The 57,671-nt window shown below is 47.0% G+C and carries 53 protein-coding genes, 2 tRNA genes, 3 rRNA genes, 1 other RNA gene and 1 riboswitch (2 of these 60 running past the window's edge); of the genes, 20 read left to right on the top strand and 39 right to left on the bottom strand.

The window, feature by feature from the left end:
* The 19 genes from ACWGXJ_RS00800 to rpoE all read right to left on the bottom strand — a co-directional run.
* Nucleotides 1-383: ribosomal RNA gene (locus ACWGXJ_RS00800) — 23S ribosomal RNA — on the bottom strand (it extends 2,546 nt beyond the left edge of the window).
* A 189-nt stretch (nt 384-572) separates the two neighbouring features.
* Nucleotides 573-648 (bottom strand) — tRNA-Ala (locus ACWGXJ_RS00795).
* 21 nt (nt 649-669) lie between these two features.
* Nucleotides 670-746: transfer RNA gene (locus ACWGXJ_RS00790), tRNA-Ile, on the bottom strand.
* 38 nt (nt 747-784) lie between these two features.
* Nucleotides 785-901, bottom strand: a 5S ribosomal RNA gene (gene rrf, locus ACWGXJ_RS00785).
* Nucleotides 902-1,004: 103 nt separating this feature from the next.
* A 16S ribosomal RNA gene (locus ACWGXJ_RS00780) occupies nt 1,005-2,560 on the bottom strand.
* The 16S, 23S and 5S rRNA genes sit together here with 2 tRNA genes alongside, the layout of an rRNA operon.
* A gap of 360 nt (nt 2,561-2,920) precedes the next feature.
* Nucleotides 2,921-3,196: a pro-sigmaK processing inhibitor BofA family protein gene (locus ACWGXJ_RS00775; protein ID WP_061831803.1), complete on the bottom strand. Its 276-nt coding sequence runs from the start codon at nt 3,194-3,196 to the stop codon at nt 2,921-2,923.
* Nucleotides 3,193-3,504: a DUF2508 family protein gene (locus ACWGXJ_RS00770; RefSeq protein ID WP_025676300.1), complete on the bottom strand. Its 312-nt coding sequence runs from the start codon at nt 3,502-3,504 to the stop codon at nt 3,193-3,195. The genes ACWGXJ_RS00775 and ACWGXJ_RS00770 overlap by 4 nt, the downstream gene beginning before the upstream one ends.
* Before the next feature lie 214 nt (nt 3,505-3,718).
* Complete coding sequence (gene recR / locus ACWGXJ_RS00765; protein ID WP_103050204.1) at nt 3,719-4,318, bottom strand: recombination mediator RecR; 600 nt, start codon at nt 4,316-4,318, stop codon at nt 3,719-3,721.
* A gap of 27 nt (nt 4,319-4,345) precedes the next feature.
* Nucleotides 4,346-4,657, bottom strand: coding sequence for a YbaB/EbfC family nucleoid-associated protein (locus ACWGXJ_RS00760; RefSeq protein WP_013308226.1), 312 nt, complete (start codon nt 4,655-4,657; stop codon nt 4,346-4,348).
* Between the two features lie 43 nt (nt 4,658-4,700).
* Complete coding sequence (gene dnaX / locus ACWGXJ_RS00755; RefSeq protein ID WP_452565942.1) at nt 4,701-6,452, bottom strand: DNA polymerase III subunit gamma/tau; 1,752 nt, start codon at nt 6,450-6,452, stop codon at nt 4,701-4,703.
* Between the two features lie 158 nt (nt 6,453-6,610).
* Nucleotides 6,611-6,877: signal recognition particle sRNA large type (ffs, locus tag ACWGXJ_RS00750), an RNA gene on the bottom strand.
* Between the two features lie 110 nt (nt 6,878-6,987).
* Nucleotides 6,988-7,185 carry a 50S ribosomal protein L31 gene (rpmE, locus tag ACWGXJ_RS00745; protein WP_013308223.1) on the bottom strand — a complete coding sequence of 66 codons (198 nt, stop codon included), beginning with the start codon at nt 7,183-7,185 and terminating at the stop codon, nt 6,988-6,990.
* 157 nt (nt 7,186-7,342) lie between these two features.
* Nucleotides 7,343-8,614 carry a radical SAM protein gene (locus ACWGXJ_RS00740; RefSeq protein ID WP_061831800.1) on the bottom strand — a complete coding sequence of 424 codons (1,272 nt, stop codon included), beginning with the start codon at nt 8,612-8,614 and terminating at the stop codon, nt 7,343-7,345.
* Between the two features lie 96 nt (nt 8,615-8,710).
* Nucleotides 8,711-10,048: a transcription termination factor Rho gene (rho, locus tag ACWGXJ_RS00735; RefSeq protein WP_452565941.1), complete on the bottom strand. Its 1,338-nt coding sequence runs from the start codon at nt 10,046-10,048 to the stop codon at nt 8,711-8,713.
* 259 nt (nt 10,049-10,307) lie between these two features.
* Entirely contained in the window at nt 10,308-11,561 is a 1,254-nt protein-coding gene (locus ACWGXJ_RS00730) for a UDP-N-acetylglucosamine 1-carboxyvinyltransferase (protein ID WP_013308220.1), read from the bottom strand.
* 227 nt (nt 11,562-11,788) lie between these two features.
* Complete coding sequence (gene fba / locus ACWGXJ_RS00725) at nt 11,789-12,643, bottom strand: class II fructose-1,6-bisphosphate aldolase (RefSeq protein WP_013308219.1); 855 nt, start codon at nt 12,641-12,643, stop codon at nt 11,789-11,791.
* 246 nt (nt 12,644-12,889) lie between these two features.
* Nucleotides 12,890-13,258 carry a response regulator gene (locus ACWGXJ_RS00720; protein ID WP_013308218.1) on the bottom strand — a complete coding sequence of 123 codons (369 nt, stop codon included), beginning with the start codon at nt 13,256-13,258 and terminating at the stop codon, nt 12,890-12,892.
* A 213-nt stretch (nt 13,259-13,471) separates the two neighbouring features.
* Nucleotides 13,472-15,073 carry a CTP synthase gene (locus ACWGXJ_RS00715; protein WP_013368772.1) on the bottom strand — a complete coding sequence of 534 codons (1,602 nt, stop codon included), beginning with the start codon at nt 15,071-15,073 and terminating at the stop codon, nt 13,472-13,474.
* Nucleotides 15,074-15,475: 402 nt separating this feature from the next.
* A complete protein-coding gene (gene rpoE / locus ACWGXJ_RS00710) occupies nt 15,476-16,027 on the bottom strand; it encodes a DNA-directed RNA polymerase subunit delta (RefSeq protein ID WP_013308216.1) in 552 nt (183 codons plus the stop codon).
* A gap of 404 nt (nt 16,028-16,431) precedes the next feature.
* Between rpoE and ACWGXJ_RS00705 the strand changes: the two genes are divergently transcribed.
* Complete coding sequence (locus tag ACWGXJ_RS00705; protein ID WP_069290791.1) at nt 16,432-17,592, top strand: S8 family peptidase; 1,161 nt, start codon at nt 16,432-16,434, stop codon at nt 17,590-17,592.
* A gap of 14 nt (nt 17,593-17,606) precedes the next feature.
* Here ACWGXJ_RS00705 and ACWGXJ_RS00700 read toward each other — a convergent pair whose 3' ends face one another.
* Genes ACWGXJ_RS00700 through ACWGXJ_RS00685 form a run of 4 tightly spaced genes read right to left on the bottom strand, consistent with a single transcriptional unit; the run spans nt 17,607 to nt 22,753 of the window.
* A complete protein-coding gene (locus tag ACWGXJ_RS00700) occupies nt 17,607-18,992 on the bottom strand; it encodes an MBL fold metallo-hydrolase (protein WP_452565940.1) in 1,386 nt (461 codons plus the stop codon).
* Nucleotides 18,989-20,659, bottom strand: a complete 1,671-nt coding sequence (locus tag ACWGXJ_RS00695; RefSeq protein WP_452565939.1) for an ABC transporter permease — start codon at nt 20,657-20,659, stop codon at nt 18,989-18,991. The genes ACWGXJ_RS00700 and ACWGXJ_RS00695 overlap by 4 nt, the downstream gene beginning before the upstream one ends.
* 4 nt (nt 20,660-20,663) lie before the next feature.
* Entirely contained in the window at nt 20,664-21,734 is a 1,071-nt protein-coding gene (locus ACWGXJ_RS00690) for an ABC transporter substrate-binding protein (RefSeq protein ID WP_452565938.1), read from the bottom strand.
* 20 nt (nt 21,735-21,754) lie between these two features.
* The gene (locus ACWGXJ_RS00685) at nt 21,755-22,753 is read right to left on the bottom strand and encodes an ABC transporter ATP-binding protein (protein ID WP_336078675.1); all 999 of its coding nucleotides are present in this window, start codon (nt 22,751-22,753) and stop codon (nt 21,755-21,757) included.
* Between the two features lie 201 nt (nt 22,754-22,954).
* On the opposite strand from ACWGXJ_RS00685, the gene ACWGXJ_RS00680 reads away from it, so the two are divergent.
* Together ACWGXJ_RS00680 and ACWGXJ_RS00675 are read left to right on the top strand one after the other, a co-directional pair.
* Nucleotides 22,955-23,848: a LysR family transcriptional regulator gene (locus ACWGXJ_RS00680; protein WP_250259935.1), complete on the top strand. Its 894-nt coding sequence runs from the start codon at nt 22,955-22,957 to the stop codon at nt 23,846-23,848.
* Between the two features lie 126 nt (nt 23,849-23,974).
* On the top strand, nt 23,975-24,835 hold the full coding sequence (locus ACWGXJ_RS00675) for a hypothetical protein (protein ID WP_452565937.1): 861 nt from the start codon (nt 23,975-23,977) through the stop codon (nt 24,833-24,835).
* Between the two features lie 111 nt (nt 24,836-24,946).
* On the opposite strand, the gene argS is transcribed toward ACWGXJ_RS00675, so the two are convergent.
* The 3 genes from argS to ACWGXJ_RS00660 all read right to left on the bottom strand — a co-directional run bounded on the left by argS (nt 24,947) and on the right by ACWGXJ_RS00660 (nt 28,046).
* On the bottom strand, nt 24,947-26,626 hold the full coding sequence (gene argS / locus ACWGXJ_RS00670) for an arginine--tRNA ligase (protein WP_028542578.1): 1,680 nt from the start codon (nt 26,624-26,626) through the stop codon (nt 24,947-24,949).
* Between the two features lie 2 nt (nt 26,627-26,628).
* Nucleotides 26,629-27,063, bottom strand: coding sequence for a DUF1934 domain-containing protein (locus ACWGXJ_RS00665; RefSeq protein ID WP_081112515.1), 435 nt, complete (start codon nt 27,061-27,063; stop codon nt 26,629-26,631).
* 92 nt (nt 27,064-27,155) lie between these two features.
* On the bottom strand, nt 27,156-28,046 hold the full coding sequence (locus ACWGXJ_RS00660; protein WP_452567846.1) for a LysR family transcriptional regulator: 891 nt from the start codon (nt 28,044-28,046) through the stop codon (nt 27,156-27,158).
* 153 nt (nt 28,047-28,199) lie between these two features.
* On the opposite strand from ACWGXJ_RS00660, the gene ACWGXJ_RS00655 reads away from it, so the two are divergent.
* The 4 genes from ACWGXJ_RS00655 to ACWGXJ_RS00640 all read left to right on the top strand — a co-directional run bounded on the left by ACWGXJ_RS00655 (nt 28,200) and on the right by ACWGXJ_RS00640 (nt 32,810).
* Complete coding sequence (locus ACWGXJ_RS00655) at nt 28,200-29,954, top strand: ABC transporter ATP-binding protein (protein ID WP_452565936.1); 1,755 nt, start codon at nt 28,200-28,202, stop codon at nt 29,952-29,954.
* The gene (locus tag ACWGXJ_RS00650) at nt 29,951-31,690 is read left to right on the top strand and encodes an ABC transporter ATP-binding protein (protein ID WP_452565935.1); all 1,740 of its coding nucleotides are present in this window, start codon (nt 29,951-29,953) and stop codon (nt 31,688-31,690) included. Before ACWGXJ_RS00655 ends, ACWGXJ_RS00650 begins: the two co-directional genes overlap by 4 nt.
* Nucleotides 31,691-31,900: 210 nt before the next feature.
* On the top strand, nt 31,901-32,215 hold the full coding sequence (locus tag ACWGXJ_RS00645) for a MazG nucleotide pyrophosphohydrolase domain-containing protein (protein WP_061831789.1): 315 nt from the start codon (nt 31,901-31,903) through the stop codon (nt 32,213-32,215).
* Between the two features lie 13 nt (nt 32,216-32,228).
* Nucleotides 32,229-32,810, top strand: coding sequence for an LOG family protein (locus tag ACWGXJ_RS00640; protein ID WP_452565934.1), 582 nt, complete (start codon nt 32,229-32,231; stop codon nt 32,808-32,810).
* 216 nt (nt 32,811-33,026) lie between these two features.
* On the opposite strand, the gene ACWGXJ_RS00635 is transcribed toward ACWGXJ_RS00640, so the two are convergent.
* Both ACWGXJ_RS00635 and speE read right to left on the bottom strand, forming a co-directional pair.
* Nucleotides 33,027-34,319 (bottom strand): MFS transporter, encoded by a 1,293-nt coding sequence (locus ACWGXJ_RS00635; protein ID WP_452565933.1) that lies wholly within the window; start codon nt 34,317-34,319, stop codon nt 33,027-33,029.
* Nucleotides 34,320-34,587: 268 nt separating this feature from the next.
* Complete coding sequence (speE, locus tag ACWGXJ_RS00630; protein WP_063212148.1) at nt 34,588-35,415, bottom strand: polyamine aminopropyltransferase; 828 nt, start codon at nt 35,413-35,415, stop codon at nt 34,588-34,590.
* A gap of 282 nt (nt 35,416-35,697) precedes the next feature.
* Between speE and ACWGXJ_RS00625 the strand changes: the two genes are divergently transcribed.
* On the top strand, nt 35,698-37,755 hold the full coding sequence (locus ACWGXJ_RS00625; RefSeq protein ID WP_452567845.1) for a transglycosylase domain-containing protein: 2,058 nt from the start codon (nt 35,698-35,700) through the stop codon (nt 37,753-37,755).
* 142 nt (nt 37,756-37,897) lie between these two features.
* On the opposite strand, the gene ACWGXJ_RS00620 is transcribed toward ACWGXJ_RS00625, so the two are convergent.
* Together ACWGXJ_RS00620 and ACWGXJ_RS00615 are read right to left on the bottom strand one after the other, a co-directional pair.
* Nucleotides 37,898-38,362: a transporter gene (locus tag ACWGXJ_RS00620; RefSeq protein WP_452565932.1), complete on the bottom strand. Its 465-nt coding sequence runs from the start codon at nt 38,360-38,362 to the stop codon at nt 37,898-37,900.
* Nucleotides 38,363-38,497: 135 nt separating this feature from the next.
* Nucleotides 38,498-39,547, bottom strand: coding sequence for a hypothetical protein (locus tag ACWGXJ_RS00615; protein WP_452565931.1), 1,050 nt, complete (start codon nt 39,545-39,547; stop codon nt 38,498-38,500).
* A gap of 119 nt (nt 39,548-39,666) precedes the next feature.
* Between ACWGXJ_RS00615 and ACWGXJ_RS00610 the strand changes: the two genes are divergently transcribed.
* The 3 genes from ACWGXJ_RS00610 to ACWGXJ_RS00600 all read left to right on the top strand — a co-directional run bounded on the left by ACWGXJ_RS00610 (nt 39,667) and on the right by ACWGXJ_RS00600 (nt 41,118).
* Nucleotides 39,667-40,059 carry a VOC family protein gene (locus ACWGXJ_RS00610; RefSeq protein ID WP_452565930.1) on the top strand — a complete coding sequence of 131 codons (393 nt, stop codon included), beginning with the start codon at nt 39,667-39,669 and terminating at the stop codon, nt 40,057-40,059.
* 118 nt (nt 40,060-40,177) lie between these two features.
* Nucleotides 40,178-40,990 (top strand): pentapeptide repeat-containing protein, encoded by an 813-nt coding sequence (locus ACWGXJ_RS00605; RefSeq protein WP_452565929.1) that lies wholly within the window; start codon nt 40,178-40,180, stop codon nt 40,988-40,990.
* 47 nt (nt 40,991-41,037) lie between these two features.
* Entirely contained in the window at nt 41,038-41,118 is an 81-nt protein-coding gene (locus ACWGXJ_RS00600) for a putative holin-like toxin (RefSeq protein WP_322175755.1), read from the top strand.
* Between the two features lie 270 nt (nt 41,119-41,388).
* On the opposite strand, the gene ACWGXJ_RS00595 is transcribed toward ACWGXJ_RS00600, so the two are convergent.
* Together ACWGXJ_RS00595 and ACWGXJ_RS00590 are read right to left on the bottom strand one after the other, a co-directional pair.
* Nucleotides 41,389-41,742, bottom strand: coding sequence for a YunG family protein (locus ACWGXJ_RS00595; RefSeq protein ID WP_069290787.1), 354 nt, complete (start codon nt 41,740-41,742; stop codon nt 41,389-41,391).
* Nucleotides 41,743-41,799: 57 nt separating this feature from the next.
* Nucleotides 41,800-42,345: a histidine phosphatase family protein gene (locus ACWGXJ_RS00590; RefSeq protein WP_069290786.1), complete on the bottom strand. Its 546-nt coding sequence runs from the start codon at nt 42,343-42,345 to the stop codon at nt 41,800-41,802.
* Nucleotides 42,346-42,486: 141 nt separating this feature from the next.
* Between ACWGXJ_RS00590 and ACWGXJ_RS00585 the strand changes: the two genes are divergently transcribed.
* Nucleotides 42,487-43,236, top strand: a complete 750-nt coding sequence (locus ACWGXJ_RS00585; protein ID WP_452565928.1) for an MBL fold metallo-hydrolase — start codon at nt 42,487-42,489, stop codon at nt 43,234-43,236.
* A 98-nt stretch (nt 43,237-43,334) separates the two neighbouring features.
* Here ACWGXJ_RS00585 and ACWGXJ_RS00580 read toward each other — a convergent pair whose 3' ends face one another.
* Nucleotides 43,335-43,841, bottom strand: coding sequence for a PTS sugar transporter subunit IIA (locus ACWGXJ_RS00580; protein ID WP_061831811.1), 507 nt, complete (start codon nt 43,839-43,841; stop codon nt 43,335-43,337).
* 214 nt (nt 43,842-44,055) lie between these two features.
* Here ACWGXJ_RS00580 and ACWGXJ_RS00575 point away from each other — a divergent pair, with 214 nt between their 5' ends.
* Nucleotides 44,056-44,145, top strand: coding sequence for a putative holin-like toxin (locus tag ACWGXJ_RS00575; protein WP_440723579.1), 90 nt, complete (start codon nt 44,056-44,058; stop codon nt 44,143-44,145).
* A gap of 399 nt (nt 44,146-44,544) precedes the next feature.
* On the opposite strand, the gene ACWGXJ_RS00570 is transcribed toward ACWGXJ_RS00575, so the two are convergent.
* Together ACWGXJ_RS00570 and ACWGXJ_RS00565 are read right to left on the bottom strand one after the other, a co-directional pair.
* Nucleotides 44,545-45,905, bottom strand: a protein-coding gene (locus ACWGXJ_RS00570; protein WP_446676224.1) for an IS3 family transposase whose coding sequence is annotated in 2 segments (ribosomal slippage) — nt 44,545-45,449 and nt 45,449-45,905 — 1,362 coding nt in all. Because the reading frame shifts where the segments join, the coding sequence is not laid out codon by codon here.
* A 96-nt stretch (nt 45,906-46,001) separates the two neighbouring features.
* Nucleotides 46,002-46,508, bottom strand: a complete 507-nt coding sequence (locus ACWGXJ_RS00565; protein ID WP_010346553.1) for a YwhD family protein — start codon at nt 46,506-46,508, stop codon at nt 46,002-46,004.
* A gap of 124 nt (nt 46,509-46,632) precedes the next feature.
* On the opposite strand from ACWGXJ_RS00565, the gene ACWGXJ_RS00560 reads away from it, so the two are divergent.
* The 4 genes from ACWGXJ_RS00560 to ACWGXJ_RS00545 all read left to right on the top strand — a co-directional run bounded on the left by ACWGXJ_RS00560 (nt 46,633) and on the right by ACWGXJ_RS00545 (nt 51,216).
* A complete protein-coding gene (locus tag ACWGXJ_RS00560; protein WP_452565927.1) occupies nt 46,633-48,645 on the top strand; it encodes a M1 family metallopeptidase in 2,013 nt (670 codons plus the stop codon).
* An 11-nt stretch (nt 48,646-48,656) separates the two neighbouring features.
* Entirely contained in the window at nt 48,657-49,484 is an 828-nt protein-coding gene (locus tag ACWGXJ_RS00555) for a hypothetical protein (RefSeq protein WP_235306874.1), read from the top strand.
* A 276-nt stretch (nt 49,485-49,760) separates the two neighbouring features.
* Nucleotides 49,761-49,898: riboswitch (cyclic di-AMP (ydaO/yuaA leader) on the top strand.
* Nucleotides 49,899-49,903: 5 nt separating this feature from the next.
* A complete protein-coding gene (locus ACWGXJ_RS00550; protein WP_061831815.1) occupies nt 49,904-50,404 on the top strand; it encodes a C40 family peptidase in 501 nt (166 codons plus the stop codon).
* Between the two features lie 305 nt (nt 50,405-50,709).
* Nucleotides 50,710-51,216, top strand: a complete 507-nt coding sequence (locus ACWGXJ_RS00545) for a GNAT family N-acetyltransferase (RefSeq protein WP_250267132.1) — start codon at nt 50,710-50,712, stop codon at nt 51,214-51,216.
* 78 nt (nt 51,217-51,294) lie between these two features.
* Here the strand turns inward: ACWGXJ_RS00545 and ACWGXJ_RS00540 are convergent, their stop codons facing one another.
* Both ACWGXJ_RS00540 and ACWGXJ_RS00535 read right to left on the bottom strand, forming a co-directional pair.
* The gene (locus ACWGXJ_RS00540; protein ID WP_007428083.1) at nt 51,295-51,594 is read right to left on the bottom strand and encodes a 4a-hydroxytetrahydrobiopterin dehydratase; all 300 of its coding nucleotides are present in this window, start codon (nt 51,592-51,594) and stop codon (nt 51,295-51,297) included.
* 117 nt (nt 51,595-51,711) lie between these two features.
* On the bottom strand, nt 51,712-52,005 hold the full coding sequence (locus ACWGXJ_RS00535) for a hypothetical protein (protein ID WP_061831817.1): 294 nt from the start codon (nt 52,003-52,005) through the stop codon (nt 51,712-51,714).
* Between the two features lie 187 nt (nt 52,006-52,192).
* Here ACWGXJ_RS00535 and motA point away from each other — a divergent pair, with 187 nt between their 5' ends.
* Together motA and motB are read left to right on the top strand one after the other, a co-directional pair.
* Complete coding sequence (motA, locus tag ACWGXJ_RS00530; RefSeq protein ID WP_061831818.1) at nt 52,193-52,987, top strand: flagellar motor stator protein MotA; 795 nt, start codon at nt 52,193-52,195, stop codon at nt 52,985-52,987.
* Nucleotides 52,980-53,807 (top strand): flagellar motor protein MotB, encoded by an 828-nt coding sequence (gene motB, locus ACWGXJ_RS00525; protein WP_165179779.1) that lies wholly within the window; start codon nt 52,980-52,982, stop codon nt 53,805-53,807. The genes motA and motB overlap by 8 nt, the downstream gene beginning before the upstream one ends.
* A gap of 136 nt (nt 53,808-53,943) precedes the next feature.
* Here the strand turns inward: motB and rluF are convergent, their stop codons facing one another.
* Nucleotides 53,944-54,645: a 23S rRNA pseudouridine(2604) synthase RluF gene (rluF, locus tag ACWGXJ_RS00520; RefSeq protein WP_069290781.1), complete on the bottom strand. Its 702-nt coding sequence runs from the start codon at nt 54,643-54,645 to the stop codon at nt 53,944-53,946.
* Nucleotides 54,646-54,695: 50 nt separating this feature from the next.
* On the bottom strand, nt 54,696-56,972 hold the full coding sequence (locus ACWGXJ_RS00515; protein ID WP_452565926.1) for a PAS domain S-box protein: 2,277 nt from the start codon (nt 56,970-56,972) through the stop codon (nt 54,696-54,698).
* Nucleotides 56,973-57,300: 328 nt separating this feature from the next.
* Here ACWGXJ_RS00515 and tadA point away from each other — a divergent pair, with 328 nt between their 5' ends.
* A protein-coding gene (gene tadA / locus ACWGXJ_RS00510; RefSeq protein ID WP_254351835.1) for a tRNA adenosine(34) deaminase TadA crosses the window boundary here: on the top strand, nt 57,301-57,671 show its 5' portion. 130 nt of this gene lie beyond the right edge of the window; only the first 371 of its 501 coding nucleotides appear in the window; it begins with the start codon at nt 57,301-57,303; its stop codon lies beyond the right edge, outside the window.

The following is a 57,671-nucleotide window of genomic DNA, read 5'->3' as shown; positions in this document are numbered from 1 at the left end:
CAGGGCTTTTACCTTCTCTGGCGGGCCTTTCCAGACCTCTTCATCTAACCGGTTCCTTTGTAACTCCATGTGAGACGTCCCACAACCCCAAGGAGCAAGCTCCTTGGTTTGGGCTAATCCGCGTTCGCTCGCCGCTACTGACGGAATCACTATTGTTTTCTCTTCCTCAGGGTACTTAGATGTTTCAGTTCCCCTGGTCTGCCTCTATTCTGCCTATGTATTCAGCAGAAAGTGACTGTCGATGAAGACAGCCGGGTTTCCCCATTCGGACATCCCCGGATCAAAGCTTGCTTACAGCTCCCCGAGGCCTTATCGTTGTTCGCCACGTCCTTCGTCGGCTCCTGGCGCCTAGGCATCCTCCGTGTGCTCTTTGTAGCTTAACCTAGACTTTTCTTTCAAAGAAAGAAAATGTCGATGTTCGATAAAGAATGATTTTTGCCAAAAGCATAATATCTTTCCTTACCTGCTACCTTTATTCCACTTGTTTACACAAGATCAGCTTAAAGGAATATTCTAAAACGCAATTTCGTTTCGGTATCCAGTTTTCAAGGTGCAATGATAATAAATCTTTTTGGTGGAGCCAAGCGGGATCGAACCGCTGACCTCCTGCTTGCAAGGCAGGCGCTCTCCCAGCTGAGCTATGGCCCCAAAAGGAAATATAAAGTTATATGGTGGGCCCTAGTGGACTCGAACCACCGACCTCACCCTTATCAGGGGTGCGCTCTAACCAGCTGAGCTAAGGGCCCATAATAAACCACCAAAGAAGTTCTTCTTTAGTGGTTGCGCTTGGCGACGTCCTACTCTCCCAGGACCCTGCGGTCCAAGTACCATCGGCGCTGGAGGGCTTAACGGTCGTGTTCGGGATGGGTACGTGTGGAACCCCTCCGCTATCGCCACCAAACGTTCGAGAGTTTGAGCTCTCAAAACTGAGCAACGAGTGAGTAATTTTTGAAGCTTACGCTTCATATTTGAATGTTTCCATTGCAGGAAACGATTCTCCATAGAAAGGAGGTGATCCAGCCGCACCTTCCGATACGGCTACCTTGTTACGACTTCACCCCAATCATCTACCCCACCTTCGGCGGCTGGCTCCCTTACGGGTTACCCCACCGACTTCGGGTGTTGTAAACTCTCGTGGTGTGACGGGCGGTGTGTACAAGACCCGGGAACGTATTCACCGCGGCATGCTGATCCGCGATTACTAGCAATTCCGACTTCATGTAGGCGAGTTGCAGCCTACAATCCGAACTGAGACCGGCTTTTCTAGGATTGGCTCCACCTCGCGATTTCGCTTCCCGTTGTACCGGCCATTGTAGTACGTGTGTAGCCCAGGTCATAAGGGGCATGATGATTTGACGTCATCCCCACCTTCCTCCGGTTTGTCACCGGCAGTCTGCTTAGAGTGCCCAGCTTGACCTGCTGGCAACTAAGCATAAGGGTTGCGCTCGTTGCGGGACTTAACCCAACATCTCACGACACGAGCTGACGACAACCATGCACCACCTGTCTCCTCTGTCCCGAAGGAAAGGTCTATCTCTAGACCGGTCAGAGGGATGTCAAGACCTGGTAAGGTTCTTCGCGTTGCTTCGAATTAAACCACATACTCCACTGCTTGTGCGGGTCCCCGTCAATTCCTTTGAGTTTCAGTCTTGCGACCGTACTCCCCAGGCGGAATGCTTAATGTGTTAACTTCGGCACCAAGGGTATCGAAACCCCTAACACCTAGCATTCATCGTTTACGGCGTGGACTACCAGGGTATCTAATCCTGTTTGCTCCCCACGCTTTCGCGCCTCAGCGTCAGTTACAGCCCAGAGAGTCGCCTTCGCCACTGGTGTTCCTCCACATCTCTACGCATTTCACCGCTACACGTGGAATTCCACTCTCCTCTTCTGCACTCAAGCTCCCCAGTTTCCAGTGCGACCCGAAGTTGAGCCTCGGGATTAAACACCAGACTTAAAGAGCCGCCTGCGCGCGCTTTACGCCCAATAATTCCGGACAACGCTTGCCCCCTACGTATTACCGCGGCTGCTGGCACGTAGTTAGCCGGGGCTTTCTTCTCAGGTACCGTCACTCTTGTAGCAGTTACTCTACAAGACGTTCTTCCCTGGCAACAGAGCTTTACGATCCGAAAACCTTCATCACTCACGCGGCGTTGCTCCGTCAGGCTTTCGCCCATTGCGGAAGATTCCCTACTGCTGCCTCCCGTAGGAGTCTGGGCCGTGTCTCAGTCCCAGTGTGGCCGATCACCCTCTCAGGTCGGCTACGCATCGTCGCCTTGGTAGGCCTTTACCCCACCAACTAGCTAATGCGCCGCAGGCCCATCCACAAGTGACAGATTGCTCCGTCTTTCCTCCCTCTCCCATGCAGGAAAAGGATGTATCGGGTATTAGCTACCGTTTCCGGTAGTTATCCCTGTCTTGTGGGCAGGTTGCCTACGTGTTACTCACCCGTCCGCCGCTAGGTTATGTAGAAGCAAGCTTCTACATAACCCCGCTCGACTTGCATGTATTAGGCACGCCGCCAGCGTTCGTCCTGAGCCAGGATCAAACTCTCCATTAAAGACCAACCGAAGCTGGTTTATAGAAAGAGCGATAAGCTCATTTTGAAACTGACGAGATAAAATATCTCTTGTTTGATTTTGCGAACAAAATCGTTTTACTCACTCGTTGTTCAGTTTTCAAAGATCAAACCTGCATTATGTCTTACTTTGTTTCACCACCGCATCTCAGCGGCGACTTGATTAATATAACACACATTCGGGATTTAAGTCAACACTTTTTTAAAATTATTTTTTAATTTCATTTAAATGTTGTTCTCACAAAAAAATTCCCGGGCTTTAAGGGCCGAGAATTAATGTATCACATTTTTGAATTCGCCGTCAACTATATTTTAAAAATAGAAACAATAACATTTAAGTTTTCATATAGCCTGTCCGAATAATACTATTTTCAATCCCAGTAAAAGGACAATCCCAGGCAAGCCTAATATCGTTACCGCCCCCATTGTCACTGGATTGATCGGGATGTACACCTGCGTAATCCACCCTGAATAATTGATAACATACAATGCGATGGCTGCCAGGCCCATATGTGCCCCGAATACTACAAGCCAGCTGATACCCAAACGTTTTTTTAAGATTAGAAATAGTAACATCCCGACACAGGCAATCAAAACAAGCCAGACCGCCCCTTTCATTCAGCTCTCCGCTTGTGAACACGATCCGTATCATTGGCATACCCCGGTTCATCTGCAGGCAGATGGAAACGATGCAGGCCTTGCTGTTTCGCACTTTTTAAATGTATCTGATATTTACGTTCTGCAGCTTCTAGAACAAATATAGCGTAGTCGATCTCATCTTTACCCGTTGCTTCATGAAATAAACGATGCGCTCTTAACCATTCCGCATGCGAAGCCCGAATCTGGGCAAACAACTCCTGCCGATACTCCGCTTCTGATTTGCCATTCTCCTGACGACGGAAATTTTGTTTCATCCGTTCCCACATCCGTTCATCCTCCTCACAAGCTGAATTATGTGCACAGTCTGCAAGATTACCTTATTCATACTTATTGAACAAAGGACAAACTTAGAACCAGGAACGATCTATACTGCCATCTATCACCGCAAATAAAAAAGGAGCCATAGCGGCTCCCCCAAGTGAGTCGAGAATACCCTAAGGACATTCCAGACTCCCTATTTATAACGTATAAATACACCTATTAATTGAGCTCTCTACGGCCTTCCAACGCTTTGGACAAGGTAACCTCGTCAGCATACTCCAAATCTCCACCCACTGGCAATCCGTGAGCAATACGAGTAACCTTGATTTCAAAAGGACGCACTAGCCGAGAAATGTACATGGCCGTGGCCTCTCCTTCAATGTTCGGGTTCGTAGCTAAAATCAGCTCCTTGACGCGTTCATCACTGAGTCTATTCAGCAATTCCTTGAGTTTGATATCCTCAGGACCAATTCCCTCCATAGGAGATATCGCCCCGTGAAGCACATGGTAAAAACCATTAAACTCCTTGGTACGCTCCATAGCCACCAAATCCTTGGAATCCTGAACAACACAAATGACGGAAGCATCCCTCGTCTTATCCTGACAGATCCGACAAGGGTCCGTATCCGTAATGTTGCCGCAGACTGAACAGAAGTGCAGATTGCGTTTTACATTGACCAGCGCTTTGGCAAAGTCAATCACATCATCTTCCTTCATTTTCAGTACGTGAAAGGCCAACCGGGCAGCCGTCTTCGGCCCTACTCCCGGCAGGCGCGTAAAAGCATCAATTAGCTTTGCAATCGGCTCCGGATAATACAATAGCGCGTTTCTCCTTTATGCAGCAGACTAGAACAAGCCCGGAATTTTCATGCCGCCTGTAAATTTGCCCATATCATCATTAGCCAGTTCATCTGCTTTGGACAAAGCATCATTGACTGCAGTCAGCACAAGATCTTGCAGCATTTCTACATCATCAGGATCTACGGCTTCCGGTTTGATCGTGATGGACAACACTTTTTTATGTCCATTTACCTCCACCGTCACAACACCGCCGCCAGAAGTACCTTCGATTACTTTTCCGCCAAGTTCCTCTTGGGCTTTCAGCATTTGTTCCTGCATTTTTTTCACTTGCTTCATCATTTGGTTCATATTGTTCATTTCAATCATCTCCTTTAATGAAGTATACATCTAGACACTTGATTTAATCTTTAATGACTACCAGATCTTCCCCGAAAAGTTGAATAGCTTCATCAATCCAGGGCTCCTTGGACTTTCCCGGCGTATCATGCTCCGGCTCCAGTTGCAATTCTTCGGCAGGCTGGTCGGAAACTCCTTCAATCGCAGCATTCCAATCCTTTTGCATCATCGTTACTAAACGATAAGGATGACCCAACTGCTCATGCAATACTTTCTCGATGACCTGCTTATTGGCAGGCTTTTCGGTAGTTTCACGATGAATATTGTTCTTAAATGCGACCAGTACACTGTCCTCTAACACAGAAACTGGCTCACCGTCCATAAACCAGGCATGAACCGTAACTTTCGCCTCTTTTACCCCTTGTAAAATCTGACTCCACTTACGCCCCGCTGCTGCGAATGCTTCGCTCGACTTCTCAGCGATATAGCGATCCAACTGAGAGGGGAGTTTGGCCGGCGCCGAAATCCGCGGAGCAGGGGTACGCCCCCCGGAAGCCTGACGGCCGCCCGACGATGCTTCCTGTCCAGCTCCAGCGCCCAATCCACCTTGCAGCGCGCGCTCCAGTTTCTTTTCCAACTCAGCAAGCTGGCGCTTCAACATTATCACATCTTCCTGCTCAGCCGCAGCACCAGAGCGCTGTGCGGCCGGCTGAACAACAGCTCCTGCTTCCCCCGGAATACTGCATAGTTTCAACAGAGCTACCTCAAACAAAGTTTGAGGCTGAACAGCATATTTCATCTCGCTCTGATAACGATTAAGGGTGTCAATCATCGCAAAGAGTTGCTCCTTGGTAAAAGCATCTGCCACTTCCTTAAATCGCTCTGGATCTAGCACTCGCTCCGTCATTTTGGTTGCCTTAGGCACCATCTTGATCATTAGCAGGTCTCGGAAATAGTACAGAAGATTCTCCATGCACTTATCCGCACTTTTACCTTCCTGCATAAAGTTCTCGATCATTTGGAGCACCGTGCCCACATCTTCTTTCAGCAATGCCAAGGCAAGCTTACCGAATTGCTCGGACGCAATACCTCCCGTCATATCCAGCACCTGCTGATAAGTAACCCGACCATCTGTAAACGAGGATATCTGGTCCAAAACGCTAACTGCATCTCGCATCCCGCCATCTGAAAGACGCGCAATGTACTGCAGTGCATCTGAATCAGCCCGTATGTTCTCCTGTTGACATATCAGGTCAAGCCGCTCCGTCTGTTCTTCCAGCGATACCCGCCGGAAGTCAAACCGCTGACAACGCGAAATAATTGTCGCCGGAATCCGATGTGGTTCAGTCGTAGCCAATATGAACATCACGTGTGGCGGCGGCTCTTCTAGTGTCTTGAGCAGCGCATTGAACGCTTCCGTCGTCAGCATGTGCACTTCATCAATGATATAAACCTTGTGCCGCACTTCTGTGGGCGCATATTTGACTTTATCGCGCAAATCACGAATCTCTTCAACGCCCCGGTTGGAGGCTGCATCAATCTCCTGTACATCCATGACCGCTCCGGCCGTGATCCGTTTACAGGCTTCGCATTCGTTGCAAGGTTCCGGCGCAGGTCCATGCTCACAGTTGATAGCCTTGGCCAAAATTTTGGCCGCACTCGTCTTACCTGTTCCTCGTGGACCGCTGAACAGGTAGGCATGGGACGTGCGATTTTCGCGGATGGCATTCTGCAATGTCTGGATAATATGCTGTTGTCCTACCATGTCCTTGAAAGCCTGCGGCCGCCAAGCACGGTACAACGCTATATGTTCCAATGCGCGTTACCCTCTTTCCCATTCACTTTCATGACCATTCATGGTCACTTCATTATACTATACTCCCGTCCGAATCTAAACCAGACACCTTCCAATTTATAAAACACAAAAAAACATCTTCGCAATGATTGCCAAGATGTTCTAATCACTAATATATACCGTGCACCTGTTATTGATCGTTGTGATCCGAGCGGCAATCCTGAACAACAACTCGGGCTAGGCAACCCTCCGGCACAAGAGTGGGCTTGCTTATGGCTGCTTCCTTCCGGACCTGACCAGGTTCACAAGTACTCATTGCGGAGGACCCAGCCGTCAACATTGTGCGCAGGGACCAGCCTCACATCAACAACACCTCTAACAGGAATTCAACCTCGCTATAGCGGATTGCGAGTTACAGGGCACCGCTACCTCCCCATCTAGCACGGTGAAAATAAGTATATCTTAAGGCCGCATAAAAAGCAAATACACATTATTACAAAAAGAGCCCTCTGCAGTTGCAGAAGGCTCTAATAACTTTATAACCTGCGGTAATCCATTAGATACCGTATTTCTTTTTGAAACGATCCACACGTCCACCAGCATCAATAAATTTCTGCTTGCCTGTGAAGAATGGGTGGCAGGCGGAACAAATCTCTACACGCAGAGATCCTTTCACAGAACCCGTTTCAAACGAATTTCCGCAAGCACAAGTGACAGTAGTTACGTTAAATGTTGGTTGAATAGCTTGTTGCATTGAACTTTCACCTCTTTCCGCCCTGAACGTCCTATCAGTCCAGAGTTGTATGAACACATGTTCACATTATAGCACTTGAATATGAGCGTTTCAACAACTCTTTTCCGCATTCAAAGATGGCGTAAAATAGGTGAGTTTCAAGTTGCTATTGACCGTTTTAGGCCTTGGCAAATTTGGGACGTGCCAGCCCTTGTGGGGGTACATGAGTGTAAGAACCGATGACTACATCAGGCAGTTCCTCACGATAAATCTCAAGCATTTGCTTCATGCCAAGGATCTCACCTTGAGCAGGTGGAATCAACTCCAGATAGCTTTCAGGATCGATATTCAAATTACGCATTTGAATCAGCTTGAGCTTAGTACGTTTGGCAAATTCAATCATTGCCTCAATTTCTTCCTCTCGGTCTGTTACACCCGGAAAAATCAAATAGTTAATCGACGTATATACTCCCTGCTCAGAAGCATAACGAAGTGATTTTTCCACATTAGCCAACGTGTAGCCGCGCGGCTTGTAATACGCATTGTAGTGATCGTCCAGTGCACTAATGGTACTAACGCGCATCAGATCAAGACCCGCATCCACGATTCCCCGGATATGATCGCTCAATCCCGCATTCGTATTGATATTGATGTATCCCATATCGGTAATGGAGCGCACCTCTTTGATCGAATCAATAATCAGTTTGGCTTGTGTGGAAGGCTCACCTTCGCAACCTTGGCCAAAACTGATGATGGACTCCGGTGTCTTCAAATGTTCCAGCATAACTTCTACAATTTCTTCGACACGGGGACGGAAGTTCATTCTTGTCTGCGGAGATACAAAGCCACTGTCATCCGGCTGTTCAGATATACAGCCAAAGCAACCCGCATTACACGAATAGGATACCGGAACTCCTCCTTCCCAGCGATTCAGGAATGTGTTCGAGGAAGTAAGACATTCGTAGCCCAGCGCACAGTTAGACAAATGTTGGTACAGCCTATTTTCGGGATATTGCTCCGTCATCCGCTGAACACCCAGTTTAACTTGATGACGGTCACAGTTTTCCGGATTCCACTTGGATGGACTGTCACTCTGCTCTGCCGTTACATAAAATGCCCCGTCTTTCCAGACTACAGCCGAATAACCGAACAAGGGAAGTTTGTACTCCTTATCGGTCTTCACATATCCCGGTAGGCACAAGCGCGTAAAACCTTGCGGCAATAAAGCCCCTACTGCTTGCATATCTCCGGGAAGAGAAACCATTTCCCCTGTTTCAGGGTTCATACCGACCGGGCGAGTGCTGGGCAGGCTTACCAATGTAGCTCCTTCCGGTAACGGAATAAGCTCATCCTCCATGATTTCAACAATCATGTCTGCACTACGGGCAAGCCCATACAAAGAAGCATGATCATATACATTGCCTTTTTCGTCGGCATACACCAAATACATTATGGAGCTCCTTTCGCTCCGTTAAGCCTACGCCATTAACAAAATGAATGGTAACGACTGTGTACTTACGGAACAGATAAAATACATGAATGGGTTTTAGTTGGTTGTGGCCGGGACTGACGCTGTGGCAGAACGCGCAGTTCTCCGTTGTTGCCCACCAGGACTGCTTTGCGAGCTACCGGAGGAAGGTGCCGTCAAATCAAACGAAGCCAAAAACTCAGCATTAGTTTTGCTATTACGCAGCTTTTTGAGGAAGCCTTCCACAAAATCATGGCTTTCCGTCATGTTTTTACGAATGGCCCAGATGGTATCCAATTCTTCCTTGTTCAACAACACTTCCTCACGGCGTGTGCCGGAACGACGAATATCAATCGCAGGAAAGATACGACGTTCTGCCAGCTTGCGGTCCAAATGCAACTCCATGTTGCCTGTACCTTTAAACTCTTCATAAATGATATCGTCCATGCGTGATCCTGTATCAATCAGCGCCGTAGCAAGAATCGTCAAGCTACCGCCTTCCTCCACATTCCGAGCCGCACCAAAAAAGCGCTTTGGACGGTGAAATGCCGCCGGATCAATACCCCCACTCAAAGTACGCCCAGAAGGAGGGATAACGAGATTGTACGCACGAGCCAAACGTGTGATGCTATCCAACAGGATGACAACATCCTTTTTATGTTCTACGAGACGCAGCGCACGCTCCAACACGAGTTCTGCCACTTTAATGTGATTTTCAGGAAGTTCGTCAAATGTAGAGGCCACAACTTCACCTTTAACAGAACGCTGCATGTCGGTCACTTCTTCGGGGCGTTCATCAATCAACAAGACAAAAAGCTCGATCTCGGGATTGTTAGTAGAAATGCTATTGGCAATTTCTTTGAGGAGAAGCGTCTTCCCAGCTTTGGGAGGTGCTACAATGAGTCCGCGCTGTCCAAGTCCGACAGGGGCCAGTACATCCATAATTCTCGTAGACAAATGGTTGGGGGAAGTTTCAAGGACTAATTTGGTTTGCGGATACAGTGGAGTCAGTGCAGGAAAATGTAGCCGCTCAGCAGCTTGCTCAGGACTTCTTCCATTGACGGCGTTAACTTGAAGCAATCCAAAATATCGTTCATTCTCTTTTGGCGTTCGGCATTTACCGGAAACAAGATCGCCTGTTCTCAAGTCAAACTTGCGGATTTGTGAAGCAGAGATGTAAATATCTTCGGTACTCGGGAGATAATTGATCGGCCTCAGAAAGCCGTAACCTTCAGGAAGGATTTCCAGAACCCCCTGCATAAACATCAATCCGCTCTTCTCAGCTTGTGCGCGCAGGATCGCGAATATTAATTCTTTCTTTTTGAGCGTTCCGTAGTACGGGATCTGGTATTGCTTGGCCAGCTTGTACAGGTCGGTCAGCTTCATTTCTTCCAGATCGGAAATTTGCAGATCCATATAATAACCACCTATTCAATTATTAAGTCCATTCATACATCTAAATGATAGACAATGATATCATAAACACCATTAACATAATTTTAACCAAAACAAATAAAGTTATGCAGCCATCTGCCTGAATTATACCGAATTATTCCGGTTTTCCGATAAAAGATTGTTAGGTATGAACCACAATCTTTTATCAAGCAGCGGCTGCATAGGTGTTGCCCGTTCTATCGCTTTCGTTCCGGGAGTTCGAAAAAATTGCATGGTCTAACTATTCAGTCTGCCGCCATACATCCGCGCCCAAAAGACGCAGGTTGGAAACAAGGTGATCATAACCACGGTCAATGTACTCGACACCCGTCACCTCAGTTACACCTTCGCTTACTGTAAGTCCAGCAATGACAAGGGCCGCTCCGGCGCGCAGATCTGCCGCTTTTACTTTAGCTGCATTCAGTTGACCACCCTCTATAATGGCAGACCGACCCTCTACGCGAATTTTAGCCCCCATACGCACCAGCTCAGGGACGTGCTTAAAACGATTGCTGTACACAAAATCGCTCAATACACTGACACCCTGCGCTTGGGTAAGCAAGCTGGTCATGGGAGATTGTAAATCTGTAGCGAATCCGGGGTATATCAAGGCTTTAACGTCGACATGTTCATAGGAAGGTGCACCCAGTACGCGAATACTTTCATCATATTCCTCGATGCCGATGCCCATTTCCTGCATTTTTGCAGTGAGAGCCTCCATATGTTTGGGGATTACATTGTCAATCAATACATTTCCACGGGTTGCCGCAGCAGCAATCATATATGTGCCCGCTTGTATACGGTCAGGTATGATGGAATGACGGCAGCCATGCAGCTCCGACACACCTTCAATTCGAATCGTTTCCGTACCGGCACCTTTAATAATAGCCCCCATCGAGTTTAAAAGAGTTGCTACATCTATAATCTCAGGCTCTTTAGCCGCATTTTCGATAATTGTGGCGCCTTTGGCACGTGCAGCCGCCAGCATAATATTAATGGTAGCGCCTACGCTGCTAACATCCAAATAAATCTTAGTTCCGCGCAGTTCTTTGGCGTGCAAATGAATAGCGCCGTGCTCGTTCGTTACCGTGGCACCCAGCGCTTCGAAACCTTTGATATGCTGATCAATGGGCCGGGGTTCGAAATTGCACCCTCCTGGCAAACCGATGATCGCTTCCTTGAATCTGCCCAGCATGGCTCCCATCATATAATAAGAGGCTCGTAATTTCTTAACAGGCCCATTCGGCATAGGAATGGATTTAATGGAGGAAGGATCTATTTTCATCTGGCTACCTTCCCAGGTAACCGTTGCACCAAGTTCCTCCAGTATTTCGGAATACACCGCCACATCACTCAACAGTGGCAAATTGTCCAAAATGACTTCCGACTCTGCCAGAATGGCTGCGGGAATCAAGGCGATGGCACTGTTTTTGGCACCGCTGATGGAAACTGTACCTTGAAGCGGCCGTCCACCGGTGATCATCAATTTTTCCATAAGCTTGAGGGTCCCCCTACGTGTTTTGCAGTCGGTCAAACAATAATCTCAAATCATAAACTTTTAACTTTTTTAGTGGTGAAAATGGAAAGACACCGGCTAAGCGGTGTGCTTTCCATACCAAACTATTCAACTGTACAGATTTAAATATTTTGTGCAGCAGAACTACAGCTACAACTAAGAAATACATCTAGCCCGTGCAGACGCACGACCAGTTTGATTCATTATTACGCTTTGTTGTTGGAACCGAACTCACGAATTTTACCGATAACGGTTTGTTTAATCGCTTCACGACCTGGAGCGATGAATGTACGTGGGTCATAAGCATCCGGTTTCTCAGCAAGCACTTCACGAACCACTTTCGCAAATACGATTTGGTTCTCAGTGTTTACATTGATTTTGGAAGTTCCCAGAGAGATTGCTTTTTTAATGTCATGTGTTGGGATACCAGTACCACCGTGCAGAACGAGTGGAAGTTTGATTGCATTGCAGATCTCTTCCATTTCTTTGAATCCGAGGTTTGGCTCGCCTTTGTAAGGTCCGTGTACGGAACCCAGTGCAGGTGCCAGTGTATCGATACCTGTTTCGTTAACGATACGCAGACAGTCGTCCAGCTTAGCGTACATTACGTCGCCGACAACATCATCCTCTTGACCGCCAACCATTCCAACTTCAGCTTCAACAGAAACGCCTTTGGAATGAGCATATTCAACCACTTTTTTCGTTGTAGCAATGTTTGTGTCGATCGGGCTGTGGGAATCGTCAATCATAACGGATGTGAAACCAGCGTCGATAGCTTCTTTACATTTTTCAAAGCTGGAACCGTGGTCCAAATGGATCGCAACTGGAACGGTGATTTTCATGTCATGAATAAGACCTTCTACCATTTTAACAACAGTGTAGAATCCGCCCATGTGACGTGCTGCGCCTTCAGAAACGCCCAAGATTACTGGGGATTTTTCTTCTTCAGCAGCGCCCAAAATAGCTTGAGTCCACTCCAGGTTATTAATGTTGTATTGACCTACTGCATATTTTCCTTCGAGTGCTTTGTTCAACATGTCTTTCATAGATACCAATGGCATGGTTACAGTCCTCCTAAAGGTGTTTGGGTTTGTCTATATTTTAGCCGACATCACATACGGGCTTATTATACCACAACCCATGTTAAATACTAAACAAGCTTTTGCATATCAACACATACAAAAATCACGTTAGGACGCCGTTTTTCCATAGAATTGTATAAGGAGAGGATTTACTTTCAGTATTTCCCATAATCACAAACAAAAAACCCTGTTGTGTTAACAGAGTTCTCAACCATAGTGACTCACCTAATCACCTCTGAGTTGCTTGTTCACAGCGATCCGCATTTCGTCAATATCAAAGGGCTTGGTAAAATGCATTAGCGCACCTAGCTCCGTCGCCTCTTTAATCATGTCCAGTTCTCCATATGCTGTCATCATAATAACCTTGATATCAGGATTCATGGTTTTTAGATGCTTCAGAATTTCGAGTCCGTCCATACCTGGAATTTTCATATCGAGCAGAACCAGATCAGGTGGTTCCTTCTCAACAATTTCAAGTGCAATTTTCCCGTTCGCCGCCTGAAAGGTCTCATAACCCTCACTTCCGAACACTTCCATCAGTAAAATCCGTATTCCATTCTGGTCATCGACGATTAATACTTTCTTCTTTTCCAATGTTTTAACCTCCTAAGATCTTAAAACGAGGATCATGCAGCTATTGCCATAACAGCGTCCGATGACGTACAATATCCGTCCCATACCTAAAACTATATTCGCTCCTGCAAAAAGAAAATCCTGCTCTTATACATAATTGTGGAATATTCTTTCATAATCAGGAAGCATGGGATAAAAAAAGACCTCCCTGAGGAGGTCTTACAAGCCATAGCATTAACCTTGAAGCTGCAATGCTGCCTTTACAAATTCACGGAACAAAGGCTGTGGACGATTCGGACGGGAAGTAAATTCTGGATGGAATTGTACAGCCAGGAACCACGGATGCTCAGGGAGCTCCACAATTTCCACCAAGCGTCCATCCGGTGAAGTACCGGAAATACGAAGACCCGCTTTTTCAATAACTTCACGATATTCGTTATTGAATTCGTACCGATGACGGTGTCTTTCGTACACCAGCTCGTCGTTGTAGCAAGCCGAAGCCAGGGAACCTTCCACCAGTTTGCATGGATACAAGCCAAGACGCATCGTACCGCCCAAATCTTCGATGTCTTTTTGGTCAGGAAGCAAATCGATGACAGGATAATCAGTAGCCGGGTTAATTTCCGAGCTGTTGGCTCCTTCGAGACCAGCCAGGGAACGGGCAACCTCAATGACAGATACCTGCATACCCAGACAAATGCCGAAGAACGGAATTTTTTGCTCCCGCGCATAACGAATGGTACTAATTTTGCCTTCAATTCCGCGATCGCCGAAGCCACCCGGTACGAGAATGCCGCCAATGCCGCCCAGCATGTCAGCTACGTTCTCGTCCGTCACTTCTTCAGCGTTCACCCAACGAATTTTCACGTCTGCATTCGCATCAAATCCAGCGTGGGAAAGCGATTCAACCACACTTAAGTACGCATCATGTAATGCGACATATTTACCAACAATGGCAATCTCAACCGTTTTATCCAGCTTGCTGATTCGATCAACTAACCCTTCCCATTCGGTCATATCTGGTGCAGGTGTTGTCAGCTTGAGGTGGTTAACTACGATTTCGTCCAAGCCTTCTTCACGCAGGTTCAACGGAACCTCGTAGAGGGTTGAAGCATCGCGGCATTCTACCACTGCATTCGCATCAATATCGCAGAACAATGCAATTTTAGCCTTCATATCGGAGGACAGTTCATGCTCTGTACGGCAAACAATGACATTCGGTTGGATACCGATACTGCGCAATTCTTTTACACTGTGCTGAGTTGGTTTGGTTTTAACCTCACCCGCAGCTTTAATATAAGGAATGAGTGTTACGTGAATGTACATCACATTCTCGCGCCCAACTTCGCTTTTGAGCTGACGAATAGCTTCCAAAAATGGCAAGCTTTCAATATCGCCCACAGTACCGCCGATTTCTGTAATAATTACGTCCGAACCTGCTTCACGGCCAGCACGGTACACGCGTTCCTTGATTTCGTTCGTAATATGAGGAATAACTTGCACCGTACCGCCCAAATATTCTCCGCGACGCTCTTTGCTGATTACGCTGGAATATACCTTGCCTGTTGTGACATTGCTGTTCTTGGACAGATTAATATCAATAAAGCGCTCATAGTGTCCCAAGTCAAGGTCCGTTTCCGCACCATCATCCGTTACAAACACTTCACCGTGCTGGTAAGGACTCATCGTACCCGGATCGACATTCAGGTAAGGATCAAATTTTTGGATCGTTACCTTCAGTCCCCTGTTCTTCAAAAGCCTCCCCAGTGAAGCTGCCGTAATCCCTTTGCCCAAGGAAGACACAACCCCGCCTGTCACAAAAATATACTTTGTCACTGTTCAAAACCCTCCTAGATAAGATGCAAAATTCAGGCGACATTATGATGTTATCGTAACCCGTTTGCACGGATTATCATCCATGAAGAAGGCAGCGGAATCATTTTCCATGTCCGCCGCCCTTAGCCCTCTTTCATGAGTGAAAACACCCCTATAAAAAACAAAAAAGCACTCCCGTAGTACGGGGCACTTTTATACAAAAAGCAAACATATAAGTGAATCAATCATAAGCCCAAGCAATAGTTTACCCCGTGTCCAATCCGCTGTCAAGGAAGTTATCCGTGTTAATTTGTCCATTGAACCAGATTGGAGAGAATCCACCTGAAAGCTTTAAATCAGAAGAGGTTTTCAAGAAAACGGTCATGAAAAAGGGGAGAACGCATCTCCCCTTGCAGCCTGTTCCTAACGAAGCGAATCGTCGTCTTCCGTCGACTCATCGTCGTTTTCATCTTCTGAATCTTCCTCATCACTGAGGTCTTCATCGTCTATAACTACGTCTTCATCACTATCATCATCATCTTCTTCTCCGTCGAACAGCTCATCTTCGCCATCCTCGTCTTCGCTATCTGCATCGAAGTCGTCATCAGAGTTGTATGTTTCTTCTTCCTCATGATAGTCATCTTCATCGTCATCGTCTTCGTCGTTAATAATACGAGGACGCTTGGCGCCTGTCAGGGCATCTTCGGATTTATCTACCGGATACCAACGTTTCAAGCCCCACAGATTCGTACCGACACAGGCAAAACGCCCGTCAATGTTGATTTCAGTATATAGCTGAGCAATAACGTCATTAATTTCTTCGTCGGAAAAGCCACGCAATTTGGCGACTTCCTTCATCAGGTCACGGTAATAATACGGAGTATTGGCTGCTTTCAATACCATAAATGCCAAATCCACCATTGGAGTCTCGTGGACTTTCTCCGGGTCAATCTTCAAGTTGAGTGGGGTACTCACCTAGGGACACTTCCTCTCACACGTAATTCACAAGAACATGTTTCAGAGCATACACGATACATGCAATACTAACATATCCATTATCAAAACTAAGTAAAACCTATTTGGAAGCAAATTGCAAGTTAAAGATGGGTATCGTCATAATTTCCAGGAATATCCCTCTAAACAAGACGGCATACATAAAAAGACGGGGTTCCCCCCGTCTTCGACTGTACCCGCTCCGGGAGAACCCCCCAAAGTTGTTGCACAAGAGCTTATGCCCTCCATGTATCGTATGTGTCCACGGCCACTTTGACACGACAAGCAGGCCTATTTCCATAAAAAAGGGGCAGGTTTCCCATGCCGCAGTTGACGCTTGCTCATACAATACCTCAGCATGGCTCATCGGAGGGGGACCGTCTCAAATGGACTATCCGGATTTTTTGCAGCGTTTGCATGAGGGTATTTCGGAGCCGTCCGGCAGTGGACGGAACAAACAGATCATCACGTTCGATAAGCCTCACCAATACCGGGAATGCCTGTCCTATCTCAGGAAGCTGAAACCCGAGCTTGCGGGATTACGGCAAGTACAACCGGCCCGACTAATCCGTGCTTTAATCGCTCCGCTTTCAGGCGGAGACAGGCTGGGCAAATATCACAACGGTGTCACCGTTGAAGAAGATACCCGCATGAAGGTCCACGCTGAAACTGCTCATATACCAAAAGCAGAAAAGAACCTTTCCATGCCATGGGGAGTCAAACAGGTACGTGCATACAAGGCTTGGCCTTCCTCGACAGGGCATCGGGTCAGAATCGGTGTGATCGACACAGGAGCGGATTTTCAACATCCTGATCTTCGTCATTCTCTCGCCAGAGGTATTAATTTGCTTAACCGAACCATGTTACCCTATGACGATAACGGCCATGGTACTCATATTGCTGGAACTATCGCGGCGTCCAACTATGACGAAGGTATGGTCGGCGTAGCACCACGGGCTTTAATTCATCCCGTAAAAGCATTTGATCATAATGGAGCCGCCTACGTCTCCGATATCATCCTTGGTATCGACTGGTGTGTATTAAATCGTGTCGATATCATCAATATGAGCTTTGGTATGAAGTCGCGCAGCAAGGCACTACTTGATATGGTGAATAAAGCATATCATAACGGCATTGTGATTGTAGCGTCCTCGGGAAATGAGGGCAAGCGCCGAAGTATTGACTATCCAGCCCGCTATTCCCAGACGATTTCAGTGGGGGCTACCGACAAATACAGACGCATCGCGCCTTTCAGCAACCGGGGGCAATTTGTAGACGTGTACGCACCTGGCGAAAAGATCACATCCTCCTGGATCCATGGCAAGCATCACGAAATGAGCGGTACCTCTATGGCTACTTCCCATGTGACCGGAAGCATCGCACTTCTCCTTTCACTGAGGCCGGAACTGGGGCCTGGAGAAATCAAGGCGTTGCTTAAGCGTACCGCCACACCGCTCCGTCTGCGTAAAAGCGCCGGACGGAGCTCTATCTCGACCAAACTTGGAGAAGTCGATGCCTTCCGATTGATGCAGGAGGGCACAAAGTGAATGATATTGTGATGCTAAACCTCTAGTGTAGCGCCCGGCTCCAGAGAGTGAACTTTTCTGGCAGGACCTTCACATCCACTATTTCCTTCTCTTATCAACTCATCTCGTACCAGGTCGGTCTGCAGCTTTGGCGCATGAACGAGTACAACCTGTTTGCTAGGCAGCTCCTTCAGCATTTGCCGCACATCTGATAATCCCTGATGCACCTTATAAATCAAATGCCGAGCTACACAGTTGTTATTTTCATCCGCACGTTCCAACAGATGTTTGCCAAAAGAACCCTGTGGAGCATGTCCGGTCAATATAACACTGTTGCTAATGCTTTCTCCGCTATCTTCACCCTCCCCCATGTTGCGGTTATCCGAAAGATACTGATAGTACCAACGCGCCTGTGGAGAATCCATCATGCCGTCTCTTGTTATGATAATAGCCGTTGGGTTCTGTTCCAGCAGACTCACTCGTTCCGCAGCATCACGAGGCACGAAGACCCTGTCACTGTTTAGCACATGTTTTATTCGCGCCGGGGCTTCTGGACGCAGCCATTCTTTCCAGCGGTTTAACTGTTTCAATCCCTGCCATATGTCGTGCTCTACAATCATTGCCTGTTCAGGGAATTGCTCGCTAGCCCATACGATCATGTCCTGTCCTCTGCCAAAGGCAGGCACCGGCAACAACACATGACCTCCAGACCATAATATCCGCTCCATCTCGACCCTCAGCCGCTCCAGCTTAACAGGCTGCGGGTCTATATCCATGCCATAGGCATTGTCCATAATGGATATGTCCGCTAGATTGGGCCCTGACTTCCATTCAGGTAGGTCATGCAGCCCCTCCCCAACACCCAAGTCTGGCGCATCGGCAGCAAGAAGCTCAGATTCGCGGCTGTAATCTCCAGAAAAAAACAACCGCTTCCCTTCCATTTCTACCACATACCACACTGCACCAGCCAAATGTCCACTGCGTCCCCACATGATTCTCACACCCGGACAAGCCTCAATCCATTCTCCTGCTGGCGCTTCATCTTCTAGATAGCGATAAGCAATGGATTGGATATCCTGTTCGTCGTATGGCAAGTCGGCTCCTCTCGATTCAACATAAGTATGCCAGGAGCGAAAATAGGAGCCTAACTGCTCAGCGGTGGCCTTGGTCGTCCAGACCACTCCCCGGTATCCATACTTGTACAGTAAGGGGAGCGCCATGGAATGATCCTCATGTGCATGTGACAGCAATACAGTGGTCAGTCTCTCCGCATTTTGCGGCGGAAAAACCGGATATTGTCCGGTTCCTTCCTTTTTCACGCCACAATCCAGCATGACGCGATGCTGCGTTCCTTCAAAAACATAGCAGGAGCGGCCATGTTCGCCCGCTCCTCCCCAAATCCTAAGCTTTGTCATGATCATTTCCACTTTCTTTGCGAGTTTAAGCTTTCGATTAAGATCAGCAGCAGTGTGGTCATTCCGACCGATATGACGGCCATCGCCATCCCAAGTGACACCTGTCCCTGCTCAAATTGTGCAAATATGTAGGTTGCAGACGTCTGAACAGATGGCGGCAAAATCAGCAACGATCCTACCAGTTCGCGTGAAGCAATCGTAAATGTCATCATCCAACCAGCGAGCATTCCCGGTACAATCAGCGGCAGTACAATCCGGCGGAATATGTAAGACGGTCGTCCGCCAAATACCTGCCCCGCCTGAAAAAGGCCCGTGTCCACCTGTGTAAAGGCGCTTTTGACATACTGCACCGTATAAGGAACAAACAAGATAACATACGTCAGAATGACCATGCCGTATGTGTTATACAACGGGATCGGCATCCACGGCGAATTCCACCATAAAATCAGGCCGACCACCATAACAATTCCCGGAACCGTATTCGGAAGCAAGCTAAATGCATCAACTGTCCGTTGGATTCTCGTGCGTGAGCCGCCAATGACAAGCGCAAACCAAGTGCCCAGCACCACAGCAAGCGTCGAAGCGCCCAAAGAGAGAAATACGCTGTTCAGGAGCGCCTCCATGCTCTCTGATCCCCAAGACAGCAGTTCCTTGTAAGAGTCGAGCGTCAAATTATCCCAGGCAAGCCCCATTCCCCTCAGCTTCATCGTCGAGGCTGAAAGAATTGAAAAATAAGGAATGCCAATGGACGCAATGAGCAACAATAGAATGAATGCAACACTCAGCCCCGTAGTCCAGCCGGATATACGAAGACGGGACGGACGCGAACCTTTACCACCTACCAGCCTGTACGTAAACTTTCGGTTGATCACCGATTGCGCGTACCACACGAGCAGGCAGGCGGTTAACAGCACCGAGGCCATCGACGTCGCTTTGCCAAAATCTATAGGCCAACTGGAAATATACTTGTGGATTTCCGAAGTCATGACCTCATACCCGATACGTCGCCCAAAGGTAGCGGGGGTGCCAAACTCGGCAATTGTTTTAACGAAAATGAGCAACGCGCCCATTCCGTAAGCTGATAGCAGTAGCGGTAAAATGATTCGACGGAATCTGTACAAAAAGCTGCCGCCCATTACGGCCCCCGCCTCTTCCAGGCTCCCACCTATCCTCACCAGCGCCCCGCGCAGCAGCAGGTACAGGAATGGAAACAGATGCAGGCTCATGATCATCACCATGCCACCAAGACTAAAGAAGGACGGCGTTAAGAAATGCAGGTCCGGGAACAATTGCTCCAGATATCCGTTTTTTTGCATAAACAAAATCCAGCCCATGGACCCGATATAGGGCGGGGTCATAAACGGAATCAGCAGCACGACATCCAACCAGCGCCAGTGTGCAAGGCGAGTGTTGGACATGATCCAGGCTAGCGGAAGTGCAAGTACCGTCGTTCCTGCAATCACGCAGATGCCTAGCCAAATTGAACTGAATAGCACGCCTGCAAATGGTGAAGCAGCTAACGTTCGAAAAGGCGCATCCCATTGGAATTTTCCATCAACATACACACTTTGGATAAAGATTTGCAGCAACGGCATCACAATCAGGAAAAGAAGCGCGATCAGAGCCAGCGTCAGACACCACGCTCTGATGTGTTTAACGGATAAGCCTCCCATCGGCTTACTTGAACATTTGCGTGAACTTCTCCGTCACGTCTGATCCGTGCTCGCCCATCCATTCCCAATTGGTCTTCAGCAATGGGATCTCGTCCAGGTTGGCACGCTTGTCAGCTTTGATATCCGTGCGACCCGGGAGTAAGGAGGCATCTGCTACTAGTTTCTGTGCCTCGTCCGACAACAGATAGTCAATGAATGCCTTCGCATTCTGCTCATGCTGCGTTGACTTGAGAATTGCGGCAGGACGTGGGCTGATGACTGTCCCCTCTGTCGGATAGACGATATCAATCGGCTCACCTTTGGCTTTAGCCTTGTAGGTCATGTAATCGACCGCAGCGACGACTACACCTTTAGCTCCGGTAATCACGGGGTCCAGCGCTTCCTGATTGGCACCAGCCATAGCAACACCGTTAGCCTTGTACTGCTCGAACAACGTCCAGCCTCCATCGCCCTTGGCGCTCAGATAGCCTGTCATAAAATCCAACGCTGAGCCGGACAGGGAGGGATCGGGAATATTAACCTGATCCTTGTACTCAGGCTTCGCCAAATCGGCCCATGAAGTTGGTGGTGTTTTCACCAGCTTCGTGTTATACGCAATGCCCAGAGCAGAAGCACTGGTACTGAAGTAGTTGCCTTCCTTATCGGACCAGTCTGGATTTAGCTTGTCTGCGTTCTTGGCATCCGGGTAAGGCAGCGTGAGTCCTTCCTTTTTCAAGCCTTGTACAGACGGAAGCGATGCCAGCACAACCACGTCCGCTACCGGATTCGTCTTCTCGGCTTCCATACGAGCCAAAATTTTTCCTGTCGTTCCCTGGAACAGCTCTACCTTAACTCCGCTCTGCGCCTCATACCCTGCTACCAGCTTTTTCGCCAGTCCATCGGGGCCTGCGCTGTAGACCACCAACTTCTGATCATTGGACGCCGCCTCCGCTTGTCCTGCTGATCCAATAGCTGGCGCCCCATCCTTGGATGTTGTAGCTGTTCCGCAACCCGCCACAGCGAGTCCAAAAGTCAAGGTTAATGCGAGCATCGTCCCTTTTTTCCATCCTGTACGAAAAACATGCCTATTCATCATCTTATATATACCCCTTTTCCCTATGCTTCAAGTTGGTGGATGTGTTGCGGTGATACCCAAACGTGCATTTGTTGACCTATGGGCAGGCGGCTGGAATGATATGCAGTCCATTGCTCGCCGTTCTCGGCTAGTATACGAATTTCATAACGATCGCCGACATAGCTGACATGCAGGATCTCTACTGTAAAAGCATGCTGATCTGCTTGCTCCTGTTCCCAACGCACATGTTCAGGACGAAATAGTGTCCGTTCCGACTCCAGCCAGTTGGATTTGCCAATAAACCTCGCCACCTCTGGATGAGCTGGGCAACCGTAGATCACCTCTGGTGTTCCGGTCTGCAAAATATGTCCACTTTTCATAACAACCACTTCATCAGACATGGACATGGCCTCGATCTGATCATGGGTGACATATAGGGCGGTCAGCCCCAGATCGCGCACAAGCGATATCATCTCAATGCGCATCTCCTCCCGTAGCACCGCATCCAGCGCACTGAGTGGCTCGTCGAACAACACAAGTCGAGGCCGGATAGCAACCGCTCTTGCAAAGGCAACCCGCTGCTGCTGGCCACCGGACAGCTGATGAGGATACCGATCCTCCATCCCTGACAATCTGACCATGTCGAGCGCCTCCAGCACCACGGTCCGCAGTTCCTTGTCTCGTACGCTGGCGAACCCTTTCCCTCGCTTGCCCGCACGCAGGCCGAAGGCCACATTTTCAAACACCGTCATATGCGGCCATAACGCGAAATCCTGAAAGACCATGCCAAAGTGGCGGAGATGAGCGGGAATATCCTTTTTGCGTTCTGCCGAAAAAAGAATTTCCTCTCCCATCGTGATTGTGCCAGTATCGGGTGTCTCCAGACCAGCAATCAAGCGCAAGAGCGTTGTTTTCCCACAGCCGGACGGTCCGAGCAGTGTTGTGAATTTGCCCCGTCGTACTACCAGATTCGTCTCATGCAGCGCGGTTATTTGGCTGAAGGTTTTACTTAATCCGTGAATATATAGATCCTGATTCATCGCATTACCTGCCTGTTCTTCTGACTGACCCCAGTGTAAAACTTGAATTCGCAACCTGTGTTATTGGAAAGTTAAAACAAAATTAATTATTTCAATGAATTGTGTTAACACTCATAGATTTAATCTATATAGAGGGGATTGATGCTGCTACCCATAGTAATAAGGTGATTGTTCGATTAACCTGAAAGCGAGGCATTCTAAGTGAACTTAAGTCTTCTAAAGTTACATATTGTAGAGCTGCTGAATAAGCACCATAAAATTACCACGGTCGCCGAGCTTCTTGGCCTGAAGCAACCCACCGTTACTTTTCATATGAAAAATCTGGAGCGTGAATTCGGAGTAAAGCTGTTTGACACACGTATGGGCAAAATCATCCTGACGGATGCCGGAAATGCACTGTTGCACTATGCCAGCAAAATTAATGCACTGGCTGCTGAAGCTGAGCGAGTCGTCCGCGAGTTCGATACACTCCAGCGGGGAAGTATACGTATTGGCGCAAGCTATGTACCCGCTACCTACTTGCTTCCTGCTGTGCTGCACCGCTTTGCCCGTGAGCATCCGGGCATTCACATCGCCTTGTCCGTGAAAACAGCGCCCGTGATCAAGGACATGCTCGCTCGTCACGAAATTGACCTCGGCATTATTTCGGCAGAGCCGTTTCAATCCCCAACGCTACTCTCCGAATCCTTGGGCGAAGATGAACTGATACTCATCTGCTCACCCACTCATCCGCTCGCCAACGAAACCGATTTGACGCCCGAGCTTATCGCTTCTTCCTCCTTCGTATTACATGGCAAGGAATCCAGCACACGCCATGTGACCGACAAATGGCTGGAGCGTGGGAGTCGGCGACTTCCTTCCTACCTGGAGCTGGATTCACTAGAAGCCATTAAACAGGCGGTTATGCTGGGAGAACACATCTCCTTTGTCTCTCGCATTGCCGTACAGTCAGAGGTTGAGCGGGGCTTACTGGTTGTAAGACCTATTCCGGGGCAGTCTGTTGAGCGGTACATCTATATGGTCAGCAACAAAGACCGTCATCGCTCGGCGCTCATTCACAGATTCACCGAATATTTGTCATGGAACCAAGATTAAATCTTACCTGTCATATAGAAATTATGTAATTTTTTAACCGGAGTCCCTTCTTGCTTTGACATACGACTGACAATACACCCGTAAAGTGTAGCGTGTAACCTATTCGGACGAACAGGAGAGGATGAAATGAAAACAGGCCTTCGTATCACCAAATTGATGTCGGTAGTAACTCTGAGTGCAGTACTGCTCGTAACAGGATGGAAAGGAGCAGAACCGGTACAAGCCGCCGCCAATGCCACACCAAGCTATGAGGTGAAACTACTACTGGATACGGCTCAGGTCCTCAATGCGGATGGCTCATTAAAAAGTGGCATCGTGAACGAGTTTCAAATTAGCCACGATGCACAAAGATTAAGCGTCGAGTATTTTGATACAAATTCATTGCAATTAAATGACGAGGGCTGGAACGTGAGATTTCGCAAAAAAGAGGACAAAAAAAATTATGAATTAACCTACAAAAAGCGATATACGGTCACAAATGGAAATATTGACGCGGCGCTCACCCAAGCGAATAAAGAAGGGTTCAGCGCATCTGATGATAATTATGAGGCTGAGGTCGATTGGGGATACAGCAAGCAAACACTAAGCTTTTCCAATGATAAAAAAACAAACGCCTCCAAAGGATTGGCTCTGCCTTCCCCAGATCAAGCATTAAAGCAATTGCAGGATAATCTTCCGGGCAAGCTGCAAAACTGGAAAAACAGCAATTGGGGCAAACAAACCTTGGCAGACTCCAGAGTACGCGGTCCTGTACAGGTCAGTAAATACGAGGGTAGCTTTCAGGGATTGGATACCGACGTTGAAGTATGGCCTATTCGCAGCGCAAACGGATCAGGTACAGAGCATATTATCGAAATCTCCTTCAAAACCTCGGATTACAGTGTTGCCGCCAGCAACCGCACCAAGCTGATGAACCTGCTGCAATCCAAAGGATGGCTGGTTCCCGCCGATTCCCTGAAAACGAATTTGGTACTGGAACGCTACTAAGCTAATCCAACATAAAAAGGAACCGAAGCGCCACCCTGTTGAGGGTGATACGAACGGTTCCTTTTATTATTAATTATATGACTACAAGGTCATTACGTTAAAGTTGTTTGCTTACATACGTTCTGGTGCAGACACGCCCACCAGCTTCAGTACGTTGGCAATGGTCGTGCGCACCGCACCAAACAACGCCAAGCGTGCCTGTGTTTGAGCGGCATCCTCTGTGATGACGCGCTCTGCCTTATAGTAGCTGTGGAACAATGAAGCCAGCTCGTAGACATAGCGAATCATACGGTGTGGTGCAAAGTTTGCAGCCGCTACCGATACTTCTTCCGGCAGCTCGCCGATTTTGCGTAACAGATCGTATTCATGTTCAGCCGTCAGTTTGGACAAGTCAACTTCTGCCAACGGTAGCACAGCAATACCTTGCTCTTCGGCTTGACGATATACGCTGCATGCACGTGCGTGCGCATATTGTACGTAAAATACTGGATTCTCATTGGAAGTGGAAATCGCCAAATCCATGTCAAAATCCAGGTGCGAATCCATGCTGCGCATAGTGAAGAAGTAACGGATCGCGTCTACACCCACTTCTTCCATCAGATCTTCCATTGTCACGGCCTTGCCGGTACGTTTGGACATTTTTACCTTTTCCCCATTTTGGAACAAGCTGACCATTTGGGCAATCAGCACTTTAAGCTTATCTGGATCATTGCCCAGTGCTTCCATTGCTGCCTTCATCCGTGGAATGTAGCCGTGGTGATCCGCTCCCCAGATGTTGATGATCGTGTCATACCCACGAGCATATTTATCGCGATGGTAAGCGATATCTGGGGTTAGGTACGTATATGTACCGTCATTTTTGATCAAGACACGGTCTTTATCGTCGCCGTACTTGGTCGTATTCAGCCATGTAGCTCCGTCCTTCTCGTAAATCTCCTCACGGTCACGCAACTCATTCAGCGCTTTAAGCACTTCACCGTTTTCATACAGCGACGTTTCACTGAACCAGGAGTCAAAAGGTACACGGAACAGCTCCAGGTCGCGCTTGATCTTGTTCAGTTCCTTTTCCAGACCGTAGTCACGGAAATAAGCTGCGCGATCTCCCGGTTCCATGGACAACAGAGAATCGCCCTTTTCGGCCACCAGTTCCTTGGCAAACCCGATGATATCCTCACCATGGTAACCATCCTCCGGCATCTCCGCAGGCTGTCCCAGCTCCTGCAAATAACGCGCTTCAATAGAGCGGCTCATGTTGTAAATCTGGTTGCCCGCATCATTAATGTAGTATTCACGAGTTACTTTGTATCCGGCAAAATCAAGCACGTTGCAGAGAGCATCCCCTACGGCTGCACCACGTGCATGACCTAAGTGAAGGCTACCTGTCGGATTGGCGCTGACAAACTCGATTTGTACCTTTTTGCCTGCACCTTCCTGTATACGCCCGTAATCTGCCCCCTGCTCCTGCACTTGTCCAATGACTGCATACAGGTAGCTCTTGTTCAGGCGAAAGTTAATAAAGCCCGGTCCAGCGATTTCTGCACTTTCAATAGAAGCGGAAGCTAAATCCATATTCGCGATCAAATCTTCAGCGATTTGCCGTGGGTTCTTCTTCGCAATGCGGGTGAGCTGCATCGCAGCGTTGGTAGCCAAATCACCGTGTGACTTGTCCTTTGGCACCTCCAGCGTAATGGTCGGCAGCTCTTCGCGGCTCACGATTCCGGTAGCCAGCACTGCCGCTTCGATTGCTGAAGTCACCTTTTGATTAATAAGTTCCAGTGGATTGCTTGTCATGATTATTGCTCCTCCTGTATATGCAAACTGATGGCAAAATGCCCCGAGAAATCCTCAAATACGTACAGATCATAGGTCCAGCTCACATGTCCGGTGAAACCATCCATCCGAATATCGAGCTTCTGCGTATGCGCAGACATGTTCAGGTTTAAATAAGGCGAGCGGTAAAATCCAGGCAACCTGCGTCCCAGCGCAAACGACTGCTCTGATTGTACCTCACCGTGACGAATCAGCTTTAGCTCATCCGATCCGATTTTGACTGTGTTCCGTGTCGTACCGCCCTCAGGACTTTCTTGCGGCTCATCATACCTTATATATAGATGCTTCCCACGCACGATTGCTTCTCCGGGAAGTTCCTGTACCACATCTTCTCCGTCATGATGACTATGAAGACGGATTCGGACCTTTGCATTATGTGGCATGTATTCAAACTCCATTCTATTGCTATCCTACTGTACTACTATATCCAGTTCCCGATTGCAATTCAAATGAGTTTTTACAAAAAGATGCTTTCATCCAAAAAATTCAGCTACCTTAAGTCAGCTCCATCGGATGCTTGGCTAAAACTTTCGATGAATCGAGAGGCTAGAGAAGACATGTATTTATCCTTCAGCCAGACAGCCGCCACACGCGTATGCAATTCCTCACACATAATTTCCTTAACGATTAATTGGTTATTGCTTCCGAGTGACAACGCAGACCGCGAAATCATACCGATCCCCAGCCCTTCATTAGCCCAGTGAAGCGTGGTGCGAGCATCATCGTTTTTGCAAAAGAAATTTGGCTCAAAGCCATGCTTCATACAGGTATCGTGGATCAATTGTTCAAAGCGACGATATACGATGAGTGGCCTGTCCTTCAACTCAGACAATGAAATGGTCTTCTGTTCGGGGTTCCAGTCATATTCTTCTGTCATCACTGCTATCATCGGCTCAGTGGACGCATATCTACACCCTAAATCGGTAGTATTAAAAGGGGTTCTGACGATTCCGACCTCGACAATTCCTTTGTTCAAAAGATCGAGAATCATGAACGTATTTCCCTCATGAATTTCAAATTTTACACCCGCATAGGTTTTATGAAATTCGGAAAGCCTGTCTTTCATCAGCGTTGCCCCAGAGGAGGAGACCGTTCCAATGGTGAGCGTACCTTTCATCCCCATGGCAAAATCGTTTATCTCTCTTGTCGTGGCATCTGTCAGCTCCAAAATCTGCTTGGCCCTGTTCTGTAAAATGATGCCAGCCTCCGTCAATTGGATGCTTCGTGAGCCTCGATGCACGAGCTTTACGCCAAGCTCTTCCTCTAGCTGCATGAGCTGCTGACTTAAGGGAGGCTGCGCGATTTGCAGCTTTTTGGCTGCCGCTGTAATCTGTCCGGCCTCTGCGATCGCCAAAAAATACTTGAGATGTCTCAATTCCATCATTTTGGACCTCCGGTACTGATATATGTAAAACCTATACCTCTAATATATATTAAATATTATTCATATGGTTGGGGATATGCCATAATCAAATTCAGTTATGCTATTGCGGCATGAAGCTAGATACATTATTTAGGTTAGGTGATGGTTTATTTGCTGAAATTTGCTGTTTTTTTGAAACCCTATAAAAAGGAAACGATTCTTGGACCTCTGTTTAAACTAATTGAAGCCATCCTGGAACTATTGCTGCCTACGATGGTTGCTTTAATGATCAATCATGGTGTAGGTAAAGGAGACACCCATTATGTTTGGCAGATGGGTCTTTTGATGTTACTCATGACTATACTGGGCTTTGGCAGTTCATTAGTGTGTCAGTTTTACGCAGCTCGTGCCTCTCAAGGATTCGGAACTACGCTGCGCAATACGATGTTTAAGCATATTTCTTCGTTTTCTTATGCTGATCTCGATAAATTCGGTACACCCTCGCTCATCAACCGGATTACGAATGATGTCAATCAGCTGCAAACAGCTGTAGCGATGTTGATTCGTTTGGTCATTCGTGCTCCTTTTATTTGTATCGGGGCGATTATCATGTCCATGATTCTGGACTTCCGCCTTGCTTTGGTGCTGTTGGCGGCTACACCGATTCTGGCTTTGATTCTGTATGTAGTCATTACGAAGGCTTCTCCCCTGTACCGGCTATATCAGAAAAAACTCGATAAAATCGCTCTGGTACTTAGCGAAAATCTTACAGGTGTACGGGTCATACGTGCATTTGCCAAAAGAGGAGCTGAACGAGTAAAGTTCAATGCCGCCTCAGATGACCTGACCCAGACTGCTATTCGTGTCGGACGTATTTCTGCTTTACTAAGCCCCGCCACCTTGTTGGTGGTGAACGGAGCTATTATTGCTATCCTGTGGATCGGCAGCATCCATATCCAATATGGATCTCTTACACAAGGGGAGATTATTGCCTTTATTAATTACATTACGCAAATTTTACTGGCTCTGATTGTGGTAACCAATTTAATTATTTTGTTCACCAAAGCTGCCACTTCAGCAGCGCGTATTCAGGAGGTCCTAGACACGCAAGCTTCGATTTCCGATACTGCTGCTACTTCTACATCTATAGACAGGGAGGGAGCAAGTGAGCATGGCGCTGTACCAGCCATCTCTTTTGATCATGTTTCCTTTGGATACAATAAGACAGGACAACTGGCACTGAGCGATGTAGTAGTAAACATCTATCCCGGTGAAACGGTCGGCATCATCGGAGGAACAGGTTCGGGGAAATCCACCTTTGTGAATCTTATTCCCCGCTTCTATGATGTGGTAGAGGGTCGTGTGCAGGTTGATGGCATCGACGTTCGGCACTATAAGCTTGAGCAATTGCGGCAGAAAATCGGAATTGTCCCTCAGAAGGCACTGCTGTTCACTGGTACTATAGCGGATAATATCCGTTGGGGGCATGAACACGCCACCGACGAGGAAGTCGCTCAAGCCGCAGCTATCGCACAAGCGGATGAGTTTATTTCCAACCTGCCAGAAAAATTCGATGCTCCGATCACCCGAGGGGGGCTTAATTTGTCGGGAGGACAAAAGCAGCGACTTACCATTGCCCGAGCTATTGTCGGCAATCCGCAAATTCTCATTTTGGATGACTCCTCAAGCGCACTTGATTTTGCAACCGACGCCGCCCTCCGTAAATCGCTACGGGAAAATAGCACCAGCATGACCGTCCTGTTGGTCTCGCAACGAGTAAGCAGCGTACAGCATGCTGATAAAATAATTGTGTTTGATGAGGGGCGAATTGTCGGTATCGGCACACATGAACAGTTGATGAGCAGCTCAGATGTATATCAGGAAATTAATCATTCCCAGCTCTCAACGCAGGAGGTAGACCAATGAGTGGCAAGGAAACTTGGAGAAGATTGTTAACCTATGTGGGTCAATATAAAACAACAACATGTTGGGTCATCGTCAGTGCAATTCTCAGCGTGCTTGCCAGTCTGATCGGACCCTACATGATTGGTCAGGCTATCGACCATATGGTGGATAAGGGAGCAGTGGATTTTAAAGGTATTACGCAGATTCTAGCTGGATTAGGCATTGTATATATTGTAGGCAGTCTATTTAGCTGGCTGCTCACGTATTTGACGAACCGTATTGCTTTTCAGACCGTAAATGATATGCGGCGGGAGTTATTTGATCATTTTAATATCCTTCCGTTAAGCTTTCATGACACTCATCCACAAGGAGACAGCATTAGTCGTTTTGTGAACGATATGGATGCTGTGTCGGATGGATTACTACAAGGCTTTTCCACATTGATTACCGGGATTATTACGATTATAGGCTCCATTGTACTCATGCTGTATATTAGTCCGATCATGACGTTGGTCGTATTGGTGTCTGCCCCGATCACATATGGCGTAGCACGGTTCATTACCACAAGATCGCAGCGTATGTTCCGCGAACAGGCCAAAATTTTAGGAAGCCTGAACGGTTATGTGGAAGAAATGATCGGCGGACAACGGGTAGTTACCGCTTTCCATTATGAAAACCGCTCGCTTGAGGAATTTTCCGCCAGAAACGAACAATTGTATCAAGCCGGGGTGAAATCGCAGTTTTACGGATCATTGTCCAACCCCTCTACCCGATTGGTGAACAACATGACTTTTTCAGTCACCGCCATGATTGGCTGTATCTCCATTATTTTGGGTGGGATCTCGGTAGGCGGATTGTCGAGCTTTCTGATTTATACCAATTTGTTCGCCAAGCCCTTTAATGAAATTACGGGTGTGCTGACCCAGTTCCAGGCAGCTACGGCTTCTGCTCAGCGCATATTTGCTATTTTGGATTCACCGCCAGAGCAGCCCGAAAAATCGAACGCCGTACAGCTGGAGCGCAGCAAAGGCACGATTCTTTTTGATCATGTCAAATTCTCCTATAACCCGGAACGTACGCTCATTACAAACTTTAGTTTGGAGGTAAAGCCAGGCACTCGTGTGGCCATTGTCGGGCAGACCGGAGCTGGCAAAACCACACTCGTCAATCTGCTCATGCGATTTTACGATGTAGACAGCGGCTCGATATCCATCGACGGGATGAATATCAACGACATGAGCCGGGACAGCCTACGGACTAACTTTGGTATGGTGCTTCAAGATACATGGCTGTTCAGCGGGACCATTCGGGACAATATCGCTTACGGGAAGCCAGAGGCCACGGATGAAGAAGTCATCGCGGCTGCAACAGCTGCCAATGCGCATAGCTTCATCAAGCGACTGCCTCATGGCTACGATACGGTCATCAGCGGGTCAGGCGACAGCCTGTCGCAAGGCCAAAAACAGCTGCTCACCATCGCGAGGGTGATTCTCGTCGATCCACCTATGCTAATCCTGGATGAAGCCACCAGCAGCATAGACACCCTGACAGAAGCACGTATCCAAAAAGCATTTATGAAAATGATTGCCGGACGCACCAGCTTTGTGATCGCCCACAGACTATCAACCATCCGCGAAGCGGATTTGATTTTATACATGAAAAACGGCGATGTCGTGGAAAGCGGTACCCACGAGGGACTGCTTGCCAGCGGCGGCCATTATGCCTCGCTCTATAACAGCCAGTTCACTACAGCTTAAAAGACTGAACGGATACGGTCGCATCATTAAGGTCAACGTTCTTTAAAAAAAGTCGGTTGCTTTTTAAGCAAACGGCTTTTTAATTTTTCTTTGATAAACCCCTCCCTTATATTATATAATAAAACACGAACAAACGTTTCTGTTTCATCTAAACCTTATGGTTTGTGTATAGCCAACACCTATGCATGGGTTTCAGTTGGGAGGCTGAATATGGATATTAATGAATTTCAAAAGTGGGTCAAGCAATATTATCAGGAGAGAAACTGGTCGGATTTAGATATCTTCGTCCGAATTGGTTTCTTGGCAGAGGAAACCGGGGAGGTTGCGAGAGCTATTCGCGCCCTGGAGATTGGCAGAGACCGGCCTGATGAGATCGATGGTTCATTCGAGGAGAACAAGGAGCATTTAACTGAAGAACTTGGAGACGTACTGGGTAATCTCATCGTGATCGCCAACAAGTATGACATCACCTTGGAGGATATATTTCGAACACACCAGCAAAAACTTGCAAAAAGATATACATAAAGGAGAATCTCATATGAAAAGCATTGCTGTTTTTTGCGGTTCCAGTAATGGAGCGTCTGAGATTTATCGAGAGCATGCTGTTGCTCTGGGCAAGGCACTTGCCGAACAGGAAATAAGCCTGGTATATGGAGGAGCAAGTGTTGGTTTAATGGGTGCAGTGGCTGACGCGGCACTTCATGCAGGAGGTCGCGTCATCGGTGTGCTCCCTCACTTTTTGCAAAGCCGTGAAATTGCACATAATGGCCTGAGCGAATTAATCATTGTTGATTCCATGCACGAACGAAAATCTAAAATGGCAGAGATTGCGGACGGATTCATTGTTTTACCAGGTGGCCCAGGTACAATGGAAGAATACTTTGGAATTTTCACATGGGCGCAATTAGGCTTGCATGAAAAGCCATGCGGTCTTTTAAATATTAACCATTATTACGATCCTCTTATTTCCTTGTTTGATCGTATGGCTCAGGAACAATTTATGCAGGAAAAATATCGTGCGATGGTAGTTACGGATACTACTCCGCAAGGAATCCTACGGCAATTTACAAATTACACTCCTCCTGCCGTCAAAACATATCTCACGAGCAAACGGACCTGACATTAGCAATGGCACATATTGCTCAACAGACATACCATTTAATTTAATATGATATGAAAGGAACACCACCGTCAACGTATATTCCAGTGGTGTTCCTGCAAAATTGAGGAGAATTGCAGGCTTTTATTCTACCTAATCGTCACGTTCACTTTTACACCTGCATTTAATTATGTACTCATCCAATGAATGCTGTCACGCCTAACGAGAACCCCAATTTTAAATCCCAGCGCCCGTAGCGGTTGGATGGTCCATTTGCTCACTTTCCTGAAAATCCCTGCGGTACAACCAGCCGATCAAGATAGCAATGGTCGTCATAATCGCAGCCAACAAATACACCTGCACCATACCGAAACGGTCTGCATACCAGCCCATAAATAACAAGGACAGACCGAAAGCGAGATTTGTAATCACATCAATTCCCGCCATCACTTTGGGCAGCTGAGCTGCCGGTGCACTGGTTTGCAGCAAAGTGCGGCGAATGATACCAGCCATTTGAACAGGTAAGCCTGATACAGCAAAAAGAATAAGGGCCGCGACCGGAACGGTATTCAGTGCAAATACAACCGTAATTAGCACGTACACCAGCAACGCTCCAAGCATGTATAAAAAGCTGTTCTTTTGCAAGCGCTTGACCAAGCCAACGACAATCAATCCACCTAAAATCATGCCCGAGAAAAAGGATGCATTCATAAAGCCCCACCAGCTCGCATCCCGATGCAGCACTTGGCTGACGTACGCTAAAATAAATACGCCGAGCCAGGAGACTCCCCCAATACTATCCACGCTATCGACGATCATCAGAGAACGAATACGACGGTTGTGCCAAATGATTTTCCAGCCTTCCCCAAGCTCTTTCCAATGGGAGCCTTTTTCCTTTCCCTTTGCAGGTTCTACTGCATTAGTTGAGGAATCTGAAGCATTGAGACCTAATTCCTTCTGATCCAGCGGATCACGAATGAAGGATGTGACAGTTACAGCCACGAGATAGCAACAAGACGCAATCACAAGCGTATTCAGGGAACCTAGCCAAGCCACAATAATTCCGCTCAACGCCCAGCCTGCACATTTGACCACCTGATCACTGACCGCTACCATGCCGTTGGCCCGCATTAGTCCTTCTCCCGTAGCCAAACGGGGTACAAGCGAATTACGCGCAGGATTCGTCCAGCCGTCCAGGAAAGACATACCGAACACCATCACAAAAATAAACAGAAACGACCTTTGCTCAGGTACGATCCACAAATAAAGCAGCAGAAGCGTAAAGATGACAAACTGTCCAAACTGGGAAAATAGCAACACTCGTGTCAGCCGAAATCTACCGAGGACGATTGGTGCAACGAGCCCACTAAGCACTTGAGCAGACAATCGGAACAACGGAATCAAAATTGTCGTCATTAAGGAATTACTTGAACTGAACACCAATACCACTACACTCAACATGTAGATGATATCTGCTACGTTGGAGATCGTCTGAGACCCCCACAGGTAATAAAAAGAGCGTCTGATCAAAAAAGTTTCCCCCTCTTTGGTACATCGCCGATTTATGTATTTCATAACCAAACCGTTCCTGTTGACATTACAAATCTGTTAAATGTCTGGTTTTTTGTATATTCTACGCACACCCTTAAATTTCCTTCTTTTATCTTAAAAGGAAATCCGGTGTCCAGTATGCTTTCATAGCCTTTTTCAAATCTTATCCAACACAAAAAAGCGCCTATAGCGCTCTTTCCCACCCAAAAACAGGCAATAAAGACCACTAAGGCGCTTTTTAAAATGTTTACTTCGTTAAATCTTCTACAAACTTAGGTAGTACAAACGCCGCTTTGTGTAGACGCGGACTGTAATATCGGGTGTCCATCTCTGGAATCTGAGTCTCGTCTACTTCGAGCGGATCATACTTCTTACTGCCCAACGTGAATGTCCAAAGACCACTCGGATAGGTCGGAATGTTCGCACCATACACACGCACAATCGGGAAAATTTCCTTCACATCTTTGTTGACCTTCTGAATCAGGTCTGCCTTGAACCACGGGTTATCCGTTTGCGCAACGAAAATGCCGTCTTCCTTCAACGCCTCAAAAATACCTTGGTAAAACCCGCGCTCGAACAGAGGGGCTGCCGGACCTACCGGCTCCGTCGAATCGACCATAATGACGTCGTATTCATTTTTGTGTTCAATAATATGCATGTATCCGTCATTGACCAGCACTTCTACATTAGGCTCGTCCAGCTTTCCTGCGATTTCAGGCAAATATTTTTTGGAATATTCAATCACCTTACCGTCGATCTCAACCAATACCGCCTTTTCTACTTCAGGATGCTTAATGACCTCACGAATAACGCCGCCATCGCCACCGCCCACAACCAAAACTTTCTTCGGATTCGGATGTGTATTCAAGGCCGGATGTGCTACCATTTCGTGATACACAAATTCATCCTTAACCGTTGTCATCACCATGCCATCCAGAACAAGCATATTGCCGAATTCCTCAGTCTCGATCATAGCCAGATCCTGAAAATCTGTTTTCTCAGAGACGTAGGTTTGTTTGATTTTTGCTGTAATGCCGAAAGAGGGAGTCTGCTTCTCCGTAAACCACAAGTCCATCATTCCAACCTTCTTTCTGATCAAAGTATGTGTCCGGCAATCCGGTAGCATAAACGTTGACTTTCCTTATATCTGCAACACGCAAACGCCGAGTTTGCTATATTTATTGTACCAAACGCATTGGAATTTCACACTTTTTGCATTATAAGTGATACCTGAATGGACTGCAAAAGCAATTTGAAGATTTAATCTTGTTTAAAATAAATACGTGTGTGTATCTGATGAATAGACGCTTTCGGATTGACTATACTGAGAACATCAACTATGGAAGGAGGTGGCATGATGACCGATACGACCGGGCGATCCCCCAAGCGTAAACCGCTTTGGCTTCGATGCTTTCAAGGACTGATGTCTCTCACTATTCTGACGGTCATCGCCGCCTGCATCCTGCTCGCCTATTTGTACACGACCAGCCTTCCGCTCGCGGATACGGATCGGAATTCACGTCTGCTAGATAGTCAGGGACAAGTCATCGCCACTTTCTCTGCTGGAGGCAAAGAATCCATTCCGGTCCAGCTTGATCACATTTCACCCGATTTGATTGCAGCCACCCTGGCTGTGGAAGATCGGAAGTTTTACGATCATTTTGGCTTTGATTTTAAAGGTCTGGGCCGGGCGGTAATCGTTAATCTGACCCGCTGGGATATGTCGCAAGGGGCCAGCACGCTGACTCAGCAGCTTGCACGGAATCTGTACTTATCTCATGAGAAAACATGGACGCGCAAAGCCAAGGAGGCCATTTATACCGCACAGCTTGAAATGAAGTACACCAAGAATGAGCTGCTGCAAATGTATTTGAATGAAATTTACTATGGTCACGGCGCCTATGGCATTGAAGCAGCTTCGCAAATGTATTTCGGTAAATCCGCAAAGGAGCTGGATTTGGCCGAAAGTGCCCTGTTGGCGGGTATTCCGAAAGGACCGACCTACTATTCACCGTATAATCATATGAAAAATGCAAAGGATCGGCAGAAAATTGTACTGGACTCCATGGCGCTCATTGGCAAGATTACTCCGGCCGAAGCCACCAAGGCCTATGAGGAAATGCTGGCCCTGCGGCCCGAGAGCCAGCGCCGGACAGTGGAAACCGCTCCCTGGTTCCGCGATTACGTCCGCCAGCTGGCGACTCATCAACTTGGGATTAGCGAAGGGGTGCTTGAGCATGGCGGACTGAGCATTTATACCACGCTGGACATGCACATGCAGCAGGCAGCCGAGGCGGCTGTAAACGAAGGCATGAAGAACAGCAACGGACTGGAAACCGCGTTAATCTCCATGGACCCGCGCAACGGACATGTCAAGGCCATGGTCGGCGGAACGAACTATGTCGGGAATCAATATAATCATGCGCTGGCCACAACCCGGCAGCCGGGCTCCGCTTTCAAGCCGATTATGTATCTGAGCGCGCTGGATTCCGGCGAATTGACGAGTACGTCCAAGTTCGAAAGCCGACCGACGTTGTTCCACTACGATAACAACCGCAAGACTTATAAGCCCAAAAATTTTGGAGACAAATACTTGGGCGAAATAGATCTTCGGCGCGCAATTGCGGCGTCCGATAATATTTATGCCGTTAGCACCATTTTGAAGGTGGGAACGGACAAGGTCATGGACCTCGCCAGCAAAATGGGCATTACAAGCGAGCTCAAGCCCGTACCCTCGCTGGCGCTGGGTGTGTCACCCGTCAGCCCGTTCGAGATGGCCTCCGCCTTCTCGGTCATCGGCAGCGGCGGGCAAAAGGTGGCTCCGGTGGCAGTGCTGCGCATCACCGATGCGGCCGGGCGGTCGCTGTACGAAGCGCCCCAAGCCGCGCCCGTGCAGGTGGTGAAGCCCGCCTCCGCCTATGTCCTTACACGCCTCATGGAAGGCGTGTTCGAAGAAGGCGGCACCGGCAACCGGGTCGCGAAGCTGATCAAGCGCCCGGTTGCCGGCAAGAGCGGCACGACCAACACCGATGCGTGGATGGTCGGCTTTACCCCCGAACTATCCACCGCTGTCTGGGTTGGCTATGACAAGGGCAAGGACATCAGCACACAGGATGCCCGACGGGCAGCTCCGATTTTTGCGCAATATACGGAGAAAGCGCTGGAGAATGTGCCGCCCAAAATCTTTCCTATCCCCGACGGCGTAGTCAGCGCTTATATTGATCCGGCCAGCGGCAAACTGGCTGCACCGGACAGCCCGGATAAGCGTCTGGAGGTATTTGTCAGCGGCACGGAGCCGAAGGAGACGCTGTCGGGGCAAGATAACCCACCGGCATCAACACCAACTGACCAAGCGAAGCGACAAGCCGAAAAGAAATCATGGTGGGGCAATTTTAAACGTTGGTGGATGGAATAGCAAAAAAAGACTGGGGGAACGCGATGAGCGCTCTCTCAGTCTTTTTATTTTCGCTTCACTTACCTCATGTGCCCATTACCTCTCTTGACAGTGCCATCAGCCATCATCCCGTTAAGCCCCGCTCTTCCCTAAAGCTGCGCTATTACCAATAACAGCTAAACGACTCAATACGGTTAGTGTCTACACCATAATAAAACCAAAAACGTCCACTCCACCGAAAACCCGCTACGGATGTCCTGCCTACAAAGACAGGGTACATCCAGAAACGCTCTCCGTTCGTCAGCCATACAAACGTGTTGCGGAACAAACAACCGAAGATGGCTCCAGGGTCAACCGCATACGCCGAAACCAGCGGCTTCGGTGGCGTAAATTGCGGTGGTGGGGAAGTTGGTGCTTGAGTTTGCTGGCCACCTTGCGGACCGAATGGCCCCTGCGGCGGCGGTGAGAACGGCTGTGGCGAAAATGGCCCTGGGCCTGGTGGCGGACCTATCGGAGATGGGAAGGAATCCTGCATATCAGGAAATTGTGGAAACGAAGGACCTGACGGCGTGAAAGGACCCGGAGTACCCGGTTGCGTTCCGAACGGAACTTGTGGCAGTAAAGACATGTGTTTCACTCCTTGTGTTCTAGGCTGATGTATCCTATGCGGGACATCAGCCCGCGGACTGGGCGAATCCCCATATCGCCGCCAAACTCCGCCATTTCGTCCTTTTACATCAAAAACTCTTATATCCCGACCCGATTAACTCCCTGTCCGAACATGCTCCAGCTCAATTTCATGCACCATTTTAATCTCGATTTTTTTCCTTAGCTCATCATACTGATCCAACAGTCGGTGCTCAACCCCCAACTGTTCGTTCATCCAGCCTACAATAGAGTCATCGTGATGCTCGTTAGACCAGCTAAACAAATCGCTATATAGCTGACCAAATGATTCCTCATTGCTGCGAGCGAACCGGATCGGTCGAGCTGTATAGCTTAGCTTTAGTTCCAACATCTCATATAGCACGTCCAAACGGTATTCCAATGTCTGTACATCTTTTTTGGATGTATCGTAGCTTTTTATATCCTGAACAAGCTCCCTAAAGGTTAGTCCTACATGCTGCATAGCAAAATAAGACCACACACAACTGCCTGTAGCCGTTCCATGAGCCTCCCAAAACGGATTCCACAGGATAGATCGGATCGTCTCCTTCTGCCCTTCTCCAAACAATGCGATTCCAGCAATAATTCCTGCATTACAGTCTACGGAAGCATGTTGCTCTCCCCAATGTACCAATCGCGGAATCATATCTTCAGTCGTGCATTTGAAGCTTAACAGAGGTAAGAATTCATTAAACAAATTCTGATCCAGCGCTTTTTCCAATTCAGCCGCCAGTTTCTCACGATACGGTTCACATGGAAGATGTACCAGTCCCAAACAGGCATCCACAGACACAGCTCCATACGGTCCGTTCACCAAAGCGACGAGATCAGCAGCAGCCTCCACATAACCCAAATAACCTAGCGCATACAGCACACCGTCAGGTATATGTTCTGGGGATGCCTGATTTCGGACATAACGCTCGTACATATCCTGCGCCAAAGTAACATCCCCGCATCTCATGATCGGATGGAGGAGCAACCCCCGGATATAATGATGGGGATCTTCTACAAAAAGCCTATATAATTCCCACGCATCCTCCACTGTCCCATATGGGGCAACCACATCCGTATAGGCAGAAATGATGCTGGCATCCAGTTTCTTAGCTGAGCCGAACATATCCATAAGTCTTGTTGTCGCGTCCATCATCCTGTCTTTCTCCTTTCACGTGTGTACGTCTTCATGAAGCAATTCTCTAATGCTGAATATTTCTATTAAAAAAGAGGAAAGATGTTATCATCTACGATACAATCTAGGGAGTTGATCTCATGCATGATTCCAGTCCAAAAATCACAACATTTTTCATGTTCTCCGGTCAAGCAGAAGAAGCCATGCAATATTATACCTCTGTATTTAAGCCGTCTGGTATCATGAGCATTTTTCATCAGGAAGATGGGACCGTGTTACATGCCGTATTCAACCTCAAAGGGCAGACTTTTATGGCTATAGACTATAACCATCAGGATAAACACCCTTTTACCCCAGCTCTATCGCTATTCGTCACTTGTGATTCGGAAGAAGAAATTCATAGCGTGTTTGACCAGCTATCTCAGGAAGGCCGAGTTCTAATGCCCCTTGAAGCCTCTCCCGTAAGCCAACAATTTGGGTGGGTTGAAGATAGATACGGAGTCTCGTGGCAATTGAACCTGGCAAAAGACTAAATTTCTTCTCTAAACGATCCAGCAGACTCTAGAAGTCTACGAAAAAACAATAGACCATGCTCCATCTTTTTTTGGTAATATTATATTTAATAGGTGCCAGTAAAAGGATGTGTGTTTATTGTATAGTGCAAATTGTGAACAATGTTTTGGTTTATGCTGTGTAGCCTTGCCTTATGCAAAATCAGCTGATTTTGCTTTTAATAAGGATGGAGGAACTCCTTGTCAAAATCTAAATGCGGATTATCGTTGTGATATTCATAAGAATCTAAGAAACAACGGCTTGCGAGGCTGTACGGTATATGATTGCTTTGGAGCAGGTCAAAAAGTTTCCCAAGTTACATACAAGGGAAAAAGCTGGCGAGACGATCCGGCAATAGCTGAGGAAATGTTCAATATATTTCCCATCATGCAACAGCTTCATGAAATGCTTTATTACCTCAATGAAGCCCTTAACTTAAAAGAAACTCATCCCATCTATACAGACTTACAAAAAGCTATGGCGAAAACCGAGCAGCTTACGGATCAAGATCCAAAATCCCTCATAGATCTTCATGTACCAACCCATAGGGCGTTAGTCAATGATTTACTTTTACAAACAAGTGAGTTAGTACGAGAAAAAGTTAAGAAAAACATAGAGCACAATAAATATAGTAAAAAAATCAGGAGTAGAGACCTTATCGGGGCCAATTTGAGAGGCGCTAATCTTAGAGGTACCAACCTGAGAGGAGTTTTAATGATTGCTGCTGATCTGCGAGAGGCTGATCTGAGAATGACAGACTTGATCGGTACGGATTTTAGAGATGCTGATTTAAGTGGGGCTAATCTGGAAGGAAGTATCTTTCTTACACAGGCGCAATTAAATTCGGCTAAGGGCAATTGTAAAACCAAACTGCCCCCTTCTCTAAGCATTCCCGGTCATTGGCTGCATTAGAGTTTATTTTATAGTACTCTCCAAGAAAATACGTAATTAAGTAATTAATATCTCAAGACGCAATTTCCTTGATGATCATGTTCGGCATGTTCATTCTGGCATTGCTTACCTACATGAAAAAGAAATAGACCGCCCCGATCCAAGGTAACGGTCTATTGTTGGACCCTACTGCCGACTGCTCTTTAAGCAGTGGTTGTATACTGGAGTCGTGTTAGCGCACGACTCCTTTACTATTCTTACCTCAGTATAGCCCATTTTATAACGTAAATACAGCTTTTATCTTCAAGAATTTTACTGATTACTCAGCTCTTTAATGTATATTGGGCAACAAAAAGTACCTTCCATTGGATCAGGTTCAAAAATCACGTCTTTATGACTGCATCCAGATTTAAATCCCCTTATTCTTCTTCGTTTAGAAATTCCTTTAATCTCTGACTTAAGGCTGCATACTGCCCTGCATTGGTGTCCGAAAAAGCTTCCTCCCGGTTGGAGTATACATCCTGATACTGAGGAAGGCTTGAAAATTGCGACCTCGTAAAATCTATAATGTCCTCACCAATGCGGTTGTAATAGTGCCAGCCACTATCCAGCCATGTCCTCAAAATATCGCCGCCAAGCCTGTCCTGAACGACAAGCGCTGTGACACCACATTGTCCAGCCGCAGGATTATTTGCTGTCCATTTAGAACTAGACTCCAAAGACCAAGCTTGAAACAACGCCTTTTCTAATTCTAAAAAACGGTTTGCATTCAACATGCGCCTCCCCTTTCGATTCCATTCTGCACTTATGGTGAACGTGCTTTATTTATTTCAACCCGTATTCCACACTCTGTGAATCTTGGCTTCTGCTTCTTTCAGCTCTAGCAAATACACGTCGGGATTCGAAAGCTTTTTCCAGTCCTCAAACCCAAACTGCGGATCGTAATGTCGAATGAGAAGAGATAGTAAAGCTCCATGAGTTACAATGATAACCGTTTTTTCCGCCCGCTCTATAAGCTCCTGAACAAGCTGGATTCCTCGATCTACTGCTTCACGGGATGATTCCCCTCCCTCCAGCTTCAAGTCCTCGTCCAAATAGGTCTGTTCCAGCACGTCCAGCCAATGGTCCAAATGCTCATGGCTAAGTACCCGTTCTTGAAGACGTACATCAGTATACACCTGCAACTGTTTCCGTTCAGCCAAGGGCTGAATGGTTCGCACGGCCCGTTTCCACGGGCTGGACACAATATATTCCACACCTACGTTCTCCATAAAATCAACTAACTGCTCAGCTTGTCGGGTACCCTCATCGGTAAGTCGGGCATCTGGTTCCTGTCCTGTTGCTTGGGCATGTCTGACAAAATAAATCTTCTTCACGTCATCACTCCTAACTGTCACACAAATTTAAAATTCTACATATTTACAAATAATTATTTTTGTGATATAATATAGGTTTACATATTTATATTTCATGATACGATTCCTTTGTATTACATCAACTCTTATGGGAGGGATACGATGCAATTAGACAAGGGAATACACATGCTCCAGGTTTCTGCTAACATTATGGAAAGTATAGAGAGTATTCATCCCACTTTAATGTGGGACGAAGATAACATGATTTTAGTTGATACGGCTTACCCCGGGCAACTCTCACTTTTGCATGAGGCTATTCTAGGCACCGGATTAACAATCCATAAACTTACCTTCATATTAATAACACACCAGGATCTTGATCATATCGGCAGTTTAGCAGATATAATCCGGGCTTCTTCATCCCCAGTTCAAGTATTAGCCAGTTCTATCGAAAAGCCTTATATACAGGGAGAACAACAGCTTATAAAGCTGACTCCAGAAGCAATAGATCAAGCTGTAAGCGCCATGCCCGAATCCGTTCCGGTAGAGTGGAGACACGCATTCCGGCGTACACTTGAAAATCCCCCAAAGGCTATTGTAAACTCCACCATCGTTGCCGGGGAGGAATTACCCTTCTGTGGGGGGATCGTAGTTATAGATACTGCTGGACATACACCAGGACACCTAAGTTTCTATCATAAATCCAGTCAAACCCTGATTGCAGGAGATGCTCTACGCGTGGTAAGCGGCAAATTATTGGCTCCAGACCCACAATACTGCTGTGATTTCAATATGGCCAAAGAATCTCTTAAAAACCTGCTGCCATATAATATTAAAAAAGTGATCTGCTTTCATGGAGGGCTGTACGAAGGCAATTGTAATCAGCGGATATCTGAAATATGTGAATCCTAGCTTTTGAACACATGGTCATACCGATCCTTGACCGGTCAGTGAATTATCTAAAGAAAAGACTAACCAGGAATTCCTGGTTAGTCTTTTCTGAATGAGAACTAGGCCTTTAAGTGAACTCTTAATACGGGGACTTCTGGAGAGGCAGATGTACCTTCCAAGATTTCCACATGACTGATCATCTCTTGCCCGTCTGGAACGATTACCGGAGTAATTACAGGCAAGCCACCCTGTTGAATCGCGTCTAGATCAAACTCCATCAGTAATTGCCCTGCTTTAATGTTATCTCCTGTTTGAACGTGAGGGTTAAACCCTTGTCCTTTGAGGGAAACTGTATTAATCCCGACATGTATCAAAATTTGTACACCGGATTCATGCTCAATGATCAGAGCATGCTTACTTTTCTCCATCACGTGAACGACTTTACCCGCGAAAGGAGCAGTCACTTTACCTTCAGTTGGATGAATAGCGATACCTTCCCCCATTGCCTTCGTGGAGAACGCAGGATCTGGAACCTCTTCAAGGGAAACCACTTTTCCTTTGATTGGTGCTACCATGTCGAATTGTTCAATACGAGGAGTCGCCTTCTTTTTCAACCATTTAAACATAACGATGCCACCTTATTTAGAGATTACATTCATAAACAGTGAATGGGACTTAACTACACATTTCAAGGAACCGGTTCCACAAAATAAATAAAAAGAAGAGTGGAAGCGATTTCTATCTGAATTATAGTGAATGCCTGTTCAGGATGTCAAGGCGCTACCGTCGTAAAAGAACCCGGCTAAAAGGGCGGTCGGCTAGTCTCCCCGAAGGGAGGTGATGCCCATAAAGGTTAAAGACGCGATTTCCTTGATGATCATGTTTGGCATGTTCATTCTGGCATTGCTTACCTACGTGAAAAAGAAATAGACCGCTCTGACTAAGGAATGCGGTCTATATCCGACCTTATCTTACCCGGCCGACTGTTCTTTATGCAGTTGTTGTATGCTGGAGCCGTGTTGACGCACGACTCCTTTACTATTCTTACCTCAGTATAGCTCATTTTATAACGTAAATACAGTTTTTTTCTTCAAATATTTTACTGATTTCCTCTGCTATTTTACTTGTCCAGTACATATTCTATGAGGTCTTAAAGCTTACAACTAAAGGTAACACAAAGCTTAAATAAAGGTTCTAATTTGGTTGCTTCTCATAGGAAAAAGCACCTTTAGTATAACTCATTGTAAGTTCAAAACTCTTTAAACCCTTCGCAATAAAAAAAAAGCAGCCCACAGATTGAAGTGACCCCTTAAAGTTAGACAACTATTTTTATGCAACCAGTTGGGCATGAGCTCGGTATTGTACCGGGCTCATGCCTTTTAATTTTGACTTGATGCGCTTGTGATTGTAGTAATTAATGTATTGCTCTAGTTCTTGCTTGAAGTGATCTACACTTTCAAACTTATTTAGATAAAGAAACTCTGACTTCATGATGCCAAAGAAGTTTTCCATTACAGCGTTATCGTAACAATTTCCTTTACGAGACATGCTCTGGGTAATTCCTTGTTTCTTTAAAGCGTGTTGATACTGCTTCATCTGGTAGTGCCAACCTTGATCCGAATGCAGGAGCAGTTTATCCTTTTCGGATAAGCGTTTAAATGCCTCATTCAGCATCTCGGAGACTAAGGAATAAGTGGGGCGAGCCCCTACTGTGTAGGTGATTATTTCACCGTTAAACAAGTCTAAAACAGGGGATACATAAAGCTTTTCTCCAAACAACTTAAATTCCGTAATATCGGTAACCCATTTCTCGTTTGGCTTGCCTGAATGAAAATTACGATCGAGTACATTGGGTGCAACTTTACCCACTGATCCCTTATAGGAACGATATTTCTTCATACGCACTACCGATTTCAAGCCTAATTCGACCATAATACGCTGCACTTTCTTATGATTAACTCGGCGCCCCCGATTAAATAGTTCGTCACGGATACGACGATAGCCATAGCGCCCCTGATGTTCCTCGTAAATAGATTGGATAAGGAGTTTCAGACCCGCGTCTGGATCTGGCTTACCCAACTGTTTGACCCAATAATAAAAGGTGCTACGTTTGACTTCAGCGAGCTTTAGTAATGCAACCACCGGGAACTCATGCCTTAATTCATAGACGACTTGCGCTTTGTCTTGTTTGGTGATTTTTCCTTGTTTTGAACTAAGGCATTCAACTTTTTTAAATAGGCGTTTTCCATACGCAAACGTTCTAATTCAGCTTGTAGAGCCTCCATTGAATCCTTGGCAGGTTCTTGCTTCTTTGTGAGGTTTTTATTCTTATCTGTCATGCGTGGACGCCCCTTTTTCTTTGAATTCAGGGCGTCTATTCCATGTTCATTGAATTGACTACGCCATTTCCTAATGACTCCAGGTGAAGAAATTTTGAAAATGACAGCTGCTTCATTCGGAGACGTCCCATTCTCGTTCATATAGTTGAGTACGTCTAATTTATATGCCGTGGAGTAAGCTGTATAGGTTTTTTCAAAAGCTTTTACCCCGTGAGATTCGTATTGCCTAATCCACATACGTAAAGCTTCATGATTCATCCCTAATGATTGTGCAATACTTTTGACTCCCTCAGTACCACTTTGATACCTACGAATGGCCTCCAATTTCTCATCTAAACTGAATTTAGGCAAAAAACTGCACCTCCATTGTTAGTCGTGTCTAACAAATGGGGTGCAGTTCAGATGTGGCTGCTTTTTTACAATATTATTACTGCGTTAACGCTGGGCCTATCCTTCCAGCGCCTGCTTCAATTCCTCAGGCGAAGCGTCCCACCATTCCTCGTTATGCGAAATTAGCAGGCTTTTGAGCGCTGCTTTATCTTCACTGCCGAGATCCTCCAGCATGAAACGACGCTTGAGCGCATAATCCATACGATTGACGTGATCGGCGAGGATTTTCCAGCCGCGTTTGGCTTCGTCGTCAATCAGCATCTCGCAGGCGGTGGCACCGCCGTACATACGCCCTTCGGGCGTACGATCCACGGCTACCCATACGAGCCATACTTGGCGTCCGTTCGGTACATCCTCTTTATTCGTAGAGAACTTGATACCACGTTCTACTTTACTTTTGGCATGCATGGCACCGATATCAATTTTCGCCTCTCCTCGGTCAATGATAACCGGAGACATGCTGTTCAGGTCGATTGAGCCTGCGCCGAAACCCTTATGTTTACTCTTGCCACTGACAATGTTCAGTGCAATCTGTTTTTTGCCGTCCGGCTGATTTTCACTCATGCGTCACTAGACCTCCATTTTCCGTCTTCACACTCATTCTACACTATAAATATTTTAACTAATAATCTCCTGAAAGCAAACATATACATGCTGTAGATGCTTGTCAACGGGAGGTATCCATTGTATGACCCCAGCACGCACTAAAATCGTTTTATTGTCTACACTAGCCCTCGGTCTCCTCGCAGGGACGTTATGGTTTGCCTGGCAGCCCCAACCGCAATCCGACCCGCAGTCCATAGGCCAACCACTATACGGCTCCCTGTCTGAGTCTGCGCTTGCCCCAAATATGGGCAAGCCTCTAGGGGCAAACATCGTGCCTGACCTGCCCAAGAACCCTCCACAGCCCGCTACAGAAATCCTCAGCAAGAGGGTGGTAGAATACCACATTGATGTGTCTCTGGAAAAAGGACAGGTTTTGCGAGGCACTGAGACACTGACCTGGAAGCATCCGGGCAAGAAAACCGTGAATGATCTGTATCTTCATCTATACCCGAATGCCTTTTCTTCCATGGAAACTACCTTTATGAAGGAATCCGGTGGAAAGCTGCGCGGAGACACCATGCCCAAAGACGGCTTTGGCTCCATGACGCTGACTGAACTAAAAACAGAAGACGGTTTATCTCTCATGCACCGCATCCAATATGTGCAGCCAGATGACGGTAACGCAGGCGACCGTTCGCTCGTGAAGGTGCGTCTACCCAAGCCGGTACGAGGTGGCGAAGAAATCACATTATATATGAAGTTTGAGGTAAAACTGCCCGCCATCTTCGCTCGTATGGGCGCGACAGATGATTTTGTAATGGCAGGACAGTGGTTCCCGAAGCTAAGCGTCTACGAGACTGCAGGACAGCGTGGACGCGCCGAGGAGGGCTGGAACCTCCACCAGTATCATGGTAACTCCGAGTTTTATGCCGATTTTGGAATTTACAGCGTACGGATTCGGGTGCCTGAAACTCATATCGTAGCAGCGACCGGATTTCCCACCCGTGGTGCCGTCCGACAGAACGGCCAAAAAATATATCAATTTTATGCCGATGATGTACACGATTTTGCCTGGTCCGCTTCACCCAACTTTGTAACCGTAGAAGAACCCTTTTCTTCTGCTGAAGTCCCTGGTGTCAAAATCAAGCTCTACCTTGACCCGTCGCACAAGGAGCTCAAAGGGCGCTATATGAGCGCAGCGAAGGCCGCCCTTTCGTACTACAGCAAATGGTACGGGCCTTATCCATATTCCACCCTATCCATCGTGGTTCCACCCAAATCAGGCAATGGAGCCGGCGGTATGGAGTATCCGACACTCATCACGGCCGCTGCTGCGGGTAATCTGAATCCTGGCTATAGTCTGGAACGGACATTAGTTCATGAGATTGGACATCAATATTTCTACGGAATGGTAGCCAATAATGAATTTGAGGAGCCGTGGCTGGATGAAGGCTTCACCTCCTATGCTGAGGAGCGGCTTATGGAGCAAGAATATGGGCTTACCCCCAACCTGCCATTACAATCGGGACAGGTAGCCTCCCCACAGCCGCTAAACCGTGAGTCATGGAAGTACGGCTCAGCTGCTGAGTACGCGCAAAATGCCTACTCTCGAGGCAAGCTGGTCCTACGGGGCATTGAACGTCAGGTGGGTATGAAAAAAATGGATCGCATTATGCGGACCTACGTCCAGACGTACCGATTCAAGCATCCGTCCTCACTGGATTTTCAACGTATCGTGGAGAGAGTCACCGGACGCTCATGGAGCCACTATTTTGAACAGTATGTATATGACGGCCAGATGGCGGACTTTTCAGTGGATCACATCACAAACCACAAGCTGGAGAATGGATATGAAGCAGTCGTGACGGTCAGCAAAAAAGGGGCGGATTATCCCAAGATCCCTGTCCAATTTACCTTCAAGGAAGGTACCACGATATTCAAGGCTTGGGACGGCGCGGGCAAAAGTACAAATTTTCGGATCAAAAGTACTTCTCCCGTTTCCCATGTAACCCTTGATCCCTTATATACCATTGCACTGGAGAACAAGCATATTAACAATAGCCTAAAAGCCGAATTGGACGAAAAGCAACAAACCCGTTGGAGTATAAGTGTAACCAAGCTGTTGGAGACACTGCTTGGAAGTCTGTCATGGTGAGGTGTCTATAGATGCGGACTGTTATAAAAGAGGGCTGGGCGCTGGTGCGCATACGTTTCTATATCGTTATCATTTTATTTCTGTATCGACTACTGTGGGGGGTGTTTCTCTATCGGCTGGTGCAGTCTGCCGTTATCCCGCTATTGCTCCGTTATCCTGATCAGGGTCAGAACGAGCTGGGACAGACCTTATTTTGGATGGAGAGCCAGATTGCTCTGATGGACAGCCGGGAAGTACATGTGTATTTGTGGATACTACTAGGGGCGACTGTACTACGCATACTGATCACTCCCTTCATTAGAGCCGGAATATATCAAAGTCTGCATACCGATGCGACTGAACCGCAAAGCCTGTCCTTTTTCAAGGGTATGAAACGCCATGGCATGTCGTCGCTGTTGTATTACACCATCGAGTTGGGACTGCTGCTGCTTCCCGCCTTTTGGGTAGTACCGAGACTCTACCCTATTGTAGCAGGAGCACTTCAATCTTCCTCTTATCTGCTGCATTTATTGCCCTATGTCATTGGATGGATGGCATACGGATGGTTCATTCGGCAGTGCATCCTGTATATGCAACTGGGTACTGTCGGTGGTCACGCCATACTATCGTCCCTGCTCGCCTTCTTTCGCCAGCTCCTCCCAGCTGTCGGTATATCCCTTTTGCTCGGTGCTTGTGTGCTGCTGGTCTTCGGTCTATTTGGCACCGTGGCGATGATTTGGACTGGCATGCTGGCGCTCATTCTCCAGCAATCGTATCATTTTGTTACTAGTCTGGTCAGGCTGTGGCATATCAGTTCGCAGTACAGACTATGGCATACCGATATCTCTAGTAGAAGCTAAGCCCTGCCTTTATGTTTTTTACTTCATTTCCGTCTGTCGAAAAACCTTGATTCATACTCGCGCAAACGACACATAACTGAATACTGTTAACAAGATCTGTTCCTGGGACATTAGGAGCAGATTTTTTTTGTAACTTTTTGCAATGAAACATTTGCCAAAGCCAGCCGTCTTTGTTACAATAATCGCAGTGAACTGATAGTAACAACTTTGTAATCTTTATTGTAACCTTTATCTCAAAAATAACGTTTCTGTGAATACTGCTCTCCAAGGTGCACATCTTAAGTTAAGCCTAATTCCTGGCACCTAGGAAGCGGGGGAACCAGTTTGGGTGAATTGATCTCGCAACAGAGTGGTCATAGGGGAACCTTCTACCGAATCCTTAAGCTAACCTCGCAGGCATTGGAAGGGGTATATTTTTTTTGAAGAAGAAGCTAACGATCGCAGCTATGGGTCTTGCCATTGCCTTTACATCTTTTACATTCGGTGGCGGCAGTGCATATGCAGACTCTAAGATGGACCAGGTCATCCAAGATGCCAAAGGAACGAACTACAGAAGCGGAGGCACTACACTCGAGGGATTCGATTGCTCCGGCTTCACAATGTACGTATACAACAAACTGGGAATTAAACTTCCGCATCAATCAGGATCACAATTCAAAATGGGATCTTCTGTATCCCGCGATGAAATGAGACCTGGGGACCTGGTGTTCTTCAACACCACAGGAAGAGGCATTTCCCATGTAGGTATCTTCGTAGGTGAAGGGAAATTTGCCCACTCCTCGACTTCACGTGGTGTAGTAGTTAGCTCACTGAACGAAAATTATTACGCTAACCGCTATGTCGGTGCAAAAAGAATTATGAGCACAGACGCTTACCATTCTGTAGCTTCAGACATTCCTGATGACGATAACGTAGAATAACTAACGCACAGCAAGCTAACCCTAGCCGCAATTTGATTCTGGCCGGAATCGAATTGCGGTTTTTTATGTCCACAACATCAGCAATTATTATCTTTACTGACGAACTGAGACCTCAAAAGGTTTCAATTGTAGCGAACATCGTCGGTTTTACCGTCACCGCTGGGGGAGCATATGAGCAGTAATTCCTTCTTATTGAATGTATACCCGACTTAGGTATGAAATAAACACGCTTGCCATTCCTCTGCAACTTGTCTACAATCTGTTGTTAATGATTGAAGTACCTGTGTAAAAGGAGGATGGAACACATGCCGGCCTCAATATCCAACTATCGGATCGTACCGATGGACGAGCATCAAGCGGCTGCAATCTGTGAGTGGCACTATGATCCACCTTATAACATATATGGTTGGCTCCCCTGGGAACAAATGAAGGCGCTTGAAGTCGAATTTGGAAGTCCCACGCTTCGCCAAGAGCAATATGTTGCCGTACTGGATGAAGAGAACAAGCTAACAGGATTTGCTCAATATTTTCCTATGATCGGTGTGACCCGGCTAGGTCTTGGAATGCATCCTGACAGGTGCGGACATGGCAAAGGCTCTGATTTTGTCCGTGCCATTGCAGAGGAAGCTCAACGACGCAACCCGAAGAATGAAATTGATCTAGAGGTGCTCACTTGGAATGAGCGCGCTATCCGGGCCTACAAGGCGGCTGGATTTGAGCTTACAGATACCTATGAACGCCAGACTCCTGATGGCAAAAAACCATTTTATTGTATGGTATATCGTCCCGAGCACCCAACCCAGATTCTATGATAAAAGCGCCTTCGGCATACAACCACGATGTTGTATAGCGAAGGCGCTTCTATCATCATACGACAGATCATTACAAGCTCAATGACTGCTGCGCATTTTTTCAAAAGCTTCATTATATTGTTGGGCTTCCTTAATATCCACGGCCATAATACCGCCGTCGTCCCAAGAGGTCAAACGCAGAGTCACGGTCTTATAATCAATCGTAATAAATGGATGATGATTGAATGCTTCAGATATAGCGGCAACTTCATCCACGAATGCAATCCCTTTCATAAAACTGGAAAAATTATATTTTCGGACGATCCAACGTCCTTCCTCCAGTTCCCAGCCCTCCAGTTTCTCCAGATGTGCTTCAATCTCTTCTTGTGTAAAAGGCATGTTACGAACTCCTCCCCGTTTATACGGAAGCCTTTCGACCGCTTAAATACGGCCAAAACTACGATATATTGGTGTACATATTACCACGGCCCCGTTGATAAATCCATAAGACGGACCTCAAATCAAAGGGACTGACGTCAGCTCCTCGTCCCCAATAAGTACATAGATGCGATGCTGCTCCGGCTCATAGATCACAACGCTACTCCCTACAGTGATTGTGGGCTCTGTACCCAGTGCATAAAATAAGTCTTCTGCCAAAGCTTCATTGACTTCCTGACGTCCCGCCGGGTCCAGCCTGTCCCAATCTTCTGCTTCCATCTCAAAAAATTCATAGCTATCTGGGATGCGCCCCACAGCCTCTGTCAAATCGTTCAAAATTTGTTCATACTCACGCCCATGCTTTACTCCCATGCCATTTCCTCCAATGGTTCCGCCATTCAATACATAATCACCTTATTATACCGGAAATTCGCACTTAACAAAAAAGAGAGTTTTGTCGATAAATACTATAATCCGTCTTGTAATGACGCGCTTGGGGCAAGGACGACCCCGGCGGCATGAAAGGATTCAAAATCTATTCTCATGGATGAGGTGTATCATGCAAATTTCAACCATTATCGGACTTGTGCTCGGGATTGTGTCACTGGTCGTCGGGATGATCTTAAAAGGCGCTCCGGTCGTCAATTTGGTCAATAATCCCGCTGCTTACATGATTATTTTCGTCGGAACGGCAGCGAGTATATTTATGGCCTTCCCGATGGCAGAAATCAAACGGATTCCGAAGCTGTTCAAGGTTATTTTCACCGAACAAAAACTGTTAGACCGCAAAGAGCTCATCGGTACGTTTACCGAGTGGGCATCCATTACCCGTCGTGAAGGTCTGCTCGCCTTGGAATCTAAGGTAGAAGAAATCGATGATCCCTTTATGCGTGGCGGCATGCGAATGATTATTGACGGCAATGATCAAGAATTCGTACGGGACGTTCTGATGGAGGATATCAATGCGACCGAGGATCGACATCGCTCTGGCGCACTGATCTTCTCCCAAGCCGGTATGTACGCTCCAACGCTCGGGGTACTCGGTGCGGTTGTAGGTCTGATCGCCGCTCTGGCTGACCTTAGTGACATGGAAAAGCTCTCTCATGCCATTGCAGCAGCTTTCATTGCGACGTTGCTCGGTATTTTTACAGGTTATGTCCTGTGGCATCCGATGTCCAACAAGCTGAAACGGTTATCCAAAAAAGAAGTAGAGCTTAAATTAATGATGGTCGAAGGTCTGCTTTCCATTCAATCGGGGATATCGACAATTGCCATCAGTCAGAAACTGACGATCTTCCTGACTCCGACCGAACGGGCTACATTGACCCAGAAGGATGGCGATTCCAGTGAGTAAAAAGAGACATGAACCGCATGAAGAGCATGCTGACGAAAGCTGGCTGTTGCCATATTCCGACTTAATGACCCTTCTGTTGGCTCTTTTCATTGTCTTATTCGGTATGAGCTCGCTCGACGCCAAAAAATTTGAAACTATGGCTCAATCCCTGAGTTCAGCTTTTAGTGGCGGCACTGGCGTGCTGGATCACTCGGCCGCGAATCCGTCGTCACAATCCATGGATATGGGCAAAAATAAAGAACAAGTATCACAACCCTTAAAATCGAAAGCTACTTCTACCTCTGAACTGCAAAAACAGCTTGCCCAGCGGGAAGAAGAAGATTTAAAAAAGCTTAAAAAACAGATGGATCAATATATTCAAAATAACGGCCTGACCCCCTTGCTGAATACCAAGCTAAACCAATCGCAACTAATGATCACCATTAGTGATAATGCCCTGTTTTCATCCGGGCAGGCCGAAGTAAAGCCGGAAGCAAGAAAGCTGGCCAAGTCCATTTCTAGTATGCTCCAGCAGTTCCCTGGCTATGATGTTATCGTATCGGGTCATACGGATAATGTACCGATCTCCAACAGCCAGTTCCCGTCCAACTTTGATTTGAGCGCCAAGCGCTCTCTGAATTTCTTGCGTATCTTGTTGCTCAATCCAGATCTCGATCCAACCAAGTTTGTATCCATCGGTTATGGCGAGTATCGTCCATTGGCAAGCAATCAAGATGGTCAAGGACGCTCCAAAAACCGTCGTGTTGAAATATCTGTTCTCCGCAAATATCAGAACGGGACACAAGTCATCAGTCCTACCTCAAGCTCGAATGAAGGTTGATTATGCATATGTTATATGAACAAAGGCACCGCCGCATTTTTATGCAGCTGGTGCCTCTTTGTTTAGTGTTTCCTATAATCTGGACTTGTCAGATACGAGGATCATACGCTGTAGGCTATACAAAGCCCCTCTGGCATTAGCTAAGCGTATAATCGAGCATCTGGCCAAGCTCCTGCTTCTCAGCCTCTGTCAGATCACGCCAGGCACCTTTCTGAAGGGACCCCAACCGAATATTCATGATTCGCAGCCGTTGCAGTTTTTTTACTTCATAACCGAAGGCAGCACACATACGCCGGATCTGACGATTTTTCCCTTCAGTCAGGATAATACGGAATACATACTCAGATACACGCGTCACCTCACAAGGTAGCGTCCGCTGGCCGAGTATTTTCACCCCGCTGGACATGCCCTGCACAAAAGACGGTATGACAGGGCGATCCACCGTTACGATATATTCTTTCTCATGCTTGCCTTCTGCCCGTAAAATCTTATTTACAATGTCCCCATCATTGGTAAGTAAGATGAGACCTTCCGAATCCTTATCCAGGCGTCCAATCGGGAATATCCGCTGTGGGTGCCCCACAAAATCAACAACATTGCCTCTAATATGGCTCTCGGTTGTACTTGTAATACCCACCGGCTTGTTCAATGCAATGTAGACGTGATCGGACTTCTCGCGCAGTGGCTTGCCATTCACGCGAACATCATCGCCTTCTTCCGCTTGACTACCCAGCACAGCCACTTCGCCGTTAATCGTCACGCGGCCGCTCTCTACCAGCTTGTCCGCCTCGCGGCGCGAGCAAAAACCGGTTTCGCTGATAAACTTGTTAATGCGCAACCTGTGTACCCTCCATTTCTACTAACACACTTCCTCCTGCGCCCAGCCCGTTACTCCGGCTTGGCAATCGGAAGCTGCACCAGGGCTGTCGTTCCCTCTCCCTCTGTGCTTTCAATATCCAGTGTGCCTTTATGACTCTGTATAATACGCTGACTGACCATAAGTCCTAGTCCTGTCCCTGTTTCTTTGTTTGTGAAAAAAGGTTCTCCTAGCTTGGACAGCATTTCTGCGGGAATACCCGCTCCCTGATCCCGTATAGAGATTTTAACGCTTTCTCCCTCCAAGAACAAATGAATCGTGATGATACCACCTTTACTCATAGCCTCCATGCTATTTTTAAGTAAATTAATGAATACCTGTTTTAACTGATTTTCTTCAGCGTATACTAGGGCAGGCTCGTCCGTAACCTGAAGATTGAATACAATGCCCAGCAGGTGCGCCTGACTATCTAGTAAAGAAATCACGTCGCTCACAATATAGCGAACATCCTTTTTCTGAAAATGCACTGCCTGTGGCTTCGCCAGTATTAAAAACTCGCTAACGATCAAATTAATGCGATCCAGCTCAGACATCATAATATCGTTGTGTTTCATATTCAACACTTGATTTTGCTGCTGTAGTTGGAGAAAGCCTCGTAGCGTAGTTAGCGGATTACGAATCTCATGCGCTACGCCTGCCGCCAATTGTCCGACGGTTGTCAGTTTCTCTGATCTGCGCAACAACTCCTCCATTCGGTTGCGACCCGTAATATCACGCGACACGCAGATAAACCCCAAAATTCGGCCTTCTTCATCCAGAATAGGCGACGTGCTCATACTGATCTCTACTGTACTTCCATCCTTACGCATTCTAAGGGACTCACTTGATACGATGCTCTCTCCTTGAAGCAGGCTCTTCTTCTGAAATTCATACTCCTCCTGTTGCTGCGGAGGTACAAACTCCAGCTTACGACCAACCAATTCCTTCTTGGTCCAGCCGTACAAAGCTTCGAAGGCATGATTGACCCGAACGACGCGATCCTCCTCGTCGGTTACATGAATCGCATCCGCTGTCTGATTAATAACCGATTCCAGATGCTCCTTTACAGAACGGTTCTCTTCATACATCTGTTCCAGTCTTCTCGTGTACATCCCTAGGTTGTAGGCCATCGCATTGATGCGTTCTCCCAACTGTGCAAGCTCATGACCACCTTTTATTTCTAGCCGTGTATCAAAATGACCATCAGCCATCTCGTTCACTTTCCCCAGAATCGACTGAATTGGGCGGACAAACAGACTTGCCAGCACATAGCTTCCAATGATTACAACCTCCAAAAGGACAATGGAAATAGCAATTAAGCTTATCAATTGCTTGGAAATAACAGAAGTAATCGTATCATAATTCATAACAATACGGATAACATAGGCTTCGCGGTTAGCCGGGTAAAAAGGTATGTAACTGACGAGAACCCGTTCGCCTTTGATATAGCAGTCTTGTACAATACTCTCCCCGGAGAGGATAGCTCTGGACACGGCCAAACGATCTTCCTGCACTCTTGTTAGTTGATACGTGCCAAACTGGATCGGTTTATTGTACATGTAATAGTATTTCGAATCGTTCCCGTTCTTGTCCATAGAAGCGCCACCAAAGGTTGCAGGGTTAATTCCTGTAATCTCCATGATGCGATAATCCACTTGTTGGGTTTGCTTTACGATCTCATCGGGGCTCAGGATGGTTATGAAATCTTGCACTGAAGTATCCTGAAAGGAAATTCGAATTAAGTAGTTACGTTTTTGGTCATAATAAAATCCCCATTTGTTAATCTGTGAGGAGCCTGAACCGGTGTAGTCAAATGATCCGGTCCAAAAATGGTCCAGTTTCTGACCTTGCGCCATTGCAGCCTGTCCATGCTCATATAATTGGTCAACTGCATTTTTCCAATACCCTGTCAATGGATCAGATGGCGTTACTTCTTTTGGATCCGAGGATTTAACAACCTTATACCCCTGCCCGTCTCGAATCATCAAAGAAATATTAGTATCTCTGTGGAGTGAGGCCACCTTTTGAAGCTGTTCCTGCTGAATATTTCGGATGTCAGGACCTAGCTGATTAGCAGCCAACGTGGCAGAAAGCCACAGATTATATCCGAGCTGCTTGTCAACGGCCTCCCAGCTATGTTGGGTTTGTTCGATAGCTCCTCCGATAATTTTAGCCGTCAGAACCATTTTAGTTTCACTGTCACTTCTTAGATTTTCGTGGGTCGTGTAATAATTGAGGGCGATGTTTAATAAAAGGATAAACAGGACGGACCCCGACAAAATGATCGTTATTCTGATTTTTATCGACACACTGATTTCTCACCTCTTGCCGTATGCTGGCGATTACTGGCAATTGCTAACTCAATGATACCGTAATAGCGCCTGTGATACCAGCATTTACATTTACCGGATATACATAAATACACACCTTGTGTACAGTATTGTCAATAGACAAGGGTTTGCCTACAATATAAGAAGATAATCATCCACAAGTAGTCCACAAATACACAGATTTTATTATAAACTGTGGATAAACCTGTGGACAAGTGCCGTGTTATCCACAATTTTATTCACATCATGTTAACAACGGAATATTTGTTCGTTGGATAATTCCGCGTTTTGAAAGGAGCATTTTCCAGTGACCACCATGGATCACGCCTATTGGATGAAAGAAGCCATTCAGGAAGCGTATAAGGCAGAAATATTAGGTGAAGTCCCCATCGGGGCTGTCATCGTAAAAGATAATGAAATCATCGGTCGCGGCTACAATTTGCGCGAGACGGATGCTGACCCAACCGCACATGCAGAGATGGTTGCCATTCGTCAGGCCAGTGAGTACTTAGGCGCATGGCGCCTGCTGGATTGTAGGCTGTATGTCACTTTGGAGCCGTGTCCAATGTGCGCCGGAGCCATTGTTCAATCACGGGTTCCCCATTTGATATACGGAACTACAGATCCCAAGGCAGGCTGCGCAGGCACGCTGATGAATTTATTACAGGAGCCTCGGTT

The organism is Paenibacillus sp. S33, from assembly GCF_053615415.1.
The sequence above is the reverse complement of the archived record's forward strand: the minus strand, read 5'-3'. Positions and strand labels throughout refer to the sequence as shown.

What these genes read in the sequence shown, in the direction of transcription:
- rpmE (WP_013308223.1), bottom strand. Translation starts at nt 7,185, where the DNA reads ATGCAACAAGCTATTCAACCAACATTTAACGTAACTACTGTCACTTGT.
- speE (WP_063212148.1), bottom strand. Translation starts at nt 35,415, where the DNA reads ATGGACTTGTGGTTTACGGAGAAGCAGACTCCCTCTTTCGGCATTACA.
- argS (WP_028542578.1), bottom strand. Translation starts at nt 26,626, where the DNA reads ATGACAAGCAATCCACTGGAACTTATTAATCAAAAGGTGACTTCAGCA.
- ACWGXJ_RS00775 (WP_061831803.1), bottom strand. Translation starts at nt 3,196, where the DNA reads ATGAAAGGGGCGGTCTGGCTTGTTTTGATTGCCTGTGTCGGGATGTTA.
- ACWGXJ_RS00700 (WP_452565940.1), bottom strand. Translation starts at nt 18,992, where the DNA reads ATGATCATGACAAAGCTTAGGATTTGGGGAGGAGCGGGCGAACATGGC.
- ACWGXJ_RS00695 (WP_452565939.1), bottom strand. Translation starts at nt 20,659, where the DNA reads ATGGGAGGCTTATCCGTTAAACACATCAGAGCGTGGTGTCTGACGCTG.
- ACWGXJ_RS00650 (WP_452565935.1), top strand. Translation starts at nt 29,951, where the DNA reads ATGAGTGGCAAGGAAACTTGGAGAAGATTGTTAACCTATGTGGGTCAA.
- ACWGXJ_RS00560 (WP_452565927.1), top strand. Translation starts at nt 46,633, where the DNA reads ATGACCCCAGCACGCACTAAAATCGTTTTATTGTCTACACTAGCCCTC.
- motA (WP_061831818.1), top strand. Translation starts at nt 52,193, where the DNA reads ATGCAAATTTCAACCATTATCGGACTTGTGCTCGGGATTGTGTCACTG.
- ACWGXJ_RS00740 (WP_061831800.1), bottom strand. Translation starts at nt 8,614, where the DNA reads ATGTATTTGGTGTATGCCGACGAAAAAGGCAATGTATATGATCATGCT.
- ACWGXJ_RS00625 (WP_452567845.1), top strand. Translation starts at nt 35,698, where the DNA reads ATGACCGATACGACCGGGCGATCCCCCAAGCGTAAACCGCTTTGGCTT.
- ACWGXJ_RS00620 (WP_452565932.1), bottom strand. Translation starts at nt 38,362, where the DNA reads ATGTCTTTACTGCCACAAGTTCCGTTCGGAACGCAACCGGGTACTCCG.
- ACWGXJ_RS00540 (WP_007428083.1), bottom strand. Translation starts at nt 51,594, where the DNA reads ATGCCTTTTACACAAGAAGAGATTGAAGCACATCTGGAGAAACTGGAG.
- ACWGXJ_RS00645 (WP_061831789.1), top strand. Translation starts at nt 31,901, where the DNA reads ATGGATATTAATGAATTTCAAAAGTGGGTCAAGCAATATTATCAGGAG.
- ACWGXJ_RS00665 (WP_081112515.1), bottom strand. Translation starts at nt 27,063, where the DNA reads ATGGAGTTTGAATACATGCCACATAATGCAAAGGTCCGAATCCGTCTT.
- ACWGXJ_RS00640 (WP_452565934.1), top strand. Translation starts at nt 32,229, where the DNA reads ATGAAAAGCATTGCTGTTTTTTGCGGTTCCAGTAATGGAGCGTCTGAG.
- ACWGXJ_RS00580 (WP_061831811.1), bottom strand. Translation starts at nt 43,841, where the DNA reads ATGTTTAAATGGTTGAAAAAGAAGGCGACTCCTCGTATTGAACAATTC.
- ACWGXJ_RS00675 (WP_452565937.1), top strand. Translation starts at nt 23,975, where the DNA reads ATGAAAACAGGCCTTCGTATCACCAAATTGATGTCGGTAGTAACTCTG.
- ACWGXJ_RS00565 (WP_010346553.1), bottom strand. Translation starts at nt 46,508, where the DNA reads ATGAGTGAAAATCAGCCGGACGGCAAAAAACAGATTGCACTGAACATT.
- rho (WP_452565941.1), bottom strand. Translation starts at nt 10,048, where the DNA reads ATGGATCTGCAAATTTCCGATCTGGAAGAAATGAAGCTGACCGACCTG.
- ACWGXJ_RS00610 (WP_452565930.1), top strand. Translation starts at nt 39,667, where the DNA reads ATGCATGATTCCAGTCCAAAAATCACAACATTTTTCATGTTCTCCGGT.
- ACWGXJ_RS00545 (WP_250267132.1), top strand. Translation starts at nt 50,710, where the DNA reads ATGCCGGCCTCAATATCCAACTATCGGATCGTACCGATGGACGAGCAT.
- ACWGXJ_RS00690 (WP_452565938.1), bottom strand. Translation starts at nt 21,734, where the DNA reads ATGATGAATAGGCATGTTTTTCGTACAGGATGGAAAAAAGGGACGATG.
- ACWGXJ_RS00660 (WP_452567846.1), bottom strand. Translation starts at nt 28,046, where the DNA reads ATGGAATTGAGACATCTCAAGTATTTTTTGGCGATCGCAGAGGCCGGA.
- ACWGXJ_RS00730 (WP_013308220.1), bottom strand. Translation starts at nt 11,561, where the DNA reads ATGGAAAAATTGATGATCACCGGTGGACGGCCGCTTCAAGGTACAGTT.
- ACWGXJ_RS00585 (WP_452565928.1), top strand. Translation starts at nt 42,487, where the DNA reads ATGCAATTAGACAAGGGAATACACATGCTCCAGGTTTCTGCTAACATT.
- ACWGXJ_RS00685 (WP_336078675.1), bottom strand. Translation starts at nt 22,753, where the DNA reads ATGAATCAGGATCTATATATTCACGGATTAAGTAAAACCTTCAGCCAA.
- ACWGXJ_RS00555 (WP_235306874.1), top strand. Translation starts at nt 48,657, where the DNA reads ATGCGGACTGTTATAAAAGAGGGCTGGGCGCTGGTGCGCATACGTTTC.
- ACWGXJ_RS00760 (WP_013308226.1), bottom strand. Translation starts at nt 4,657, where the DNA reads ATGAACAATATGAACCAAATGATGAAGCAAGTGAAAAAAATGCAGGAA.
- ACWGXJ_RS00535 (WP_061831817.1), bottom strand. Translation starts at nt 52,005, where the DNA reads ATGGGAGTAAAGCATGGGCGTGAGTATGAACAAATTTTGAACGATTTG.
- ACWGXJ_RS00575 (WP_440723579.1), top strand. Translation starts at nt 44,056, where the DNA reads ATGCCCATAAAGGTTAAAGACGCGATTTCCTTGATGATCATGTTTGGC.
- ACWGXJ_RS00770 (WP_025676300.1), bottom strand. Translation starts at nt 3,504, where the DNA reads ATGTGGGAACGGATGAAACAAAATTTCCGTCGTCAGGAGAATGGCAAA.
- fba (WP_013308219.1), bottom strand. Translation starts at nt 12,643, where the DNA reads ATGCCATTGGTATCTATGAAAGACATGTTGAACAAAGCACTCGAAGGA.
- ACWGXJ_RS00615 (WP_452565931.1), bottom strand. Translation starts at nt 39,547, where the DNA reads ATGATGGACGCGACAACAAGACTTATGGATATGTTCGGCTCAGCTAAG.
- ACWGXJ_RS00705 (WP_069290791.1), top strand. Translation starts at nt 16,432, where the DNA reads ATGGACTATCCGGATTTTTTGCAGCGTTTGCATGAGGGTATTTCGGAG.